The sequence below is a fragment of the Bradyrhizobium sp. USDA 4501 genome (genome assembly GCF_054062115.1).
On the sequence record NZ_JBSSEX010000001.1, the window covers coordinates 2,160,975 to 2,218,645 of the forward strand.

Genomic DNA, 57,671 nt, shown 5'->3' on the forward strand with positions numbered 1-57,671 from the left:
GATGCGAACATTCCCGTAAACGGCGGCGCGTCGACTGCGGGCGGCACTTCGCGAGAAGCCGCTATGCAGCAAGCGTTCAGCGTCGCTCTGGGAGCCGTTGCTCTGCAGTTTGCAAATAGTGCAATGGGCCATTTCGACGACGTCATGGCCGAAACAGAAGAGGATTCCTGACGTCGTATGTCGCGGCGTCAGGAAAATAGGAGCCGCGCGTTGCGGCGAAATTCAAGCACAGGAGAACTAGTATGACTAAGGGTGTTGGTGCGTCTCATACCTCGGCTGCAGGTGGTGCAGCTGGCACCGCTACTGCTGCAGCCGCTTCCACCGCCGCTGAAGCTGCTGGAGAGGCGGCATTCCAACGGCAAATCGCCGCTCTGACTCTCACCAGCACCAAGGCTGCTGAGAGGGATGTGGAACTTCGCGTCGTCTCGACCGAGCTCTCGACCGTCAAAAAAGCAGCAGATGAGCGGGTGCAGTAAGAGATGAGGCGGGGCGACGTACGTTGCCCACTTTCCCGGGCTGCTTAGTCCGTGAAGTCGCAACGGGCCGTGCGGTTTTGCCGTACGGTCCCGTTCGCAGTTCAGGAGAGCGACCGTGAATGAACCACATTGCCCGCGCTTCGAAGTGCTGCTGGGGTGCTATTCTGGGCTGACAGGTAAAGTGGGGGTCGGATCGTGTCTGATCGGCAGCAGCCTAGATGCTGATTTGATCTTTGTCGAACAAGGCCTCGAACCGCACCATCTTCGTGTCACCCCCCATTTCAACTCGATCGAGATCGAGGCACTGGCGAGCGACGTTCGTGTCGAGGGACACGAGACTGTTTTGCCAAACGCGCCCATCGTTGTCTCTCTTCCGGCCGTCCTGCATGCCGGCGAAATGTCGATCCGGTGGTCTATCGAGGGTCTCGAAAAAGCTGGCTCTATCGATCGCCGGCGTGTATCGCTCGTCGGACTCGCCCTGGTCGTGATCAGCTTTGCTGCGGTTGGCACATTCTCGACTGGTTTTGTCCAGACCGACACCGCTGCGGTGCCAAGTTCCTCGCCTCCTGCCGCGGACGTTGCGCCCAAGCTGGCGCTCAGCGCTCCTGATGCTCTGGCCAGCGATGCAGCTGCGGGGCTGCTGCAAGAGGAAGTTGACAGAGCGGGCCTTGTCGGCATCAAAGTCGGTTCTGGGACCGGCGTTGTCACCGCCGACGGCAGCGTTACGCCCGCTGCACTTGCCACGTGGCAAGACATCCAGCAACGGTTCGATCGCAATAGCAACGGGGCTTATACGCTCGTCAATGCAGTCGCCATCAAGGATGAGAAGACACCTTCCGCAATCGGGATCCAGGCTGTGTGGCGCGGCAGCGATCCTTATATCGTCATCGCTGGCCAAAAGTATTTTGTTGGCGCGCTCTTGAGCAATGGATGGACCGTCAACGGAATTGAGGAAGGGCGTGTTTTGCTGAGCCGGAATGGCCGGCTTGCCGCTCTGTCCTATTAGCCTTTCAGGCTGCAGGTAAGGAAGCAAAGTGCCATGACTAGGCTGCCCCCGAATCCCGTCGAGCCTGGCACCTCTTTTCAGGGACCAAACGTTGATCATCATGCATCTGGCATCACGCCGAGCAATTCTCGAGCCAGGTCCATCGGGATTGACCGGACGCGTGGCAATGATGACAAGAGCCGCGGCGCAATTTCCCAGCATAACGACGCGCCGGATCGCTTGGTTGAGGCCACGATCGACAGCGCGCTCGAACTCAGCTCGATCAATGCGATTTCGCGCGTCAATCTCGACGAGGCCCGCGCCCAACCAGGTCGGATCGAGCCAGGCTCGGAACTCGCTTGGCTTAACGGGCCTAATCTCGCGCATAGCCTGCTCTCTTTCGTAACGCCGCGGCTACGTCATTCGCACGTTCTGCGTCCCGATCAACACGGCCCTCTCTTGGAGCGTTTAGCCAACACGCTATCTGCCGCGCCAGAGGATTTGGCGGCACGTGAAGGAGCCGCCCTTCTGCAGCTGGAGCTGCAGCGGTTAATCTTGCTCCGGCAGAGCCACAACGGCTTGATCAAAGGCTAGCAATGGCCGAGCCAGACAGATTGCAACACGTCACATCTACACAGCTGCCAAACGTTTCCGAAGCCGATGCTCTTGAGCTGGTCTCTGGGCCGGAGCGAGATTTGCTCTGCGTGCTTTCTTATATTTATCTATCGTGCGGGCAGAGCGCAAAGAGCCTGGCTCTGTTGCGGCTGGTTGCTCACGAACAGTCTCGAGACATCGGCCTGCTGCGGATCCTGGCCTACGCTCTCATCTCGGAGCGTCGCGGTGACGAAGCACTGTCGGTATTGGATCGGCTTGACCAACTAGATAACGAACCGTCCTCGTCTCTGCCCTTGATGCTGATGCGCAGCCACGCCCTACGCCACGCCGGCCGCATGACCGAAGCGCAAGCCACCTTCAAGCGCTATGTTTCATTGCGGGGCAACACAGCTGCAGCTACGCAACAATAAGGCTTTTCATGGCCAACGTTCTACGAAATCTCATCACGCGCGCGCCCGCTCATCCGGATTTGATGGTCGCGCTGATGCTTCTTCTGGCGATCGGAATGATGATCATGCCGATCCCGATCGTCGTGATCGATATGTTGATCGGCTTCAATCTTGGCTTTGCCATATTGCTGCTGATGGTCGCCCTGTATCTCAACACGCCGCTCGACTTTTCGTCGCTGCCCGGCGTCATCCTGATCTCCACTGTTTTTCGTCTCGCTCTTACCGTTGCAACGACGCGGCTGATCCTGTCCGAGGGTGACGCCGGCAGCATCATCCATACGTTCGGCGATTTCGTCATATCCGGCAACATCGCCGTCGGCATTGTCATATTTCTGATCGTAACCATGGTGCAATTCATGGTTCTGGCCAAGGGCGCCGAACGAGTGGCAGAGGTGTCGGCGCGCTTCACGCTCGATGCGCTGCCGGGCAAGCAGATGGCGATCGACGCGGAGCTGCGCAATGGCCATATCGACCAGCACGAAGCCCGTAGCCGACGCGGCGCGCTGGAGCGGGAAAGCCAGCTTCACGGCGCGATGGACGGCGCCATGAAATTCGTGAAGGGCGACGCCATCGCCGGACTCATAGTCATCTGTATCAATATGCTGGGTGGCATCACGATCGGCTCGCTCTCCAGGGGCATGTCCCTTGAGGAGGCGATGCATCAATATACTATCCTGACAATCGGTGATGCGCTCATTTCGCAGATCCCAGCGCTGCTGCTGTCAATTACAGCCGCAACCATTGTCACTCGTGTCAACGGTCCTTCCAGACTCAATCTCGGCGCCGATATCGTCAACCAGCTTACGGCCAGCACACAAGCGCTCCGACTGGCCGCCTGCGTCCTGCTTGTGATGGGGCTCGTTCCTGGCTTCCCTTTGCCCCCCTTTGTCATACTGGCCGCGCTCTTCTCCGCCGCCAGCTTTGTCAAGGTTGGCGTGCCAGAGAGCAAGACCGCTCCAAAGGCCGGCGTCAATCCCGCCGGTTCGGCTCCCGCTTCCACGCAGGGTCAGAAGCAAACTGTCCCGGCCGAAGCACTTCCGATTACGCTGTTGCTGGCGCCGAACCTGATGAAGGCAATGGACGTGGCGGAACTCGAGCAGTGCGTCGCACGGGTTTCAGCACTGGTCTCAGCTGATCTGGGTATCACGATTCCACGCATTCCCGCCCAAAGCGCCAACCACCTCGCCCGATCGCAATTCAGTGTGGCCGTCGAGGGCGTACCCGTAGAAGAGGGCACTATTGACCCGACAAAGCTCTTGCTTGACGACGACGTAGCGAACATCGAATTGAGCGGCATCCCGTTCTGGCAGGATCCAGACACGAATCGGATCTGGATCGAACAGGGCCATGCGGCTGCTCTCAAAGCGGCCGGCATAGGGCATCACGGTCCGAGCGAAATCATCGCCTTGCGCGTCCGGTCCACGTTGACGCGCTATGCACAGCGCCTGGTTGGCATTCAGGAGACGCGCCAATTGCTTGGCCGGATGGAGCAGGAATATGCCGATCTGGTAAAGGAGGTGCTGCGCACGACACCGATCCCTCGGATCGCGGATGTCCTGCGTCGTTTGCTGGACGAGGGCATCCCGATCCGGAACACCCGCTTGGTTCTGGAGGCGCTTGCGGAATGGAGCGAACGGGAACAAAACGCTGTACTGCTCACCGAATATGTGCGCTCTGTTCTGAAGCGGCAGATCTGTCACCGCTATGCCAACGCACATCGCGTTGTGGCCGCCTTTATCGTCGAGCGTGAGACTGAGGATATCGTGCGGGGTGCCGTGCGCGAGACCGCCGTCGGCCCATACCTCGTTTTGGAGGACCGGCAAAGCGAGATGCTGCTTTCCCAATTTCGCCAGATCCATTCGAGCATCGCGCGCAGCCAGAACCAGCCAGTTATTCTAGGTTCGATGGATATCCGGCGTTTTGTTCGCGGCTTTCTCACGCGTAACGGAATCGACCTACCAGTCCTTTCTTATCAGGATCTCGCCGCAGATTTCACGGTCCAACCGATCGGGTCCGTGAAGCTGGCAGCTGCCAAGGACAAGAGCCCTTCCCCGGGCGGTCTCCTGAACGCTGCGAGTTGAGACTGCACAGCAGATCATCGTGAGCAGGCTATGAATTTAAATGGAACCAAACGTCGGCGGCGCTTGTGCTTCGTTAGTCCAGGCCCATGGTCGGCTCTGCCTGCGATACTCACTACTGTGATGCTCGCTGGTTGCGCGAGCCCGTCCGACCTTTCACGCCAACAGTGGTCCACGTCAGCCTCGGCAGGCACCAAAGAAGTTGATCCCGCCATGCGCGAGCAGAGTTCGCGCACTCTCGTTGATGCTGATGAGCAGAGTCTGCGCGATGCCTTTAACCAACAACCGAACAACGTCCATGCGGCGATTTCTCTTACCCGGGTCTTATTGGCGCGCAATTCCACAGATGAGGCACTTCAAGTGCTTGATGAGGTACTATTGGTAGCACCCGGTGACCTACGCGCATTGAACGCCAAAGGCGTCGTACTCGATCAACAGGGGCGCCACCAAGAAGCGCAAGCGCTATACCGTCAAGGTCTCGCGATCGAGCCGACAAATTCGATGTTGCGCAACAACCTCGAACTATCGGCCGCAATTGAAGGCAAGACGGGCATCCGAAACTCGGAGCTGCAAGGCGAACAGTACGCCTTAGCCAGATCGAGATCTCACAGCCGACAAAGGTAAATCGCGGATGCATATCCATGTCAGTCGGCTGGCCGACAGACAGCCAGATAATGATCACGTGGAGATTACAAGGCGCATTTCCTTTCGAACGATGTGGTCGCGAGGAACGCAAGTTTCTCGCGTACAATCGCGAGAGCCGAGCGCCATCTTCTGGCTAGACGGCGTGAGCCCGACACGCACTCGTCTGGGCGACGCATGCCTCCACCCTCAATTAGAAGCCATTAGGTCACCCCTCTCTTACACGACTTCGTAACCAAGTCACCTGGCCAACATTCTGTATCTTGAGTTTACCTATTCTTGGGTAACGAACTGGGTCGTCCGGTCACTTCAACGAGGACATGCAGTCGAACAGTCAAAATATCTCTCAAGCTCCGCAACTGCGCGCTCTTCCCAATCTGCAGCTTGCGCCAGCAATGAGCCCCCTTGGATTGGCCGGAACGCAGCAGCCTGACGACATAGCGAAGCTATGGCGCGGTAGCGCCGCACGTTTTCCATAACGGCCAGTCCGATCATGTTTGCATCTCCCCTGCCATCTCGGGCTAGAACTTGCTACACAACTGTTTTCGAACCGTTATCGGGCAGAACGGAAAGCGAGAATAGTTGGCAAAAGCTTGCCGACCTGCCCGACGAATTTTTCCACACTGGACGTCCACATTAAAGGCTCTTCGGAAAAGCTACAGCGCGGCGCTGCCGCATGCAGGGAGGACGTTGATAGCAAGCAAGAGCGCCGCACTTCCCGCCAGCCCCTCGACCATGATCTTGCTTGACCTTCCAGATGGATTTGAAGCCGGAGGACGGTGTCTCGTAAGAATCATTTACCGACCACGTTCGGTACGCGGATCAAGCATCCATCGGTACCCACCTCGCGGCTGAGCCTTAATCCGGTGTCCGTGATGGCGCCGATTATAATCGAAATGTGCGCAGGGCCACGGGCATGATCGCGGGTAGGGCCTGAGCCCCTCGCTCGATGTTTTGTCGCCAGACGTCCTGTCAGCATGCCAGATCGCGGTGGCGACACTCCGGTCGTCAGGCGAGCCCTCCTGCCGGGCGATTTGAACACGCTGCCTAGACTAAAACACGCGCTGAGCTCCATTCAAGACGGACATTTCAGGCGGAACGCTCCGCAGCAAACAATAAACCTCTTAAAGCAGATAGGCGACGGCACAGCTTATCTGCGGCAGATTGTCTTGAGACCGTTCGGCCCGCAATGCTGCGCCAGAGCGCTCGCACCACGATTAGGGGCACTGAGATGATTACCCCGGTTCGGCGGCACTGGAATCCGAAAGAACTATTCAATGATCTTACACCAGCGATGTTCAACGCCGAGCCGTCAGCTGTACGCGCACGTTGGGATAAATTGTGGCCCGACCTGTATACGGAATACGATGCGAGGTTCTTAAAAGAGGAGCTGACGCATCGAAACCTCATCATTAGCGATGAAGCTGCGGCATTCTTCAGCGCCTGGGCGATCGACGAGGAGCGCCACACGGATGGCTTCATCCGCATCATTGAACTCGTCGCTAATGGATCCGAAAAAGATCTTCGGGAGAGATTGGACGCTCGGTCGCACGACTTTGGTCCAATCGTTGAACACCTGACGGACGAATTCTCCCTAATGGTTATGATTGCATTTGATGAGATGTGCACTTGCCGTGCCTATGCAGCAGAGAAGCCTTTCTATGACGCCCTTGGTAACAACACGTTTCATCACTGGCTGAGGGAGGTGATTGCCGACGAGGCTGTTCACTCGATGAACGCCGTAAACGTTATCCGTGCGCGCTACCGCGACCGCATTGGCCAAGTGGACTCAATTCTCGATAACCTGATCCGTGCGACCGAAAGTCTACGCTATTCCGGCACCTTCGTCCTCGACTACTTCGGCGCAGTGTACTCTAAAGAGCTGCTCGCCAACTCTCGCCTCGTGACCATGAGAAATATCGCCAGGCCATTCACGGTGTAGAGCGAAATGTTGACAGCGGACCTGTCGAAACTTGAGTCGGCGCCACATCGCCGCCCTTCCCCGTAAATTTCCATTGTGCCAATTGGCTCCAGCTTTTCGTTTGCGTTCGAGCGCGCCGAATTTCGTCGACCGGGTCGGGAAGCCGCAATTCGACGCCCGACCTTCTGCAAGTCCGCCTTAGCTCGATAGATGCGGTTGTGGCCGCGCGCGATATTGTCGGACCGCGCTGCCGGGCCGGCGCTCCGGCTTCCCTGCCGACCTCGTCCGCGACAAGATAGCCCTGCTTCGACGCGAACAGATGCAGGAATTCGATTTGCGTGGTCGCGGATGCAAGCACCCGCACATCCGGACACCTCTCCGAGGGAGAGAGCGAGTTCGTTTCAACCCAGTTTTGGAACTGACGCATTCTAGTGAAAACGTCATCACGCGTCTGGAGACACTAGATCGGGCCAACCCATGTCGAACGAGCTAGATCCGCGACTTTTCTCCAGGCCAGTGTAGCACCACCTCGATCCTGCTTACATCGAGGTTACAAGCTGACGCAGCGTAAGATTCACGTCCTTTCCATGCAGATCCAACGATCGGTAGATAGAACGCTATCGTTATCGCAACGACCACCAGGCTCACGGTTGATCCTTTTGTGGCTGATCTTTCGGCTACTCACAAACCTCACGTAGATCACGAGCAGGAGCGATTACTTGCTGCTCTCGGCCTGCGTCGCCGTCTCAATCACACGACGCAACTCGCTCGATGTTGAAAACGTTGGTCAACCTGATGGGCTCTCTCATCGAAAATTCAATTACCCTTCTTTCTGCCATGTTCTCACCCAAAGCAGAGACGCGCCGATTGCGCACGTCGCGCGCGGCAAGAGCGAGTGTCTCAGGAGAATTTGATGGTGAAGCCAGTTGTGATTGTGGTGGGCGCGGACAAGGGAGGAGTCGGCAAGACGACCGTATCACGAACGCTGCTGGACTACTTCAGCGTTAACAACGTGCAAACGCGCGCCTTCGATACGGAGTCTCCGCGAGGGACGTTGAAGCGCTTTTATCCCGAGATCACCGAGATCGTCGACATGACGGCGACCGCCGACCAGATGAAGATTTTCGATACCCTGAACTCCGGGCTGTCCGTCACCGTCATCGACGCTCGCGCCGGATTGCTTTCCTCAGCACTGGCCTCCTTGCGCGACATCGGATTTCTGGATTCGGCGCGGTCCGGCCAGATTACCTTTGCCGTATTCCACATCCTAGGATCGTCTATCGCTTCGCTCGACGAGATCGCGGAGACCGCTGCCTTCATGAGCGGCGCGAAGTACTATCTGGTCAAGAACTTCATCAATGATACTCAGTTCTTCCAGTGGGACCAGTCGACCTATAATTCCTATTTTCACCGCATCAAACAGGCGACCGAGTTGACCATCCCGAAACTTAACGAGATGGCCTATGAGCAGGTCGAAGTCGCATCCGTCCCGTTCGTCGATTTCGTGGCAAACAAGGGCCGCAACGATGAGCCCGCGAACAACTCCTTCGTGCTACGCGGTTATGTCCGGCACTGGCTGGCAAATGTCTGGAGCGAGTTTGATCGTATCAACTTGACGGAATTGGCCGGCGCCAAGTCCGCGACGCGGAGTGGCGAGAAGTAGTCGCATATTCTTGCGGGCCAAGAGCAGGCCCTCATACGAAACGAGATTGATCTGCCGGCTATGTTAGCGACCCCTATCTATATCATCTGCTCTCCTAGCCCGCAGGTCGGAAAAACCCTCATCGCTCGCGTCCTGAGCGAGTTCTTGCTGCTCAAAGACGGCACCGCCCTGTCGTTCGATGTCAATCTAAAAGAGCCATCACTGCTCGATTACCTGCCTAAGATCACCGAGACCGCGGATGTGACGGATACTTACGGCAAGATGCAGTTGATGGACCCGCTTATCGTCCACGACCGGGTACCCAAGGTGATCGATCTCGGCTTCCATGCCTTCGACGAATTCTTCAAGATGTGCGAGGAAATCGGCTTCATAAAGGAGACGGAGCGCCGCTATGTCACTCCGATTATTCTCTTCATCGCAGGCGCTGACCGCATCTCCTTTCGCGGTTATGACATGCTGCGGCGGCGGATTCCGCCAGCATCGCTGGTCACCGTCCACAATGAATTTGCGCTGCGCGACGGATTACCTGAAGTCATGGATGGCGAGCGAGTGCTTCAGATTTCCGCGCTGCCGCTGTTTCTCAAGAGATACATAGACCGACTTGGCTTTTCCTTCACCGGGTATCTGCGGGACGAAAAGGACTGGTCCACCGAGCTGCATCAGTGGATACGACGGAACTACACGATGTTCCGCGATCTAGAATCGAGTTTGATGCTGCGAAGATCCTATCGATCGCGTGGGACGAACATCGAGAGCCTGCGTTGCACAAAGGCAAATTGAGGCCGGGACTACTCGCCGTCTATTTGTCCAGCTTATGAGCAGTGGTTTGACCGACCGCCAACGGCTTTGGCGATAATGAAATGCACTGCGCGAATCCCCGCCTGGATTGCGTGCAATCAAGCGTACTTTTCCTTGAGCTCATCCGCACCCAATCGCGCGACCGGCAACTGCCCTCTTAGGCTTTGCGGGCGGCGAGACGCATCGATGATGCCAGCGGAGGAGCTCATAGCTCGAAGCCGAGCCTCCCGAGCACCCGGTCCATGAGCGCGCCTTTGATCTCGCGGGCGATCTCGTTGCGTATCTGGGCGCCGAGCACCCGCTCGGCATCGGCGTCGCCTGTCAGCCCATCTTCCGCCAGCCGCCGATCCAAGCGGGCTTGAAACGGCTCGCCTATCGCATCGACGAGCCGTTCCTGCATCTTAGCATAGTCTTCGGGCGCGATGCGCCTTAGCACACTTTCCCATGGCTGCCATCGGGTCGCCAGGAACTGCGCAAATTCGGTCGCTTCCTGGTTCCGCACTGCCGTCTCGGCCCTGGCGACATCGTCCCCAGTAACGTGAGAGACGCTCATGAAGCGCATGTCGGGAGCGATGTGCCGCAGCTCCAGCGCATCACGCAGTTGGGTCTGGTAGGCAAGGTAGACCTCGATCTCATCGACGTCCGTGTCCGGATCGGCTCGGCGAAGCGAGTTGACGGTCTCGCGCGCGATTCGGTCCAGGGTCTCCAAGCGAAACGTGACGCGGCCGTGCTGGAGCAGTTCGCCAAGGCGTCCGTCATAGGCGCCGTCCTCGACATCCGCGTTCAGGCGTGCGCTCTGCATGCCGTTCCAGGTCAAAGTGACGCGATCTTCGCAGCTCGCGCTCGCTCCGGAGGCCAGTTCGAAATACTTGCTCGCGCAGATTCGACCTGATGGCTGCCTGCCGCAGATCTTCGGCGACCGCGTGCCGGAACGCGTCGCTGCCATAGTTCACGGTGCCGCGGAGCCTGTCGAGAAGGCGTGCATAATCTAGGGCGCCTGGCTCTTCGGCGAAGGCCTGCCAAGCGGTTATTGCTGCCGGCTCGTCCTCGAGCCAGTGCGCGACAACCTCCTGCAGCTGCCCCAGCTCAACTTGCACTGCGCCTGCGGTGTTCGAGAAGAGGACCTGCGGGCCAGCATAGTCTCCGGCATGCATGGCGGTCGCCAGGCCGGCCTGCACCGCGTCGGACAGAGGATTGTTTTCCAGATCAACACTCGCGTCACGGCTGAGCTGTGTCAGCACAGTCTCGGGCACGCTGGTTAGCTGGTTGTTGCTGGCGCCAAGCCATAGCAGCACGGCCGGAAACGTCTCGGGCAGACTGGTCAGCCGATTATGGCTGGCACTAAGCCATTCAAGCCCGGCCGGAAGAGGCTCGGGCAGATCGGTCAGCTGGTTATAGTCGACATTCAGGCGCTCGAGCCCGGCTGGAAGCTCGGGCACACGAGTCAGCTGATTGCCCGCGACCTCCAACTCCTGAAGCGTCGCTGGAAGGCGATCGGGCAGACTAGATAACTGATTGTTGTCGACATTCAGGCGCCGCAATCCAGGCGGCAGCTCTGCGGACAGACTGAATAGCCCGTTGCTAATGGCATAGAGCCGCCGCAGACCGCGCGGAAGCTCGGGCAGGCCGGTCAGCCGATTATTGTTCGCGTAGAGCCGCTGCAGACTGGCCGGAAGAGTTCCGGGAAGGCTGTTCAGCTGATTGTTGTCGACATTCAGGCAGCGCAAGCCGGCCGGGATCGGGGCCGCCAAAGTGGCCAGGGAGAGGGACGACAGATCTAGTGGCTCATTGAGATCGCCCGTGTACCTCCAGGCCCTCATTCGACTTACCGCCTGCTGCCGATCCTCATGCTGCCCCTGCCCGTCTTCGGCGGCCCAATCCGTCAAGACTTGGTCCGGCAAGTCGGCAGACGCCTGCGCATCCGTCAAGGCTTCGTCCTATTGCGATGAGGCCGGAGACCCTGGTTCGGAGCTTTCCCAATCGGAAGCTTCGGAAGGAGCGCCCGTGCCGAGCTGTTCTGCATTCATAAATGTCGTCTCTTCGGTAGCTAAAGGAAGCGAATGCACCGGGGGCGGCGTATCATGAAGCCGGTAGAGTCCCGCTATGGATGCGCTTCATCGGCTGACGAGAGCACGGGATCACGAAGCAGTCGCCACGCAGGGATTGGTACGATTACTCTGCGCCGGATGGCGACCGAGGACCAGTCTCAACGGGCCTCACTCGCTTGCAGATCGGGTCGATACTGGAATCCACGTCCCATCTCCTGCAATGCCTGAGCACATCGAGCCGGCCTTGCCAACGAGTAGGGACTTCCAGCCTACGAGATAGAGCTGTCGACAAGCTGACGGCCTCGACGATGATCAATGCGCCGCCCCACATTCCTTCGATGTCTCTCGACGCTTAGTCGCAGGCCTCCGCACAACGCCCGACGGGATCAAAACGGCTTCCTGCTCGCCGAATTGGTGTCCGAGCGGCGGCACGCCGGCAGCGTGATGTTGACAGGACGGCGAGGTTGCCGTTCCTATGCGGTCGAGGCGGCTACCCCTTCCTGAGAGAAGTTGTGTTGATCGACGAGCCGAACGCTAGCAGAGTTTTGCGCGTAACGCGCTCGCTCCTCACCAAGGGCCAAGGCGTGTACCCAATCAGCCCGACCTGAACGATGAACCTACAGCTATTAATGATCGGGGCCATGATCCTCAAGCTCGACTGGCGCTTTCGCGGATTGCGGCAGGCAAGCGGTAATTCCGCTCGCGGATCCCTTTCGTATCGAACAGACACCGCGTATCGCTGCCGAGACCGCATTTCCCTACGTCGCGCTCAGTGTAGCCGGCCCTCGCCGCGACCAACGAACTCGAGCACTGACTGCGCTTGGTTGATCTCGCGCGACACGCGCTTCAATACCCGTATTGCGACCTCTTCCGTCGCGATCAATCCCGCTCTTTCGCAGGCCAGCCCGAAATGATGCATCACTTGTTCGTCGGATGGCGCGATACGATTCTGAAACAAGCTGATCGTCAATGATGAGAGCATATGCTCGACGACGTCGTTTTCAGCCTGACTCACGAATCTACGTCCTTCTGATTAGTCGCGCAATTCTGTACAATATGGGCGTCGCCGATAGAGCTATGACACCTCTCATCGTTCCGGGTTGTCGTGTCGTGACATCGCCCCGCGCGTATCGAACACCACTAGCCTGGCGCTTTCTTTGCTCGATCGCCTCATCTGGTAACATCGCTTCTCCTCTCACGGGCCTACGCGGTCTCAGACGCGAGTTGCAGCTCCCTGATGATCTCAGTCACCCTCCCTTGCCCGGCGGCGTGTTGCGGCCACTTGCTAAAGCCACTCAGCAAATTCTCCGCTTCCAGCTTGGTAAAATTAAAGAGCCTAATACCCCGCCCAAGGACCTCATTGACGATCGTGATCGTGGCCTGGCGGCCGGCACTTTCTGGCGGCGATCTGTTGAAGCCGATCAGCAGGCCCCTGAGATCCTGGGTAGTGAAATCCGAGAGCCCCGTCCTCTGATCGGCGCGGCGAAGGACCTCGCCTGCGAGCACCACGGTCACTTGACCGCATGGTAGCTCGTCCAGCCAGTTACTGAAGCCGCTCACTAGGTTCGCAAGTCCCTGCTGTGAGAACTCGCAGAGCTGATCAGCGCGGCGCAGGACCTCGCGAGCGAGTGCGACCGCAGCTCGGCGAGACGCGGCCTCTTCCGGCCACTTACTAAAACCGTTCACCAGGTTTGCCAGCCCCTGCTGAGTCAGATCGGGAAGCTGGGCAGCACGGCAAAATACCTCACCGGCGATCGCGACCGTAGCCTTACGGCAAGTCGCATCTTCGGGCCATTTGCAGAACCCGTTCACTAGGTTCGCTAATCCTTGCTGGGTATAATGGGGAAGCTGGGCGGCACGGCGCAGGAGCTCGCTTGCGATCGCGACTGTTGCCTGACGAGATGCATTCTCCTCTGGCCATTTGCTGAAGCCATTCACCAAATTCGCTAGATCCTGCTCGCTAAACTCGTGGAACCGCGTCGCACGTCCAAGCACTTCGGTTGCAACCGCGACCGTGACTTGACCGCAGGGCAGCTCTTCAGGCCACTTGCTAAAACCGTTTACAAGGATGGCCAACCCCTGCTGAGGGAAATCGGCGAGCCGGCGGGGGCGCCGCAGGATTTCTAGTGCAAGCGTGGCCGCGGCTTGGCGCGAGGCCGCCTCTTCTGGCCACTTGCTAAATCCGTTTACCAGGCTCACCAATCCTTGCTGTCTAAACTCAGAGAGCTGGTGGGGGCCGTCCGCTCGGCGGATGACCTCACCCGCGATTGCAACCGCGGCCTGTCGAAAGTCACTCCCTTCCGGCCACTTGCTGAAGCCGTTTATCAGCCCTGCCAAGCTGAGATTGTTCAATTCTTGAAGCGATCTGCTTTCCTCGCGACAAAATTTGGCTATTCGGACCGCCCCATCGCGACATTCCGCTCTCCTGGCGTGCCTGCCGAATGATGCCGCAAATATGGAAAGCGCCCTAATACCGATCTTTCTCATCAGAGCATGGTCCAGCTGCGACACGCGAGAAGCTATTCTCTCGCAAGTATCCCGCCCCACCTGACCTCCAGCCCTTCGGCTCACCGCATTGCATGTCGTGGCATAGCCCCACGATTTCTCTGCACGGATGCTTTCCTCGAAACTCGGTAGAAATCTGGATTGAAACTCAACGGCTGCCTGTTGCAGAAACACCGGCAGGTCCGCCTTGCACAGTTGCTTGTCGCGCCTGACCACTGCAGTTGAGAATTCAACAATGCCGCCAGCACGATCGATTTCGTTTAGCGCCGTCGTGAGACTAGTTTGAACGGACATAGGACCTTCCGAGCCTTCATCGCAGCACCCTTCGGCTATATGCGACCGGTCATCGCCTCTGGCTAGATATTAATCGTCTACGCTCTTGGAGCATCTGCCTGACGCCGGGCTGTTCACTCTGCGCGACTTTCGCTGCGCGACTAAAAACGCGATTGCAGTTGTGGCTAACCACATTTTTCTCCCCGCACCATTCCAGCGTTCCAGCCAAATGGCGACTCCGCTTGCCAGCACTTGACAATGCCCCGCCCAGCGTTCCCGTGGCGATGGTGCAAACTCCCCTTCCCGGCCATCGCCTGAACAAGGTTGGCAATCAGCAAGCCATTCCCTCGGTCTCGATTTGCCAATGAGCCGTCGAGGCCTGCCCCATTCTGAGCTTTGTCTTGACGCATCGGCAAGTCTACAACCTGCCGCAACGTGAGATTCAAGCTGTAAATCGGCCTCCTGAGGCAGAGGCGGATTGTTATAAAGCGGATATCGATTGCAATAATTGCCGGTGGAGTGCTTATTTAGCTCGACACCGCGTCCAGCTGACATTTGCCGTCGATAGCTGAGATCCCAACCTTGGCTCATGCGCTTTGTTTGATCGATTCGCGAGGGCCGGCGGTCGCGGTCAGGCTCACCCGCCTGCCCCATAGGCGAAAGCATCTGCGCCATGTCATTTCTTAATGAGAGCGCCCTCACTCATAAATTTATCCATTCGGAAAAACGATTGCCCGTACCCGGTGGCGGCGCGGGACTGCCCAACCATTAGAGAGGAGGCGAGCGCAATGAAGGCGCCACTCTTTATATCGCTCGCACGGTCAGAGAACGACGTCGCTTCATTCCGGGTCTCGCGCTACTGTCCTACAGTTTAGCCGCGCCCACCCTGGGCAATCAACAAAGCCGCCGGACGCTTGTAAGTTTTGGTGCCATAGAGCATGGCGAGATGCGCCTAGTTTGCCAGCTCATGCTCAAGCTACTTAATGCCGGACGTGATTTAACATCTCTCCATCTTTCGTATCTGATGGGCACGAAACTGTAGAGCGCAGGAATTATGCAAGATACGCTATCAGGGCGCGGAGAACACTCGCGGATCTGCCGCGATTCCTCGTCAGACGTGCGGTGTAAGGTGATATGGATTAAGAGGGGCCTTGCACAAATCGAACCGCTCGCCACATCTGCGCAGAAACGGGTGAGCAGTCACAAGTCCTCAGACGGAATTATTCGGCATGAATGCGGAGCCACCGCTACTCATGAAGATCCGCGTGCTTAAGCTCGAATGCCAAAGTGAACTACATCTGCAATGACTTCGATCGATGATAGATTAAGTGAGATCAGGTGGCTGCGGAACGAGATCTGGCGCTGCCGGCGGTTACTTAAGACGGACCTATCTGGCGCGGAACGCGAGGGCGTTGAGAAGCGCCTGCTTGAACAGCTGTCAGCCTTTGAGCGGCTCTTGTCGACGACGTTTCCTTTGGTTTTAAACCCTAATGTGAATTCGACCACGAGCACCACGACCCGGCCAAACGGCTCCTCTGAAGCGTCCATCGAAAACGCCGCAATGGCATCATGCAGTTCCTTCGCGAATTCGATTGGGGGTTAACCTCTGCGGTCTCTTCGGCTCGATTCGCACCCTCGAGCCCAACCTAATCCCAATGTGAGAATATCTGGAAGACCGCGATCAAATGCCCACCCCAACGCGAGCATTCCGGCGCTCTTTTGCCAGTCATAGTCGATCTAGTCACCTGCGAGAAATGCTAGGCTGCCGACAACAACGTCATAGATTGATGGACAATACGGACTCCTGAACGATGTGCGGCCTAACGACCTCCGACGTTGAAGCAGATTCGTCCGTCGGATCATTTCCAGCCAGCCGATGGCAACTTCACGGTTGCCTTGTCCGCCGAACGGGCTGCAGCGCAGATAGCGCGCAACCGCCGCAGTAGCACATCGAACCTCAAAGCGAACCATGACCTCGTAACACGCGTGGTGACCCTGTCGATCGCCGAACGAGGCCAATCGGTTCACGACGTTCAGTGCCGCTGGCGGATGCGTCCGGCTCAACAGGGTGACGATTCCAGCCCGATAGACTTTCGAACAGCAGGCAGATCAAAGTCCAGCGCTAATCAGCCTGGAACACGTCACCGTGCGTCAATTTCCGTAGCTTCTGCTCGGACGGATCACTCTCGATGGAGGACGATCGGAACCCTATTGAGACGTCGTTTTCGTCCCCCGCTTCTATCCGCGGCGGTTGGCATCGCGCGGCGACATTCGACGCCCAAGCTTTTGAAATTGTCCCTAAGACAAAACATGGCTGCGTCTACATCCCTACGTCCTGTGAAGCGCTCACAGAAGCGCATTACGTCTGGTCTGCACGACGTAAGGACTTCTTCAGCCCGCTGATCTCGCGCGCGAGCGTATCCTGTACACCACATGGCCGCGATCGCGATCGCAGCAAGGGCGGTTGCCGAGCGGTGCGCATTGTAAGTCCACCCCATTCGTCGTTCTTGATCCACCAAATCCCTCTTAAGCCGCATATCCTTCACTATGGTTCTTTGCCCAACGAGCGTCATCTGTTTATCGGGAGCTAGGCAACAGCTCGGCAGCGGCCGTCGCGGGGCCGCCGTAATCATAGCGGTCTCCCGAATCATCGCCTCGCCACGCGCAACCCGTTCACTGCGAAGACCGAGACACGACAGAGGCCGGCTGCGCTTTGCAGCGCGCGCAATGCGTTCCAGCCTCTGTGACATTCGCGATGCTAGTTCCCAATGTGGCGTTCCCTGATGCGAAGCTCTGCTTCGCAATGCCTACAACCTGACGCTACGATCGATTCAAGCATTTTGAGCGTCCAGCAAGTGTGAATACGCTCTGAGACGGGCACATCCGCATTGTGGACGAACTCGCGCCAGCTGCACGCTTCACCGGCTGCCCCGGGTATGAAACGTCGCCGGTGTTGGTCGATCATCGCTCGGCCTAGTGTTGGGTTGAAGGCGCGCTGGGACAATCGGCGATAAGTTGTCGCCGACGCTGCTCGCTTGTTCGTCGTCCGAGCCAACGGTCTTAGAGCCCGCAGACAAGAGTTTGGCACGATAGTTTTCCGAGAAGCACAAGACTTTGGACCGCTGGGTCAGAATGGCTTGTTCTGAATTGTGACGGCCGCGGCTCTGACCGACGGCGGATTCCGCAGGCTCAAGCTGCCCGCTGCCTATTACTAGTGTGGAATTGCTCGATGCCAGCTCAGCGGCTTCGATCTTGAGCTCCGCTGGCACGGCAGTTGCTACTCAGCGCGTGAGCTGGATTTGCGTGCAGCCTAGCCGCAACGCGGAAGATATCATTCGTCGTTGATTGCTGCGGGTCTTTCTGCGGACGGACTGAAGCGCCCGCACCGCCCTATGCTCGCGATTGCCTGATCTACGACGAAAGAGGCTTAATATGAGGAAACCAGCGACAGGCCAGCTTTACATGGTAGGCAAGCTATTTGTCGTGGCCATTGCCATTCTGGTTTCGCCGGCAGCAGGTGCCAATGATGATCTAATGAGCGCCGCCAGGCGACTTTTCAAGCCAATCCCCTCAATGGTTCCAGCGGTGAAGGACAACCCGATCACCCACGAAAAGGTCGCCCTTGGCAAATCCCTGTTCTTCGATCCGAGGCTTTCGGCGAGCGAGGTCATTAGCTGCAACACGTGTCATAACGTTGGGATGGGCGGGGTAGATGCCGGTCCGACTTCGATCGGTCATCGCTGGCAGCAGGGTTCACGTCGCGCGCCAACTGTCTACAACGCGGTCTTCAACGTGGCGCAGTTCTGGGACGGGCGCGCGGCAGATCTCAAGGCGCAGGCCGCGGGCCCTATCCAGGCCGGTGTCGAAATGAATGCGACGCCCGATCGCGTGCTCAGCACGTTGAATTCCATGACGGAATATGTCGTTATGTTCAGTAAGGCGTTCCCGAACGATGCGGCGCCCGTTACCTTTGAAAATGCTGCCAAGGCCATCGAGGCTTTCGAGGCGACCTTGATCACACCCACCGCCCCCTTCGATCAGTACCTTGAGGGCGATGCATATGCTCTCAGTGACCAGCAGAAAGCCGGGCTAAAGCTATTCATCGAAAAGGGATGCTCCTCTTGCCACAACGGAATCAACGTCGGTGGACAGGATTACTTCCCGTTCGGCGTGATTAAAAGGCCCGACGCAAACTTGCTTCCGAGAGACGATAAGGGACGTTTTGCCGTCACTAAGAATCCTAGCGATGAGTATGTTTTCCGCACGGCGCCATTGCGCAACGTCGCATTGCGGTCTCCCTACTTCCATTCCGGTCAGGTTTGGAGCCTCAAACAAGCGGTTGGCGTAATGAGTGAGGTTCAACTCGGCATAAAGCTGAGTGACAAAGAAACTGACGAAATTGTCGCCTTTCTAAATTCGCTTACCGGTCAGTTGCCGAAGATCGATTATCCGATACTACCCACACGCACCAACGTCACCCCAAGGCCCTCTTTAGACAAATAGGCCGTCACGATCGCGAAACTCCGTGTGATTAGCGAGAATACAGCGCAGTGACTCAGGCCGCGACGAAGTCAGGATCGTGTGGTCGAGCTAAAGCTGTCAGCCAAACCTTTAGGCCGCTACTCTTTCGCAGCCGACACAAGTACTCTTTGGGCGCGGGTCGACTTCATCTCGATCCTAGGTGGCTCAGCCCCGGAAGGAACAGCTGGCACTGCAACAAAAGTCGCACTGAGACGCGCCAAGTAACGCTGCTACAAGGGACCCGCGCCTTCCGTAGCTCGCGGGCACCGCATATCATCTTACGCCGGCGATTTTTCCAACCCCGACTTCAACGATCAAGACGCCCTACCCTTGCGCAAGGAGCAAGCGCGACGTCGCAGCAATTTGCGACACCGTCCAATTATGCGAAAGGCACCACTCTCTCGAACAGGCGCAAAAGTGATGCGGCAGCCGCACGTTTTTGGGAAACATCCCTCTGTACGATCTCACTCCAGTTGAGCATGTCGGATTTGCGGGGAGCAGTTTTGCTTCCCGATTTGCGCAATGTTGCGACGGCACGGCAGCTTCGATCTCGTGTGCCGGGCGCGCGACGCTGACGGGCGGACGCAGGCGCATTCGAAGATGCGCACAAGCTTCCGGAGGCTGCAAGCTGAAATTGCCGCCTCAGCCGCGATGAGCTTCTTAAGAAGCCATTCGGTTGTGAATGGCCGTTTTGCCTGAAATGCTACAGAGCCCGAGTTTCGGGAGAGCCGTCGTGCGAAGTGTCATGGCGATAGCGAAGCGACCAAAATGATCAGGCGTCCTTACGCCATCACCGCCTTATTTTCCCTTCGGCAGCTCGCTCATTGCGGCATTCCAGTTCGGCGTTCTCTGACCGAGAATGTTGCAAACAAAGAAGTCCAGCAGCTTGAGCTCGGCATAATTGCCCGGTGTTCCGTGATTGCCGCCGGGCACATAAAGCATATCGAAGAATTTTCCCGCCTTGATCAGCCGATCTGCAAGCTGCAACGTGGAGGACGGATCGACATTTTGGTCCATTTCGCCGACGACAAGCATCAGCTTACCCTGCAACCGATGTGCGTTGTCGATCATCGAAGACTGCGAATATTCGACGCCGACCGGCCAACCCATGTACTGTTCGTTCCACCAGATTTTGTCTATGCGGTTGTCGTAGCAGCCGCTGTTGGCCACGGCTACTTTGTAGAATTCAGGATAAAACAGCAGCGCGCTCACCGCATTCTGCCCGCCGGCGGACGTGCCAAAGATGCCGACATTGGAGATATCATACCAAGAATATCTTGCGCTGACCGCCTTGTGCCACAGGATTCGGTCGGGAAAGCCGCCGTCCTTCAGATTCTTCCAAGCAACGTCATGAAACGCGCGCGAGCGGTTATTCGTACCCATGCCATCGATCTGAACAACGATAAATCCCAACTGGGTGAGCGGTTCGACCCGGGTCGAGAAAGATTTCGGAACGGAGGATCTGTGTGGGCCGGCATAGATGTCCTCGACGACCGGATATCTCCTGTTTGGATCGAAGTTGACCGGCAGGTGAATGACGCCCCATATATCGGTCTTGCCGTCCCGCCCCTTGGCAGTGAAGCTCAGTGGCGGCTTCCAACCGACGCCGATCAGGTCTCTTATATCGGCGCGCTCGACATCCGTAAGTTCGGAATTATCGCTGGCCCGGTACAACACCATGCGCGGCGGCAAGTCAATGCGTGACCACAGGTCGACATAGTAGCGTCCGCTCGGTGAGAACTCGATGTGATGATTGGCCTGCTCAGGCGTCAGCGCAGTCAGTCCCCTCCCATCGAAGTCGATGCGATAGGCGTGGACGAAATAGGGATCCTCCCCAGGGTTCATCCCGCTGGCGCCAAACCAGATCTGGCGTTTGATCGGATCGACATAATAGACCGCGCGGACCACCCAATCTCCTCTGGTGATCTGATTTTTGAGCTCACCGGTCCGGCCATTGAACAAATACAGGTGCTCATGCCCGTCGCGCTCGGACGCCCAGATGATCTCCTTCCCATCCTCAACGTCGTACCGGAAGGTCTTTCCAGTACGTGGCTGCAGACGCCCGTACTCGATAAAGGTCTCGCTGACCTCGTCAATCAAGGAGCGCACCTGCCCGGTGGCGGCGTCCACCTCGACAAGTCGATAGAGCTGATGCCCACGTTGATTGTATTCGAAGGTAAAGCCACGTCCGTCCTTCCACCACTTGATCGGCGAGAGTTTATACGGATTTGGGAAAGCGGCGCTGTCGATTGCGATCACGCGCCGGCTGACGACATCAATGAGCACCGGCTGGGACAACGCCAGGGCATCACCCGGCTTTGCGTATGTCATCGACAAAGGCCTGGGTTGAATCTGGTCAGTTGGAGACGATTCGACGTAATGAATCTTCCTTTGGTCGCCTGGACGGATCCGATAAGCAGCCAGGCGAATTGAGTCCGGAGACCATCTTAACGTCGACAAAGCATAGTAGTTTCCTTCTGATCCGTCCCAGGTCAATGGGATGTCCTGCAGGCCGTCCTTGCTGCGCAGAAAGATATTGTAGTTTCTAATATAGGCGTCCCATCTCCCGTCGGGAGATGTACTTGTCTTCGACGAATGATTGACGGCAGGTAGCGTGTCGTCAGCACTCAGCCCCTGATGGACCTGCATGCTTGTGCAGACATAACTCGCAAGTTCGCAGCTCCAGCGGGTATTCTCGATTTCGAAACTGAGCCTTTGACCGCTATCGGCCAGCTCGAAACGGGCGAAGGGCAGATCATCGGCTTTGTAGTTCTTATGGCTCCTCATGTTCAGCGCCGCCGCGAGGCGAATCTGATCAAAAGCTGGTCGCTTTACACCTGTGGCAGCATTCACCAGCATGAACTGGCGTTTGCCCTGGGTTGTACGTCGGTAGACGAACGACTCGCCCTCTGGCAGCCAGAACGGCACTTCGGGTACATTGACGGTGAGTTGGCCATAGCGATCGCCGATCGTCAGCGCTCGCTCATAATCGGACTGAACCAGCGGCGGACGGGCGATTTCGTCGGCCAGGGCGTGCGCGGCAGCAGATTCCGGCTGGACCAGCATCGCAAGCACTACAAGAACTCCAGGTCGCATTTCATCCCACGAAAATGACAAGCTCGTGCCAACCGCGGCGACCTGACCAATGTCCGATCGCTGCTCGGCCGCCGGTGATATGCAGGGGCCATGCCAGCCGATGCGGGGCGTGCCGGCTCTTTTCGATCTCAACGTCGTTTGAGCACCAAGATCTGTGACTGTTCAACGCACAGCTGGTCGGAGGTCGAACACAAAGTGCATATCGCACGTGGTCTAGTGGTTGATTTCAGGCCAGCATGCTGAAAGACGTGAACTCCGGCTCCAACAACTGCCGGGGCAGCATGAAGATGCCAAAGGCAACCGATTGGCTCCTACTGCCACCACATTCAAGGATGCAGCGCTCGCCTCTTCGTTCGCCATAGCTGTCGTGATTGTTGCAGCTCGTCAGATAGGTGATGATCTTCGTTGTCAGATCGCGCGCCTCGGCCTCGACAATTGCAACCGGACGCTAAGTGCCGCTGGTTAGACGTACATCATTTGGTCGACAGCTCTTTGACTTTCCGTGCGGTGCGATCGATGGGCAGCCAATGATCAAGCCTCTGTCGGTATCGTTGCAGACGACCCTGCCGGTCGAACCCGTCTGCACCGGGAACGCAACGTCGTAGTCTCGATACCTTGATGCGGGAGTTGATGCGCAATGGAGCAATGGTGTTGCGGTGTGCTGCTCCTAATGAGAGAATATTCCACGCAGCGGCACCGTTGATCGTTCGCAACCGAATCCACCTGGGTGCTGATGTGACCAGGAGATCGATCATAAGTTCGCGCGTGACGCCTCCCCCTCGGGTTGCTGGGACGATCGCGTGCGGCTACGAACTGGGCTGGCTCTGAATGCTCATGACCTAGCGATAACTCGCATCCGTGAGATATCCGTCCAGGCGATCACGAAAGCTTCTAGATAGCCAGTCAAGTCCCTCAGGTTGCCAATGAGCCCCCCTTCTCTCCTCCGGCAGATCGGTAAGGTCTGACAAACTGGATCACATCGCCTTGTGCATTATTGGCGAGTTTGACGGCCGCATGTTCGCCAACGCACCATCTCCAGCGTAAGTGACGATGGTACCGCGCCCAGCTTCCATCTCATCGCCCTGCATGTGCGGTTGATGACGCGAGCGTCCAAAACCTTACCATAAGATACGTCCATCTAGGACGCCGGGCAGGAGAACGATGCGAAGCCCCTTTGCCACGCCAGCCGCGCACCATATTCCTGGGAACGGCACGCGGATTGCTCGGCAAGGATCAACGAGCTGCCGCGAAGAAAGCGGTCGCAGCGGACCCGGAGTCTAAAGTGAGACTTATCCGATTGATCTTGATCGATCTGACTTTGATGCTGCTTGCGCCCGGGAACGCTGAAGCTACGATTAGGGGTGCTGGCGCAGCCTTCACATCTGCTACCAAAACTGTGGCGTCATCGGAGCGGATTTCGGCCCCAGAGCCAATCTTGAGCTCTGGCGCGAGCCGACAGCCTTCCCGCCCAACGACACAAGCGGCGCCATTTCAGCTTGCAACGAACCCCCTCGGTCCGGCCAAGCCGGCTGAGCATTCCACGATGCTGGAATTTGGCTCTCCCTGTGTGATCGGCAAGCGCGCAGGGCAGCTTCCGATTGCCACGATCATCGATGGCTCGGAGATGCTCAACAAGCCGCTCGTCCTAACACCATCGATCTGTAACGCCGCAGCCATGCGTTATGGCCTCTTGGGGGCGGAGACACCGCGCTGGAGCGGAACAGACTGGATTCTCGGAGGCATGGTGATCGCGGCGATTCCGCTCGTGATCTTGGTAGAAAGATGCATCACAGGCGCGGGCACGTGAGAGAAGCAAAACCTGGCTATATCGAATTCGCCTTCAACGGCTCTCTCGCAAACATCCCGCTAGTGGCCCAATTCAGCGCACCAGCCAAAGGCGTCACGGCTATTTTCGGGCCGCCTGGCTGCGGCAAGACCGCGCTCGCACGCTGCATCGCCGGCGTGCAGCGTCTGCCGGGTGGATTTTGCGCAATCGATGGTGAGATTTGGCAAGATCAGACGACGTTTCGGCCGCCTCATCTGCGTCCCGTCGCTTATGTATTCCAACGACCAATTCTTTTTTCGCATTTGTCCGTCAAGCGCACCCTTCTGTTCAACGCGTCGAAATCGAAACCGACACTGATCGATTTTGATGGCGTGGTCGAATTGCTCGCCCTTACCCCGCTGCTCGAGCGTTCGCCGTCGCATCTTTCTGACGCCGAGCGACAGCGCCTTGCCCTGGGCAGCGCGCTGCTGGCACAACCTCGGCTACTTTTGCTTGACGACCCACTCATTTTGCTCGACCGCTCCGCTAAATGCGAGATCTTGCCGTTTCTCGAGCGCATGCGGGAAGAGCTCCCATTACCCATGATCTATGTCAGCCATGACATGGCTGACATCGAGCGCTTTGCCGATCATCTCGTCATGATGAAAGATGGCGTTGTGACTGCGGCCGGGCCACTCAATGTCGTTCAGATCGCCCCGGCTCTTGCCGCGCGCGGCGATGCGGCAGTCTGCCTTGATACCGTGGTCGGCGGCTATGACGGGCGCTATGGGCTGATCATCCTCCGCCTCAAAGGTGCGCGCCTGTTGATCCCTGGATCGCCGCTTAGGCCGGGCGCGCAGTTGCGGCTGCGCGTCGCAGCCGGCGATGTCAGCATCGCGTGCGAGCCGCCGCGCGCCAGCTCCATCCTCAATGTCTTTCCGGCACGCATCAAAGCCTCTCTGCCGTTCGACGATGCTGAGGTCACCTTGGTCCTGGCTCTCGAAACTGGCCGTTCGGGCGTACCGCTTCTGGCCCGCATCCCGCGTCGCTCCTTTGATGCGCTACGGCTCAGCAATGGCATTGACGTATTCGCCGAGGTCGCGCGCGCCGTGCCGGTCGCAGTCCCCGAGCGGTTGCTCGCAGGGCCCTCAACATCAACAGGAGGCGTTCGACGGGTAAGCGCCGATACGAGAAACGAACAGCAATCGGAGTACGACAGTGAGCGACAATCTTGATGAGATAGATCCGAAGCATATTGCGGCTGCCTTCGACCGACCAGACGATGTAGATATGCTACAGGGCGACTCAGCCCAGGATCTCGCGCGGCGAGTCGTACGCGTCGGCGGCATCATCCGGCGACACTTGACCGGCGCACACGGTACCCGGCCTGGTCGCAGGGGACATTGCGTCACGGCGAGAAATCTCGATTTCCGAGCAAGTCGGCAGCGCAGCTTTGTCTATAAGCTCGATACAAATGGACTCGCGAGGGCCGCAGCTATCGCTTTCCGCGCGCTTCGCGACCTGGTCGATCTCCTCGCGATGAGCACATTTTGCCGGCAGCAAGCAACCGGCCGCCTGCGCGCCGAATTCGTCGACCCAGTCGCCCGTGACGTACCACTTCTGACAGCCGTTCTAGTTAGATGTCTTGCCGCCTGGCGAACTTTCACGGGTGATGTTGGCACGTTGCTATTTTGCGATCTCCAAATCGTTCAGCGATGGTGGCGCGATATCTCCAAGCGCCTGGCGCGCAGCTGGGCTTTCATTCCCAGCTGCGACTATTTAGGCACTATGATACCGGAGCGCTTGATGACGACTGTACGACCACCGGATACGTCGGCTCCGAAATCGCCCGTCGGACTCATTCGCCGTCTCTGAAAACAGCCTTAGCTCCGGGCTCCGCTCCTCGTTACGAGACACCATGATGCTTTGCGAAGGCTCCGATTGTGGACGTTCAGCCGGCGAGAAGTCGCAGTTCAATCAACTTGGCACTATTCAGTCGAGGCGGATTTCAGCCCCTCAGCCGGTTTTGCAGTGCCTGCCGATCAATGACGAGATTGGTGAGACTGAGGTCTGACTGCCGTCTTCCCGCGAGCCGCCTGACCAGCGCCCGCGTACCGTCGACCACAAAGACACCGCAGTCATAGCCGTTCCTCTGCTGGCGTATGGAGGCGCCTTGCAGATCGGCTCCCACCCGCGCTGCGAGCATTGCTGCAGGTCTGTCATTGTATCCCTGAGCTGAGTCGTAGTGGTAGGCAACCGGCCCGTCGCGATCGCGGCGGTCCACCAGCAGCAACGACCAATGGGAGCCGCGGCGATCGAGGTCCGTGGCGCTGGCATCATTGACCGGCAAGAACAGGAAGTCGGCTGTATCGTTGCCATTCCGATCGTCGACAATGCGATGGAATGCGGCTAGCGCGTCGGCATCGGTCCCCTGGCCCACCCGAAAGGCCATGAGAGGATCGACGAACCGAGTCCTCGCGGCGAGGTTTGGATTGCTCGCCCACAACTCCTGCGCCAGGAGTTCGTAGTCCCGCTGGATATGCTCGTCGCCCAGCCATTCCCTCGCTCCGAGAACCCGTCCGCTTCGGTCGCTGGCAGAGGCACCCGCAGCCGAACCAGCGACCCGGGTCTTAGGAACCGAGGATGGGCCAGCATGATGGATCAGCTGAGCGTCGCGGCGTCCTCGCGGACCCAACGTGATGGAGTAGGTCTCCCCGTTGATGGAGACCGGCTGGGGAGCCATTCGCGAACTCGGCAACAGCATTTTATTGTCCAGTACATCGAGCAGGAAATCCGGCACCGGCTGTGAGCCATGCTGCCAATCCTCGCCAACGAGATATCCGATGTCCTCGAGCTCTTGAGGCATACCCGATGGTCCGATGAAGAACGGAGGTCTTTGCACCGACCCTGACTGGGCATCGTCACGCATGTCCTGCGGTGTGGACGGCAGGTCAACCAAGGAACCGAGACCCCGATAGATGTCTGAGGACCGAGCTGGCTCGCCCATCGGCGTTGGAAAGTCGAAATAGGACGGCAGTTGCGGGGACCAAGTCGAGCTCGACCCAGCCTGCTCCTGCAAGCCGGCCTGGCCAAACGGGCCTAACACCGGCGGCCACTCACTTTCGGACGGCGGCGTCGGCAAATCTCGTATCCAGGTCGAGGTGGAGGTTGAGTCCGAGCCTGCTCTTTGCTGAGGAAAGGGTACACCCAGCGCTCTGTTTGCCTCGACGACTTGCACATACTGCCTGAGCTTCTTGAGCGTCACGCCAGATTTCCCGTTGGCTTCGGCGTAAGCCCGGTAGTCTGCATCCAGCGAGCGTTGCTGCTCATTATTGCCGTTGATTCGGCTCGCGATGCTCGCCTTGCCCTCTGTGCGGAGCCAATCACTGAACTTGCGTTGCGCCGAAGCAGTACTTTGAATGGTTTTTCTCCTATTCTGGGAACTCGGGTCGAGCTTGCTCAGCTCTTCGTTGGCAAGGCCCGCGATGAGGCTGGCGTCGTCGTCGTAAGGACGAAATCCTTGTTGGGGCTCGAGACCTAGGTATTCTCTAAAGGGATCGAGTGGGGCCGTCCGCTTTGTCGCTTTACAGAATGCCGCATAATCTGCGTTCAATGACGATTTCTGCGCAGCATTGCCGTCGATTCGATCCATGATGCTTGGCCTGCCCTCCCTCTGAAGCCAATCACTAAAGGAGCGTAGCCGGGAAACCATCGTCGAAACGGCGGCTTTCTCTTTCTTGGTCGCGTCAGATCCAAGCTTGGACAGAGCGTCGGTCAAAAAGTCATCGATGGTGGAGATATCCTCCGGATGAGCCGACAATGTTTCGCGTCCCATCAGCCGAGCCCCGGCACCGACAGCTTGGAGCCCGTCAGCCCCGATCCTGCGCAGATGAGATAATGCCGCGCTGAGGCGGTCACGATCATCACCGCCAGCTTCGACGTACTCGTCGATGTCGTCGGCGAGCGACCTTGGTTCATTGAACGCCCGAAGAGCCAATGGCCCCTTATTCTGTGCTCGGAGCCAACGAGCAAACGTATTGAGCGCCTGCACATTGGACTTGATCGTAGCAGCCGGGACCTTTCCAGTCCCGCGGCCTCTGGTACCATCGGGAGTAATTCTGTAGTCTTTGACGTTTTCCACGAACTGGTGGATCATCCGCTCGTCCTGGGGATGCATCGGTTGCTCTCGCGTATTCACAAAAGCCGGGGCCGGAATGGGATTTCCAGCCTGGAAATTCCGGAGTGTTTCCAATGCTCCACCCACATAGTTCCTGCTGTTGGCGCTGGCCACCTTCATAAATTCATCTTTATAGGCGGCTAGCCGATCAGCGTTGCCAAGCAGGTCCTTTAGCGTGATGCCTTTGGGTCGGAGGAATTCGCTGAACATTCGAAGAACCGTCACGTAGTTCTCGATGGTCTTGGTCTTACGGTTCGCGCTACCCAATGCCGTCTTGAATTCTTCAATCAGCTCCAGGTCCGCTTCGGACGGGCGACTGCGCTTTGCAAAGTCGATGCGAAGCTCCGAGTAGAGTTCATCAGACGGTGGGCCGCCGGCCTCCTTCTCACGACGGCTTGCTCCAAAGAATTTGGTTAAGCCTGATTTGACCTTAGAGAACAGTCCTCGGGACTTTTTATCGTTCCTCCGGGCCATCGATTGTGCTTCCGAGGGCGCTGCGTAGCGCATGCTGCTAAATGGCCTGTCCCGCAAATCAGACCGGTAATCGTTTGCAGACGAACCAAGATGAGCGTGCGGAGCGTCGACGCTGTAACGCGTGCTGCTGAACGAACTGTCTTGCAGGTTGGACCTTGGGGGCATCCGCATCGAACCACCAATGTCCGCGCGCTGCAGATTTCCATGCGAGCGTGCGGCCGGAGCGTCGGGCGAACCAGCCTCAGGCGAACTCTCCTCAGGGGAACGGAGTTGCAGCCCACCCAACTGCTGCTCGAAGCCAGCTTGATCCGAAGGACCGGCCTCTGCCTCTTGTTGCGCGCGCTGCAGCTCCTGCTGCTCAGCGTACCAGCGCATCCAATAGTTCGGATCGTTATAGACCGGTTCCACACCATTCTCCTTTGATGAGATGACTCTTCACAGCTGCACCAGCTCGCGCTTCGGTGCGATCAATCACAGAGCCTCCGGCCTAAGAAGCCGGATGCCAAGATCGTCAAATTCAACAAAAGCGACTGTCATCGCGCCCCGCTACGAGCGCATTACTCAGATCTGCCCAACCCTCGCTGCTGCAGAGGGCGTTCCGGCCCCAAGGGCAACAGGTGATTGCTGGCTACCCCTCAAAACAATTCAAGAGAAACGACGGCCGGATACTGCCATTCGAAAGGCAGCGGCTTTCGGCCCTCCTCCCGGCCAAGGTCGCATGCGGCACCTCGGGACAGAATCCGGGCCGCCCCATTGCCGCTGGACCTTCGGGATCTGTTCAGATTCTGCTTCGTCTCGACTCTTCAGTTTATGTCCTCACATTAGCTACAACCGGCCGGGCCATGCCTGCACATCAACATGCTCCAGCGCACCACCAAAGAACCTGACATATCGAAGCCTTTCCTCGTGGTCATGACGCCTCAGAACGATAGCCGCATGTGCGTTGACACTCTACAACCTGACGCTACGTGGATTTCAAGCCTTCATTGCCACCGCAGCGAGCCTGGGTGGGTTCATTCCTGTTTCAGATGCGGCAAATCCTCGCAGCTTGGTGATCACCTGCCGTTTCGAGCGGCCTTGATGCGCGAGGCGAACTCTGCAGCCAAGTCGCTGCGCGGCGCAACTAGGACAATCGGCTCTTGAGAACTGATGGCATATCGTTTGCTTCACCAGCGTGGTCACCATGTCCGGAAAACAAACGTGTGAGGACCGTATGCTTGGAATTGGAAGTCAATTGCCGCCGTTCGAGATCACAGGCGTGAAGCCTGGCTTTCAGGCGCAGGAGGAAGATGGGCAGAGTGCATTCGAGACGTTGACCGAAGCCAGCTTCCCAGAAAAATGGAAGATCATCTTCTTCTATCCCAAGGACTTTACCTTCGTCTGCCCGACCGAAATCGCCGAGTTTGCCCGGCTTTCCAAGGAATTCGTCGACCGCGATGCAGTGGTACTGGGCGGCTCGACTGACAACGAGTTCTGCAAGCTTGCGTGGCGACGCTCTCATTCCGACTTGCACAATTTACCAATCTGGCAGTTTGCCGACACAAAGGGGACCCTGGTCGATGGCCTTGGTGTGCGTTCCCCCGAAGGGGTCGCGTATCGCTACACCTATATTGTTGACCCCGCCAACACGATCCAGCACGTCTATGCGACCAATCTCAACGTCGGGCGCAGCCCCAAGGACACACTGCGCGTGCTGGACGCCCTCCAAACCGACGAGCTCTGTCCCTGCAACCGCGAAATCGGCGGCGAAGTCCTGAAGGTCGCTTGAGGCAGCATGTCGTCGATTGAACAGTTGAACGAAAAGATCCCAGATTTCGCCAAGGACGTCAGACTCAATCTGACGTCCTTGATGGCCGATGAGACACTCTCGCCGCAGCGGCAGTACGGGCTGTTGCTGGCGAGCGCGATTGCGACCCGCAATGCAGACGTCATTGCCGCAATCGAATCCGCCGCGGTCGCTGTGATGACGCCCGTGGCGATCGCGGCAGCGAAATCTGCGGCCGCTGTGATGGCGATGAACAATGTCTACTACCGCTTCGTTCACCTCGCCTCTAATCCGGAATACAAGACAATACCGCCACGGCTGCGCATGAACGTGATTGGCAGTCCGGGTGTTGACAAGTCTGATTTCGAGCTATGGTCACTTGCTGTCTCCGCCATAAACGGATGCGGTGCTTGTATCGATGCCCACGAGAAGACACTGCGAGCTGCGGGCGTCAGCTCCGAAGTGATCCTCACTGCCGTGCGCTCTGCTGCTATCGTCCAGTCAGTGGCGATTGCTATCGAGGCCGTTCGGCCGAGCCCATCCCAGGCAACGGGCTGATTCCTCCTCTGCCATCCGATCGACAGGGTGTGGCGCCGTTCCGTATCGCCACACCGGTCCTGTTACCTTGATACGTGTCTAGCTCAAATTGCTCGCACCGTGCCAGAGGCGGAACGCGCGAAAGATGCTAATATTCCGACGCTTAGGGGCGGTTCGTACCACGGCTTCGTTCCATCCTCACCTTACCCTCAGCCAAACTTGAACAGCACCCCATATCCGCCGCGCGGGTAACTCCACTGGACATCGCCGGTGGGCTCGGCGATCACCCGACAGGTACCGCACTCGATACAGCCATCAACAGTCACCTCGACCCGCCCCTCATCGTTCAGCTCATAGCATCGCGCGGGGCACGCTTTCAAAAGCGCGACTAGCTGCGGCGATGGGGACGTGTGTGCGCGAACCTTTACGTGAGGACGACCAATGTCGACTAGGTAGCGGTTGTAATACAGCTTGTCTTCCACGCGCACCGATGGTTCGGCATCCATGCTTTGTCCTTCCATACTTGGAACTCACACTGTTGATAATTAGCGCCAGGCTCGCGCAAAACGACATGCATCGCCGAACAGCCCCATCCATGAGCGCGCCTTGACAAAGGATTTCAAGGTCGCCTTCTCCTTCTCAACCTTGGGCGTACCATCGACCCGCACAAAGTTTTGCATTGCCTTAGAGATGAGCTGCGGATAGGTGAGAAAGAAGTTTTGTGAGTGAGTATGCATCAGGGGCGGCAAATCCTTGTACTTCTTGAGGTCCTTGATGACGAAGGACTCATCCAACATCTTCTTGTAGAGCGACAGATTTGTCGCTGTCATCGGCTCGCCGCGCGATTTCACCAGGCCGATCGCTTCGGCCGCTATGCGACCTGAGGTCATCGCGAGATTGGACCCCTCTCGATGAACGGCATTGTTGAGTTGCGCCGCATCGCCAACGACTACCCAGCCTTCCCCGTAGAGCTGCGGGATCGATTTGTAGCCTCCTTCAGGGATGAGATGCGCCGAATATTCCTTGACTTCGGAACCTGCTAGCAGAGGCAACACAGAGGGATGCCTTTTGAATTGATCGAGCAAGCCGTAGGGCGTCTGGCCGGTGCGCTGGAAATCGGCGACGAGACAACCGATGCCCAGCGAAATACACTCTTTGTTGGCATAGATGAAACCCATTCCGGTCATACCGCGGGAAATGGTGCCCGCCGCCTCGATCACGACGCCTTCTTCGCCCTTAAGATTGAAACGCGCTTCGATAGTCTCGCGAGGCAAGAAGTGCATTTCCTTGACGGCGAGCGCAACGTTATCGGGTGTCGGCCGCGCGCGCAGGCCCGCGCGCGTCCCAAGCAGACCATTGACCCCTTCAGCGAGCACGACGACATCGGCATGTATTTCGCCGTCGCGGCGATCTGTACGAACGCCGACAATCCTTTCACGCTCGTCCCGTACGAGCTCCGTCACGGTCGTCTCGCAGAGCACGGTCGCGCCGGCTTCGCGCACCTTTGACGAGAACCATTTGTCAAACTGCGCGCGTATGATCGTGTAACGGTTCGGCCGCTCCTCGTTGAAGTCGTCCGAGCGGTAATGCATCCCGACATGCGAGCGGTCGTCCATCATCCAGAACCGTTGTTCAACCAGATGACGTTCGAGCGGCGCCTCTTCGCGAAACTCGGGGATTAGCTTTTCCATCATGTCCGCGTAGAGGATTGCGCCCTGCACATTTTTCGATCCAGGATATTCGCCGCGCTCGAGCTGCAGCACCTTCATGCCTTGCCTGGCCATGGACAACGCCGCCGCGTTACCAGCCATACCGGCTCCTACCACGATGGCATCGAACCTCTCTTCAATCATCATCATCTCCTCTAGACCGCGATCCGGGCGCGCGAATTCGGCAAGAGCCGAGCGCGAAATGCCGCCGTCAGCGCCGGCAGCAATTGCATGGCATCACTGACGATCGCAACATGGGCGAAGTCGAAGATCGGAGCACGTTTGTCAGTATTGATGGCGACGATCAGATCCGCCCCCTCGACACCCACCCGGTGCTGGATCGCGCCGGAAATACCGGCCGCAATATAGAGCTTTGGCCGGATCGTCTTGCCGGTCTGACCGATCTGCCGATCAGACGTAACCCACCCCTTCTGCACCAGAGGACGCGAGCAGCCATATTCAGCGCCAAGAAGAGTTGCGAGCTCGCGCACCAGCCGGAAGTTCTCAGGCGATCCCAGTCCCAAGCCACCTGCAACCACGACGTCGGCATAGGCCAGATTTGATGTCTCGGAATCACGATCTGGGAGGAACGACAGAACTTTCGTGACAATATCGTCTTCGACAAGGCCGAGCGGATGGACGATGATACGGGCCGCATCGCGTTCGACGCGCTCAGGCATCGGCATGACCCGCGGGCGCACTGTTGCCATCTGCGGACGATAGTTCAAGGTATAGATCGTGCAGAGCAACGAGCCGCCAAAGGTCGGACGCGTCGCCGCAAGAGAACCATCGGCGTCGACATCGAGCGCGGTGCAGTCGGCAGTGAGTCCCGTTGACAAAGTCGTCGCCACGGAACCCGCGAGATCGCGCCCCAGCGTGGTCGCGCCCAACAGCAGGATCTCGGGCTTGTAGGTATTGACGAGTTCGGTGAGCGCCTTGGTATAGGATTCATTGCGGTAATCCGCCAAAACGTTGTCGCTCACGAGATAGGTCAGATTGGCCCCATAGCAAAAGGATTCAAGTGCGGCGTTACGGGTGGACTGCCCCTCCGGGCCGACAACGACCGCGGCGAGATTCACCTTCAGCTTGTCGGCAAGCCTGCGCCCCGCTCCCATGAGCTCCCAGGAAACCGGATGCACCTGGCCGCGCTCCAGCTCGACGAAAACCCAGACATGCTTGTAGGCCTTAAAGTGCTCCGGCAGTTCCTTCTTGGCTGCTGCCCGGCCGGCCGCCGCAGGCACAGCCGTTTTGGTGACATTGCTCATGCTTTAAAGTCCCCTCAAGAATACGCGCGCCCGCGCCACAGGTTTGTATCTAGATTCAGTTGACTGAGGATCAGTTCTGATCAGCAAGTGGCCGGCTGCTCGGCTGCCCGGCCCGCCTGGTGCAAACCGACCAGGCAGTAAAACTCGTCATCGACGTAGACGCTCCGGGCGGGCCAGAGCCAGAGATGTCCTCGACGGTAGTGCCTCGCGCGCTCGGTTCGACAAGCGCCACGGTGCCGGCGACGCCGCTACGGCATCTGTGCCCGGAAGAGCTGTTGCGTCCGCCTGCTCTGCAGTATCGGCGCCTCGCTTTCGGCCCAGCGCTCTGCACCGGGTGCGACCACCAAGGCGATCGGAGCTGCACACCTTTCATGCACTGCGTGGTCAGCCTCCAGCCCCGGCACCTTGCATCGGCCGCGCTTGGCGCCTCCGCCGGACGCATGTTGCTATCCGCGTTGCGACGAATGCCACTTTGCGCGCATCCGCGGACTCGCTCGACGCTGACGACTATGTACATGCCCTCTCCAGATGTTGCGCAACGGACGACTTAGCCACTGACCACCATCTCACGGTCGGTGTCGGCTTCGTCCGCATCAAAGGCCATATCGAACGGACCGGGCGCGAGCGTGAGCCGCGAGATCATGCCGCATCGCTCGGTAGGCGGTAGAAGCAGTGTCATAGGTGTTCCTTTTCATCTCGGACGACCGCCATCTGTCAGCATCGATGACGGGATAGGCACGACAACAGCAAGTGTCGTACCACTTGCAAGAACCATCGAAAGTCAGGCGGAAGCAATGATTTGACAGACACTTAAATGCTCGCTCAGGGCCTTGGACACGATCAGTCCGGACATGGGTCGGGAATGCGACAGCGTCGCTCGGGTCATGGCTGGCAGATAGATGATCTGATGAAGGAGCTTTCAGACCGCACGGCAATCGTTAGAGAACACCTCATTGCGGTGGAGCGCGAAGTCACTTCAGCTCGCTCAACGGAACAAAGGCTGTCGGTTTGCCTGGGCCTGCAACCGCATCCTTCAAAACCTTGAATACTCGCTGATCAATCGGCCGCGATGCCACGAAATCAGCATAAGCCTGCTCCAGCATCGCTTTGCACCGAGCTCTGATTTCCGGCTCTGTGGCGCCAGAAAATTGCTCTTTGGCGAAATATTGTCCCATGCGCTTTAGGATGTGAAGGCGCGCGACATTTACAATCTTCGGATTATAATCGACGCCGAGCAGCGAAAAGAACTCCTCTGCCGACGAGGCGTTGCTAAGCCGGTCCAGGATATGGGCTGCCGGGGATGAGTTGATCATCGAAAGGTCTCCTTTGGATCAGCTTCGGACGCCAAATAAGATACTCCTAGCGCCTGATGATATTGCCGCGGTTCTACCTCGTGCAGCGGGTGCGCTTCGCCAACGCCCGCCCTGGAACGCCGACGCGCTCAACTTCGCTATCCAGATCTGCAGGTTCGGCGGACGGCGACGGCAGCCCGGATGAGGAAGGGGCATGAACGGCCAAACCGCAATCGGTGCTGATGCTCGTCCGACCGGTGGTCGGGCGGGACGGCAGCCTCAAGAGAAGACGTCGCTTGGCAGTCCGCGGACGGCTCGCTGCCGGATTGCAGATCACAGCATGAATGCCGGAACAGCCCGTAATAACTGGAGCGCAGATTTGCGACCAGCGAGTTGGCATGCGGAAGTGCGGCATCTTCGCGCCAATCAGTGGCATCGGATGGCCTCCTTGCGATGCACTTGGTCTGTCGAATAGTCGGCGCAAACGATGCTAAGCACGGCTCTTCACCCGCTTTGGGTGGCTGGGCATCCGCACACGTCGCGCCAGATCGCCGCCACCGTTTTGCGCTCGACCGGCAGCTTGTGCTCAATCGCATGCTTGCGAACCTGCGAGAGGATCTGTCTGGCTTGATCGGCGCTGGCGGCCAGCTTGAGTTCATCGAGCAACGCCGTAATCGCCGCAAGTCCGGAATGCTTGCCGATCACAAAGCGGTTGCGGCGGCCAAGCAAAGCCGGATCAAGCGACTGATAGGTGCGCTGATCCTTCAAAAGGCCATCGACATGAATGCCGGATTCGTGCGTAAATGCGTACTCTCCAACGATGGCCTTATTCAGAGGAATGGCACGCGCGGCCGCTGCAGCGACCAGTGCGGCGACGTTCTCGAGCTCCGGAAGTATGATGCCGGTCTCGCGCCCGTAGAGCTGCTTGAGTGCGACCGCGACTTCCTCAAGCGGCGCATTTCCGGCCCGCTCGCCTAACCCGATGACGGTCACTGAAGCGTGGCTCGCGCCAGCTTTGATGGCTGAGAGTGTATTGGCGGTTGCGAGTCCGAGATCGTCGTGGCCGTGAAATTCGAGTTCCAAATCGGTGGTCACACGCAGTTTCCTGACCAGCGCGTAGGTTGCGTCGGGATCGAGCACACTGAGCGTATCTGCAACACGAAAACGACACGCGCCCGCGGCTTTTGCGACTGCAATCAGCCGGATCAGAAACTCGACGTTGGCGCGCGAAGCGTCCTCGCCGCCCACAGAAACTTGAAGCCCCTTCTGACGAGCATAGCCGACCAATTGCCTCACCTGTTCCAGTGCCAGGCTGCGATGACCGCCGAGCTTGGCTGCGATCTGCACATCGGAAGTCGGGATCGACATGTTGATCATGGACACCCGGGCTTCAATCGCCGCATCGACGTCCGCTTTCCTCATCCGGCACCAGCCTATCGTCGTCAGCGGAAGATCTGCTTCGACAATGGCGCGGATTGCTGTGATTTCCTCATTGCCCATCACGGGCGTTCCCGCCTCGATCTCCGTGACCCCGGCCCGCGCAAGCGCCTGCGCGATCGCCAGCTTTTCCTTCGTGGTGAACGCAACACCGGGCGCCTGCTCCCCGTCCCTTAGCGTCGTATCGTTAAGCACGGTCGGCTTCGCGCGTTCTTGATCGAACCATGAGGGTTCGTCGCTAGAGGCGATCACGCAGGCTGGCTCCTTATCTTTGACCACATCCCTTTCAGCAACCCGCATGCCACTGCGCTATCCCTGCCAACGGATTGAAAATCTACGCTTCCTTCCTTAACCTCCTCCCGCCAATGGATTGCCGCAAACGCGACTGGCTCATGAAAAGGGCGCTTTTGCCATTCCCAAGTCGAGTTCGAAAGCCAACCCGATTGCAGCGCGACGCGATGTTGGCGATTGATCCCGGAGCAATTCTGGCCGGCATGTCTTGGATCCATGGTCACTTGCTCGCATTAAAGCGGCGTTTATCCGCACGATGACATGCCGCGGGGATCGCTAGATCCTGGAAGCGTTGTCGCGCTGCAACGCACGAGAACGTTTGTGGCAAGTCAGATGGGCCAATCAGCGGTGACCTGCTGGCGAGCCGCCTCCAGCAACTGGTCGCGCCGGCGCTCGGCCATCCGGCTCTCACCGCTTTCTTCGCCGAAACAAAGGTTGAAGTCGTTACATTGCGTGCACACTGGTGTTGTGCACATCGCGAGGCCTTCATCCTCGCAAAGCATGCGATAGAAGAAACGCTTCCAACGCATATTGTTGACATTGCGCGCGGCGAGCGGCGCGTAGTGACGGCTGAGCAGCCGAGAGAGCTCGCCACGATTGCGCAATCCGAGATCTTCCCATAGATGGTCTGGTTCGATGGCTCGTCGGGCGATCATGGCAGCCAGCCAGCGGCCGAGATCTCCTTCCGTCGAGCGGTGCTTCAGGAGAAGATCGCGCACCATTGCGATTTCGTCGTTCTCGTTGCATTTGTACCTCAGGAGCTCATCGGGGAGTTCGACCTCAAGTGAGGGAAACTGCGCGAGCAAAGCCGCGAGTTCATCGCCCGATAGGCCAGTCTTCTCCGGAAGAGCGCCACCATCCATCGTGGCAGCCGCCAGAATAGATGCCAAAGCGTGGCGGTCGAAATGACCGTCACTGGCAATGTCGGCATCCGCAGGAAGTACGCCGGTGAGGAGGCGGTAGGCTACAATTCCGTTGGAACTGCTCGCATCAGGCTCACAAGCAGCCATAAACGGAAGGAAGTGCACTTCGGACATGATTTTGTGGGTCTCTATAGCGGCCAGGTTTGCGCCGCCGCATCCTGGTCCCGGCCGGGGGGCGCTGATCAGAATGCCGGCCTCCCCGGATGGGGGGTGAGGGAGGCCGGCATCCGTCGCGCGCCTTCGCAAGGCCGCGACTCACGACCTTTACTCGGCCGCGAGCTCGGCGGCAGTTTTGCCGATGATAGATTCGTCGACCGGCTTCATAATGCCATGCTCCATCAGCATGTCCTCGAGCTCGTCCATGGAGATCGGAGTCGGAATGATGCCCTTGCCGCCATTGTTGTGAACCTTGGTAGCGAGATTGCGATAGTGATCGGCCTGCTTCGAATCGGGCGCATACTCAAGCACCGTCATGCGGCGGAGTTCGGCATGCTGCACCACGTTGTCGCGCGGCACGAAGTAGATCAGCTGAGTGCCTAGCTTCTTGGCCAGCGCCTCCGCCAGTTCCAATTCCTTGTCCGTCTGTCGTTCATTGCAGATCAGGCCGCCCAGCCGCACACCGCCCGAGTTGGCGTATTTCAGGATACCCTTCGAAATGTTGTTGGCGGCATACATGGCCATCATTTCACCGGACATCACGATATAGATCTCCTGCGCCTTGTTTTCACGGATTGGCATCGCAAAGCCACCGCAAACAACGTCGCCGAGCACGTCATAGGATACGTAATCAATGTTCTCATAGGCGCCGTTCTCCTCGAGGAAGTTGATCGACGTGATGACGCCACGACCGGCGCAGCCGACGCCCGGCTCAGGACCACCGGACTCCACGCAACGGATGTCCTTGTAGCCGACCTTCATCACGTCCTCGAGTTCAAGATCCTCCACGCTGCCGGCGCTCGCCGCCAAACTCAGAATCGTGTCCTGCGCCTTGGCGTGCAAGATCAAGCGGGTCGAGTCCGCTTTAGGATCGCACCCGACAATCAGGATTTTCTGACCCATCTCGGCCAGCGCCGCCAACGTGTTCTGGGAAGTCGTCGACTTGCCGATGCCACCTTTTCCGTAGAACGCGATTTGCCTTAGTGAAGACATGTTGCTCTCCATCAACCGATTTGCCAAAAGTTGCGCGCCTCTGACGCGCGAGCTTGTTTCTCTCTCTCAGAAACTGGGCACACGGGTTCAAGGGAAGGAGCACATCGCTCGTCTTACGCGTCGGCGTGCACTCAGCCCTCACTCAGTGTTGCTGCCCGATATTAGCAACCGCCGTGCCAACGCTCGTAAGCGCTGCCCAAGTCTTTGATTACATTTAAAAAGCCACCTGCCCGCGAGTGCGCCTGGCTGTTTTGGAATCTATCGGTCAGCGCGGCTGTCAGAAAACGAACAAGAGCGGCAACCGCTGACGCGAAGCCCATTTGCATGGGCTGTCCCATATCCTCAGCCACGGAATGGGACTTGCTACTCCTCTCGTGAACCGGCTCTCTGGGACTTGAGCGGTGCGACAATGTCGGTTGTGATCCAGACTGACCGGACAGCGGATACCAGCGGCGCTTAGCCGACTGACATTGAAGATAATTGGCAAGACCATCGAATGGGCGTCGAACGCAGCAGCGACATGGCCATCGCTCAGCTCAGCCCTGCCAACATAGGTATGACATGGCGACAATCATCTTTTATCAAAAGCCCGGCTGCGCGACCAACGCGCGTCAGATTCAAGCGTTCAACGCTGCCGGTCACGACATCATAGCCCAAAGATATTTTGATGGAGCCGTGGGCTTCGGAAGAACTGCGCCGCTTCTTCGGCAATACCCCGGTCGCCTCCTGGTTCAACCAAGCGGCCCCCCGTATCAAATCAGGCGAAGTCAATCCCGCCATGATTGACGCCCAGCGCGCACTAGCGTTGATGTTAGACGATCCGCTCCTGATACGCAGACCTCTGATCGACGTCGACGGATCACGATGCGCCGGATTCGATCATGAGCTCGTGCTGTCGCTGCTTGGCCGCAAGACCCCAGATGATCTCGATGGATGTGTGCATGACGCAAACGAGACGCGCTGTCCGCAAACGTGAGGCTAGGACAGAAGGCTTTGATGCGAAGAACCACATTTTTCTGCTTCCGGCTTGGTTCGTGACCGCCGACTCGGACCCTCGCTGAGAGGGCCAACCTGGCTGCTCCGTAACACGGATCTGCCGATATTGCCCCTCGGGTGAATGCTGCCTCTACCGGCCCTGCAATGTGCGGGGTTGCTGCGTTGCCACTTTAATCGCGATGGCACAATGGGACTGGATAAGGCATCAAGCCAACAAACAATTTCCTGAAGAGATTGAGACTCAGCACAGGCTATGAATCGAACAGCTATAAAGCAAAGACAACGACGCTTCGATAGCCGTGCTTCTTATGCAACTCAGCCGCATAATTGCTGTGAGCCAGGCACCTTTTTGACCCGCATCAAATCCTCCGCCGCTTGTCATGTGTGACAGAGATCCCGCGCGCCTTATCGCGCGACTTTTGGAATGGAGAATTCGATGAGAACAAGAACAATTCTGACGACGACGTCGCTCCTCACGCTCGCGATCTCGTTGGCCAGCATCTCGGCACAGGCTGCAGATCTCGGTCCGGCGCCGGTTTATTACAAAGCGCCCCCGATCGAACCGTTCAATCCATGGATGATCCGCCTGCGGGTGCTCGGCGTTTTGCCGGATACCGCAGGCAGTTCAGTCCACGTCGCAGGAGTGCCCTCGCTGTCTTCTCCCAACTCCGGGCTATCGATCAGCGATCAAGCCATACCGGAGCTCGACATCACCTATTTCTTCACAAAAAACATCGCGGCTGAACTTATTCTCGGCGTGACCCGCCATCACATCAACGGCACTGGCACGCTTAATGGACTCGATATCGGCAAAGCTTGGCTATTGCCCCCGACGCTGACCCTGCAATATCACTTCAACGATTTCGGCCCACTGAAGCCTTATATCGGCGCAGGCATCAACTACACCGCATTCTTCAATCAGTCGGCGGCCAATACGTCGCTCGCCGGCCTTACCGTGACGGATCTGCACATCAGCAACAAGTTCGGCGCGGCGGTCCAATTTGGCTTCGATTACATGCTTGACCGTCATTGGGGCCTCAACTTCGACGTGAAAAAGCTGTGGCTGCGGCCAGACTATTCTGCGACCGTAAACAATGCGATTCCCGTCTCCGGGCGCGCCAATATCGACCCATGGCTCATCAGCGGCGGCATCGCTTACAAGTTCTGACGTCAGAATAGGGTCCAGAGAAGAAGACAAGGTTGTCAATCCGGACGCGGCGAGCCATCGAGCGCGTCCTTCAACCGCACCGCAGTTCATCCGCGAGCGAGATGGCGTGTCAAAGACGCGTCGTCTCGCGAAGAAAGTAAGCGCCATCCGCTCCTTGCGCTTGCCCCGTGCAGCGCACCAGACAATATAGAGTGACGCGAACAGATTGATCCAACAGCCATCAAAGAAACACGTTCTTGCTTTGTCAGGCGTTGCGACCGCGCCAGTTGCCGATCGGGTCTGAAAATTCAAGGCGCCGCGCTGCGCCGTGACAATGATAGTCTGACAAGGGAGTTGACGCTCAAGGTTCAGGGCCCGGGCACGAGCAGCGCTCTAATCTGGGCCCGTCTCACCGAACATCTCAAAGAGCGCCATAACGACAAGCTCCATGACGCGCTTTTCGCACGTCCTGACGCCTGAGGGCCGCCCGGTCATCGTGAGCCGACCGACGTGCCGAGGGGACAGCTCATCGACGGAGGAGCTGTCCATACTTGATTGCCCGGCCAAGCGGCGCGAAGCAAGGCGTTTAGCTGCGCTTTAGCACCATCACGAGGCGGTCGACACGTTTACCCTGCTTGAGATGGGATTCCAGGATTTCATCGACGTCCTCCGGCGTAGTCGCGCGGTACCAGATTCCGTCAGGATAGACGACCATCAAGGGACCGGAGTTACAATAGCCGAGGCAGCCAGCCATCGTGAAACCGATATCGTTAAGGCCTTGCGCTTCGATCGCCTTGCCCATTCGATCCCACAGTGCTTGCGCGCCAGAGGCGCCGCAACTGCCGTGCGGATGAGTGGGCGGACGCTGCGTGTTGCAGGCAAAGACATGATGCCTATAAATTTGGGGGAGCTCGAATTCGGTTTCTGAGTCCATGCGCTTATCCTGTGATCAGTGCGAGCGATCCGAAAGAGACATGGCCCGGGCCCGCATCGCCCTCACAGGGTCTCTTGCTGTCGAACGCCGCATCGATCGATTGATGCTACTGATTTCGACGCGCGCCTGCGAACGCAGGCGAAATGAGCGAACGCAACACTAATTGTAAACGCTGAAGATCAGCCACACATGACTCACGTCTGGCACAACCTTCCTGATTCGTTTCAACGTCTTCTCCTACCATCGCACTCTCTTCGCTCCTACATTGCTCAACCATCCGATTGCTCCGAAGCAAGTTCCACACCAAATGCAGAATCCTTGCGTTTTTACGACTATCTTTTGTTCTGCCAAGGCGCTCTTCATCGTTGATGCTGGAATTCCAACAATGTCGTTTCTCTTCTGTTTTGGACAGGACAATCGTTGGCTTCGCATTTGACGCTCCCCATTCTGCTTCAGCCGTTCGCACGCATGATGTGCGCTGCGCTGTTTCCGATCTATTGTTTACCTCAACAAGATAGCGCCTGACGCAAACGTCCCGACAGTCAGAGTGAACGCAGACCCGCGTTCAAGGCTATAGGTTAAGCTGCCTGGACTTTATCGGCCGTCACGAAACCCGCAATACAGCGGACCTGGATCGCGCCCACAACCGTGCACGATACGGTCAAGGCGGACTTGCCGCCTCAATCCGAACAGCGAACACGTGTTCATTCATGAATGCGTCCGTAAACCGGCGGCCCCCGAAGATCGCGGCGCCACTCGCTGAGAGGTCGCATTGAGGCGTTTGGCATTGCAATTGCAGCGCAGAAAATAAGCCGGCCGTCGCTGACGGACAAAAGCTTCTGACACAGGATCGTCATTGTTCCTCCCAAACGATCCTGTCAGTCTGGGTCTCCCCATTCTCGCAGCCCAGACGGTGTCCTCGGCGGACTTCCAGCCGCCGAGGGCATTTCTTGAACATGTTCTATCGGCCGGCAGCAAAACGCAGGTCCCGCTGCCAGGTCCATTTGGCGAGTTGACACAAGAGTAACTTCTTGTTGGTGCGGTGGAGCTCTCTGGGCGCCTGGCAGCCATGCGTTCGACTGCCGTTTGCTCTGACAAGCTAAGAAAGCAGAATGCCGATCTGCACCACGCTCAGGAGTGACGATTTCGTCCTCCGATAAAATCCCGCACCCAACTTGAACAACAGCCAAATGATACGCCGTCAATCCGGATGGATCGTGATATCCATTGTTTCTTCGCTGTCCTCGAAGCGCTCGGAAGCCCGATCCTCCTCCAGCAGCTTGACGCCGCATAGGCAAACGTCACCTTCGATCACGGCGAGCGCTATCGGCTCAAGCGCTTGTCCATTGCAGGGACCATCGATGCACACTCCGGTCTCGATCTCGAACCTTGCACCATGCCGGCCGCATCTGAGAAAGGAATGGTCTGCCGAGAAAAACTCGCCGGAGCCGATGTTCAGCCAGACGCCGTCATGCGGACAACGGTTGACATAGCCAAAATAGTCGTTGCCGAAGGTGCGCACCACAATAATGGAAAACAACCGGCTCTCGCCGCTATCATCGATACGCGACAGGCTAAAGCCCCTGGCGCCACTCCGCTCGATGGCATCGGCCGGACAGACGGTAAAAACCTCGATCTGATCGCCCATTGGGTTCCCGATCATCGCTTGGCTCATCCCGGCCTGGCAGTTTCCTGCTTGAAGGCTTCGACCGTAGTACGGCTCAATCGGAAGATGCCACGGCCACGAGCGAGCGGTCGATATGCCGAGCTAGCGCGGGCGTTGAGAACTTCAAACCATTGGTTCGGCGTGAGCTTTGCCGGGCGCTCGCTGATCTGGACCACCCTTCCATTCGGAGCGAAGCGGACGTGAATGATGACTTCCTGTACGTTCATGGTAAGCTCTGTTTGACTAACTCGAGACACCCCAGCCGAAACCGATGGTGGCGTGCTCGGATTCGAGCATCTTGGCGCGTAGGCCTTAAGCCACGGCGTGGGCACGACACTTTGCGACGATCGAGCAGGCTCTCTGCGAGCGCGAGGCTGGAGCATCTCTCCCGCAGCTTCCCGAACAGTACATGATGCAGCGGCATGCGACGTGTTCCGCATTTATGCGGATATCTATCCGCCCGCGGGGCATCGCATGACATGCGCTCGATTGATTTCTCATCTCGCGCACGCCCAGAGCTACGATTGTGCTCAATCAATCCTCCTTTCATGTGGTGCACAACGATCATCTCAGTAAATCGCCGCACCTGCGCCCACGTTGATCGAGGCATCTTTCATGGTCTCCACGATAAACGCGATCTGCTTGTTCGTGAGATGGGTGTGAAAAGGCAGCGCTAAAGCGCGATCGGCGACCTTTTCGGTAACCAGGAAATCGCCACGGCGATAGCCAAGGTCAAAATAGTGGCGTTGCAAATGCAACGGTTGGCTGTAGGCAGCGGATTGAACCTGGGCGGCGCGCAGATCATCGATAATGGCGTCCCGACCGGATCGCGTGAAGCGTGTCCCCAATTGAACGAGATAAAGCATCCAGTTCACATCCGTCACATCGGGACCGACATAAGGCGGCTTGATGCCTTCAAATGACTGGATATGCGCGTTATAGAGCTGCTCGATGAGCCGACGCCGCTCCAGGATTTCATTGAGACGCTTCAGCTGCGCCAGCCCCAAGGCAGCCGTGAGATCGCTGATGCCAGCCTGGTAAGGTGCTGTGCTCGCGACGACGACTGAGAATCGCTCGTCCAGGCGGTGGGCGCGATGGCGGCGCAACCCAACCGCAATATCAATGTCATCCGTCACCACCATTGCGCCTTCACCGCAGCTTAGGGCTACCGGCTGGGCAAAGTCGAACACGGCCAAGTCGCCAAATCGGCCGACGAGCTCCCCCTTGTAGCTCGACCCGATCGCCTCGGTGGAATCCTCCAAGAGCAGCAGCCGGTGGCGCTGTGCGACCGTCCGCAGTTCTGCCCATGGCGCAGGATGACCGTTGGGATTGCCGGCAACAATCGCCCGCGTGCAGGCCGTAATGCTCTCTTCGACCTTCGCTGGAACCAATGTTCCCGACCAATAGTCGACGTCGGCAAATACCACCCGTGCGCCTGCGAGACTGATGGCATGCGCTGTTTCGCGAAAGGCGTAGGGCGAGGCGATGACCTCATGTCCTGCTCCGATCCCGAGCGCCTTGAGTGCAAGCAGGAGCCCAATAGTACCACTCGAAACCGCAACGGCATGTTTGCGGCCCAGATAGACCGCGAAAGCCTGCTCGAACGCCTCAGTGATCCGCCCGCTGGAGATCTGCGACGAACACAGCAGGGTTTCCACTGCAGAGAGCTCAGCGACGGTAATATCCGGGTCCGACAGTGGGATGAAGGATGCATTATTCTCCACATTGTGCGCACCATCGCACGGATGCTCTGCGAGCTCAGTGCCGCTCACTGCGCAGCGTTCCTTTTGGCCAATATGATGCCAGTCGCCCGTGCCGGATCGGCCGTAATCTGCACGCAGTGATCCGATCCATCGATCAGATGGAGATCGAAACGCACAAACTGCCGGAATGGCCGATCCGGCATATCCGACGCATCACAGCGCACACAAGCAAGCTGCGGAAAGCGGCGCCGCAGCTCGACAAACGGCCCCTCCTCGGCCCTGTCGGCCGCAAGCAGCTGCTCGATTTCAATCAATTCCTGCGCAGTGAGCGTCATCGTGGCTCCTCTGTGACCCCTCAAAAGCCGCCCCTCATTGCCAGAACAGACGCTCCGGATCCGTGTTCAATTCGTCGATCGCTGAAGTCAGGCGGTGATATAGGCTGTAAAATTCCCAGATTCCTTGGGCGTGGTTCTTGCAAAACACCTTCCAAATTCCGCTCACGCCATCATAAAGAATCAGCGCGACGTCGATTAGCGCGCCGTCCTTGTCAATATTGCGCGAGCAACAGGGGCTCTCGACGAGGTAGCCGCCCTTCACCGGCGTCACCTTCGGCGAGACGTAGAGATAGCGCGTGCGGGAGCTCAAGCTGCGCTCGATCCGCTTGCGATCAAGCTCGTTGGGGTGCGCCACCAGCCCGGTCTTGACCTTTCTCATCAGCCCGGCATTCATCGCGGAAGCCTCCCTTCAAAGACCTGTGATTTCTTCTTCAAGACAGCCGATGAGCCGCCGTTCTCCAAAATCGACAGTATAGATCGGAACGTTCGCTTCGGTATGGATGGCAACGCTGATGATCTCTCCAGCCACTCCGGCGCCGAGCAAGACGCCGTCAGGCTCCGCATTGGGAAAAGAGCCGTCGTTGATGATATCGACTACGGTTTTAACCTGCTGGCCCCGCCGATATTTCAGAAAACCGCGTTCACTCACGACACGGCCTCCTCCGGCAATGGCAGATCATCGATCTCCTCGCAGGCATCCACCGGCTCGAGTTCCTTGCGCTTCATGCCAACGCGGTAGCCGCTTTCCAGAAACTCGACACCGTAGATGTAGAACTGCTGCAGGAATGTGCCGATCGAGATGACGTAACCGATCTCACCCTTCTTGACCAAGATGTTGCCAATCTCCTTGCCGCGAAAGGTGCCATCATTCCGGATGCTGCGATTGGCTCGTACCTTTTGGCTAAAACTGAAGACAGGCGGCTCGTCGAGCTCGACGACGTCGCTGTCGCGAACAATACCGCTCATGTAGCGCTCCTCATGCATCGCTCGCTGGCAGACATGCAGGGGTGCTGCCCGGTCCGACCAGGAGACATCCTCCACGATTGTGTTCATCCCTCGCCGCACTCAGCCGATTCGCCCACCGCAATGCGTTTCGCCAGTTCGTGCCGACGCCAGGATGTCGCTGTAGGGCAGTCCGTGCCCCGAGTGACAGCCCTTCCGCGATATCTAACCGCGCTCTGGCGTATCGGCCCGTAGCCACACCAAGTAGCCCCGCAACGGCAGCGCGACGCGGCACGATGTGTCGGAACTGGACGTCCTCAGCGCAGACCGATTGATTGCGGAGCTGCGGGGCGAAGTGGCGCGCGACGGCGTCGCCGGCTCCCTGTCGGTCAGCATCGGCATCATTTCCCCGTATGAAACGATGTTCCGGCTTGGGCGACGAGGCTTCTATGGCCATCAAGCATCGACGATAAGACAACGGCATTAGCCTGCGCAGACACGATCGCTTGGACCTCGACGTCTGCGCGCCACGTGCCGCCGTTGCTGAGCGCGGGATTCCGCTGGGAGACGTGCTGGAGACGTTGCCGGCACGATCATTTGCACAAATAGCCGAACGCCGGCAGTCGCAGCCCTTCTTGCGCGACGGACGAGCGCAGGCACCGTAACTGGAGTGATGCCCCGGGGCGGCGTTGCCAATGTGACCGATCTTCGGATTGGCTCCTCCGCTCCAGGACGTCCGCGAACGATTCGGTACCGATCGTGTCAGCCGGTTCGAGTTCGAGCAGCTTGGTCGCGGCCTCGCCCCTGCTTCCAAATTGCCGGCCCATATTGGGGGGCCGGTGAGGTCCTTCAACACGGTGGGATGCAACCGCGGCATGATGATATCGGCGTGATCAAGTGCAGCATCAGTCGCGTTAACCATCCACCAGTCTTGGCCCGGGACTTCGCCGAACAAAGTGCGCGCGATCAGCGCTCCCTGACCGGCAGATGGCGACTTGGCTGCTGCCTCGAAGGTCATCGGCGGCTTCGCTCGCCCGGCACATTCCGCGATGTTGCGGCTCGGTAAGGCTGATCCCGCCGGGCATGCGCCGATCAGCGTGACCTCGTAAGTCACATCAACGATAACGGCGCTGCCCAGAAGCCTACGCTCGGAGCTGAGAGGCGGTTTTGGCCTGCCGCGCCAAATGAAATGCCTGCCGACGCTCCGCTGCCGGCGAGCAACAGCACGATCGCGGGGACATCCGGAGCAGTCGTCTTCGCGAAGGGAGGTGCGAAGGTCGAGACCTGCGGTGTTGACAACGCGCCGCACGAAGTTTGCAAATTTTTCAGCCCCAGCTCTTGGCATGCCGTTCATGGAAGCTCGTGTCCTAGGCTGACGCCTGATAGCGGGGCAAGGAAGTGTCAATTACGCAGGTATTGTCGACCGGACAGGCCGCGGCGCATTGCGGCTCGTCGAAATGGCCAACACATTCGGTGCATTTCGTCGCTTCGATGACAAAGCTTCCTCCCTTTTCCGAGATGGCAACGTTCGGGCATAAGGGTTCGCAAGCCGAGCAGCTGGTACACTGAGAGGCGATGATCTTGAATGGCATATATCCCCCTTACGCCGCGGAGATCAGAGCTCCCTGGCGGATCGCGGCGTCGCCGCGCTTCTCATGCTGGACATCGCCGCTCTTCACCTTGTCTAGATAGGACCTGAACCAGGCGATCGTCGACTTCTCGATGAACTCATGCGCGTATTGATCGACTGGCTCGATCCCGGCCTTGATCAGGTTGCTTTTTGGGCAGCCACCGATCTTGGCCACGAACACCGCATGGCAGTCATGGATGCCACGAATGATGGTCGAAAGCCTGTCCTCCTCGCCATACCCGTCCTGGCAGTAGACGTCGACGCGACGGTGACCGATGAATTTGGCGCCGGATGTAGAAAGTTCATATACTTGGAATTCCTTTGCATGCCCAAAGTGCTCGTTGATGAGTCCCGCGCCCTTGGTTGCGACCGCCACCACAACCGTGATCGCGCTCGTCTCGCCGGCGAACTGTGAAAGCTCTTCTTGGTGGGCCACGACGCTGGCGGCACGCTCGTCCTCCACCCTGCCTTGATAAGCCTTGCGCGTCCCAAGGTCATATTTGACGTCCATTTTCATGATCTGATCGGTACTGAACTCCGCGCTGCGATCCTCTCCGATCAGTCCGACAGCATCAGCGCGGCACTGGCGACAATGCCGCATCATGTTCATCCTCCCTTCACAAGCATCCTGCAGCGTCTTCAATTCCTGCGCCGTCGGCCCCCGCTGACCGTTTAGGCCAAACACCGTGCCGTACTCAGGCGCGGAGATCAGCGGCATGATATTGTGAAGGAAGGCACCGCGGGCCTTCACCGCCTTGTTGACCTCGACCAGGTGCTGATCGTTGATGTGGGGGATCATCACCGAGTTGACCTTGCACAGGATCCCCCGTTCGCTAAGCATCTCCAGTCCTTGCAGCTGACGGTCGATGAGTATCCTCGCCGCATCGATGCCGGTGTAGCGTCTATGGTTGAAGAAGATCCAGGGATAGATCTTGGCGCCGATTTCGGGATCGATCGTGTTGATAGTGATGGTGACGTGGTCGATTCTGGACCTGGTGATCGTGTCAATATGGTCCGGCAGAGCCAGTCCGTTGGTCGACAGACACAGCTTGATGTCGGGCGCCGCCTTGGCGACCAGTTCGAATGTCTTGAACGTCTTTTCTGGATTGGCGAGAGCATCGCCGGGACCAGCGATTCCGAGCACGGTCATCTGCGGAATGGTGGTCGCGACCACGAGCACTTTTCTCACCGCCTGCTCGGGGGTGAGCTTCTCGCTCACCACGCCCGGGCGAGATTCATTGGCGCAGTCATATTTGCGGTTGCAGTAATTGCACTGGATGTTACAGGCCGGCGCGACCGCCACATGCATGCGGGCGTAATGATGATGCGCCTCTTCGCTGTAGCAGGGATGATTCTTCACCTTTTCCCAGATTTCGCTCGGCAGATCGCCTTGGCTTGTCCGTGACCCGCAGCCTGCCTGGGCGGTCTTGGCTGCGGTGCGACAGCCCTGTTGCTCGGCGGCAGACTGCATCATCGTGCCGTTATCCAGCGCAGCTTTGGCGTATCCTCCGCCCCCCACGACCGCATTCATTCTCTTTCTCCCCGCAGGCACATTGGCTTCCCAGGACCATCCGTGAGCGAGCCTCTAGACGAGGCATAGCAACTCACATGCCACGGCGCAGAAGACGCACTTTCGTCGGTTTGTCATAGCGTTAGCGGACCCGGCCGACGTTGAGACATGTAAGAGCCGCAATGATACGCTTGTTAAGAATGCGACAGATGCGTCCCCATCCTCACTCAGAGCTTCGCGGGCTGGCGCATCAATGATGGCGGCAACGCGCGCGCAACACCCGGCTCCATCTGAGCGGGCCTTTCGTGCGCCGCCCCCACTCACAACTGGTGATACCAGTCGGGCTATCCAGCTTCGCACATCTAACGGGTGAGCAGTATCTCAACCGCGCAAGGGAGCCGAATCGCAAGCGGCGCCAGACCTTGTTCGAGCAGAAAACGGAGCTCGTTGCGCGACAGCGTGTCCGGATCGACGATCGCATAGTGGGCGCCACCCGAGCGCTTGATAATCTGCCGCGCATAACCGCGCAACAGCTGGTCGTTAAAGCGACAACCGATGAAGAGAAAGGCCCGTCCGCTCCGCCTTTCCTTGATGATGTCCGGAATTGGCGTCTGAATGTCGATCTCGGTCAAGGCCTCGACATAGTCAGCATCGGAGATCAGAAAGTTGTTGGCTGGATGCACGCTGCCATGCGGCTTATAGAGCACTGTCGCCCAGCTACCGGCCACGGCACTGTCGACCTCTTGGCCAGAGAAATCATAGAAGCGGTACCAACGATTCTCGCCAATGCCGGCACGGGTAATGCCCTGAACTTCACCCCAGCCCTCGCGCTTGCCCAGCGCGGCGCGTATTGCGCCGTCGTACCATGCATCGACGATGACGGGAAGCGACAGGGACGCGAAATGATGATGTAACGGCGTCGGCTCCGCTGACCGAGCGAAGGCCTGCACCATCAATGTCGTCAGCGTAGAGCGATGTTTGCTGACCTCGATATGCTGCGCCGATGCCCATGCATTGCCTTTGGCCCGCCGAGGCAGTGCGACCTTGCTGGCGAAGAAGTCGGCCAGCGCCTCGGGCGAGGTCGGCACATCGGATCTGGACAGTTCGGTGAGGCCAGGACCGAGATAGGGCACCACGCGCGCAACCCTTAACCCGGCAGCGATGTCGACGAGAATGGTCCTAGCCTCAGCTGCATCGACCAAGTCGATCCGCCGAGGCCCCTTCACTGACCCTCTCCGTCCGCTCCTCGTTTTTTGGCGTCGATTGTGATTGGTAATTTTGTATCGCTCGCCATCTTGGGCAAATCGAGTACCCAACCGTTGGCTATTTTGATCCACCCACCCCAGAGCGTCTCATACTCGGACTCAACGATCGGCTCCTCGAGATCTTTCTTTGGTACGTAGATCGACAGGCCTGCCTCTGGAGACCGGCGGATCATGATTTTCACATTGAACTCCTTGACTGTGAACCATGGCTGGCCAAGCGGGCCGGCTCCCGCGAAGCGGCGCGCAGGCGAGCCACGATGTCAGACACGGCGCACACGACCTCGTCGACCTCTGCAAATGAGGTTTCTCGCGATAGCGAGAAGCGCACCGCGCCACGCATGCTCCACGCCGGCACCTGCATGGCCCGCAAGACATGCGATGGCTCCATTGAGCCCGCGTTACAGGCTGATCCGAGCGACACAGCAATGCCGGCCCGATTGAGATGATGGGCGATCGCTTCGCCTTCGAGATGGTCGAAGGCAATATTGGTCGTGTTCGCCAGCCGGTTACTGATATCGCCGAGCGCAATGCACTGACCAATGTGCAGTATCCCCTGCTCCAGGCGGTCGCGCAACGCAGCAATGCGAACGCGCTCCGGTTCAAGCCGCTCCGCCGCGAGCTCTGCAGCCTTTCCAAGGCCGACGATTGCGGGAATATTCTCCGTTCCGCCGCGGCGCCGTCGTTCCTGGGATCCGCCCCAGATCAGCGGCCGGAAACTTGTCCCTTTGCGCAGATATAGCGCGCCGATGCCTTTGGGACCATGCAGTTTGTGCGCGGATAGCGACAGCATGTCGATCGCACTATCCTTAAGGTCTACGCGCATCTTGCCGACGACCTGGACCGCATCAGTGTGAAACAGCGCGCCCGCCTCATGGGTCAACCCTGCAAGAAACTCTACAGGAAATATCGTACCGGTCTCGTTATTGGCCCACATAACGGAGGCAATCGCTGTCCTTGGTCCGAGCGCACTGCGAAACGCCTCGATATCGAGCCGGCCGCGGGAGTCTACCGGTACGACATGCGTCTTGACTCCGCTTGCCGCCAATTGCTCGGCTACGGCGAGAACGGCAGAGTGCTCGACTGAGGTGGTGACGATCTCGTCGCGGCCTTCCTGGGTCGCAAGCGCAGAGAGAATCGCGGCATTGTTGGCCTCGGTCCCTCCCGAGGTGAAAACGATCTCATGCTCGTGTGCGCAGCCTAGCAACCCCCGTAAGCTACTCCGGGCCTGCTTCATGGCGACTGCGACTTCGCCGCCAAAGACATGCGTGGATGAAGCGTTGCCGAATTGCTCTGTGAAGAACGGCAACATGGCTTGCACGACGGATGGATCGGTCCGGGTCGTTGCATTATTGTCGAGGTAAATCGGCACTTGAATCCCGCTCAATCCAGTGCCTGGCCGACAGCCGCAATCGGGACGAGACGAACGCATTCGCCGATTTTGTCGACCAGCCTCGTCTGAATGCGGTCCAGCGTCAGTCTAGGACGCTTATAGAACGCGGATGCGCCGTTCAGACTGGCGATGGTCCTGTGGCTATTGGTCCCGATGAGCCGACAGTCGCCACGATCGCCAAGCAGATCCGCTCGCATCTGTCCGATTGCGTCGCGAATGCGAAGCGCTCTCGCAGCCGACGATTGCCATCCTTGTTCCGGTTCGGCCAGCATGCTGCGATGTTTCCTCTTTATCAGCTGAACGATTTGCCGCAGGAGCAGCTCGCGGCGGCGTTCGGGTTTTGAAAGATGAATCCGGAGCTATCCGGCGCCAGGACGAAATCAATGGTCGTGCCGATCAGATGCTCATGGCTCTTGCTGTCGACAAATACCTTCAGACCGGCGCATTCGATCACGGTGTCACCAAGCGTCGGCACCTCGGCCAAGCCCATCTTGTATTTGAACCCATTGCAGCCGCCTGCTTCGACCATAATGCGCAGGCCGCCGGTCGGGTGCATTGATGATGCCATCGCGCCTTTGATGGCACTCACTGCGCTATCTGTCAGGTTGATCACGGCTTACCCTCTCATGAGCTTAGGTCTGCCCGACAATGGCAAGTCATGTGCCAGCGTGCACAAGCTTGATCCCGCTTACTTTTTTTGATCGCATCTGTCGGCCTCAGCGCCGGTGTCGAGTTCGTGACAACGCTGCCCGGGACGATCGCCTCTCGCATACGCGTTTTGTTTCGCGGCACGGCTGGAGATCGTTACAGAGGCGGCGGCAAGCAATTTGCATCGCATCTGGCATCGGCCAGCGCGCCGGTGGAAAGCTCAAATCGAGGACGAATTTAATGACTGCAATCGAGAACACCGCACTCGGTCGACTTGAGAAGGAGGGCCGCCTGCTCAATGCTGTACTGAAGGGCTTGACGACCAAGCCGGGCCGGTTTGGCTTTCGCGGCGACATAGCACTCAAATTTCAGACGCAAGTCGCGGACGAGAAGCGGCCGCCGGACTATTCGATCGAACAGGTTCTGACGGTCGCGCAGGACGGAGAACGTACTATCCCGGTGCTGGCCGGCTACCTGCACTCCTTCGCCTATCTTGCCGACGTCGCGGCCGTGCTTGACGGTGCGTTGAGCCAAAAGGGCAGTTATTTCATGTTCTGTAACAACGTCGATTTGCTGGCGAAGTACCACATCAAGCTCGGTGGCATTACCTTCCACGTCCTGCCGTGCGATGAATCCACTGTTTGGAAGGAGATGATGGACCTGGTCGGGCTCAACAAGGACGACCTCAAGAAGCTGGATGCGGGCGGCAAGCTTGATTACCTCCTCGATGCGGCGAAGGCTCTCGATCTGTCCTACGACGAGATTTCATACGAAGACGGGCTAAAAAGGATGGAGCCGGTAAAAAACCGCAACGAGAACCGGCCGGTCTGAGCGCGGACGTCATTCGTTCCGGGACGCATCGTCTTCGACAAGCGCACGCCGACGACACAGATATCGCCATCCAGCACTGTCAAGGCGATCGGCGTGAGCGTTCTGCCCTTACACGGACCATCGACGCACAGCCCGGTTCCGAGCTCGAAGGTGGATCCGTGTTTGCCGCACATCAGCCGGATGCCGTATGGATCGAGGAACTCGTTTCGTTCCCAGTCCAAAGCAACGCCGTTGTGCGGGCATCTATTGAGATAGCCAAGCACCTTCTTACCCCAGCGCACCACAACGATGGACCACGGCCGGTGATTGCCGTCATGATCGAGGACCATAAGGTGGAATCCCATGGCCTTGCGGCTCGGAATGTCGTTAAAACCACAAATCGCGTAAATAGCATCCACCTGCATTCATTGCTCGTCTATCGCCACTGTTCCTGTGCCTTGTGCTGCAAGAATCGGAGTGCTACGCGGCGCGGAACCGCAAGCGCGTGCGCAGCCGGTTGCTCCTGGCGTAGCGATCCATTCCGTCTTCCCAGCGTACGCGCATTGGCGCTCCCAGGGTCTCTATAAAACTGATGTTCTATTGTACTGATAATTTCGTCCATTTGCTGGACGAGCCCGACAAGACGCTCGATCGTATGCTAGAACGCTCGTTTGGTCGCACACCCGATGGAGTACCTCGCGCTAGTCTAGCCGTCGCAGAACGATTTTAACGATCGCCAACTTCGCAACCTCTTAAGTGATACCGGATTCAACGGAAGTACTGACATCGTGCGCGCAATCGGTTCTCGCATTTGCCTCAGATTGCCGCTCAAAAGCCGGATTAAGGCAGGTCCTCTCCCAAACCGCACCAAGGCCCTGCTGGCTCGGCGAAGCAGGCCCTCCGGCACGTATGACACAAGGGCGGCCCAACTTCACCAACCAACTCGCGAATCGGTATCTGGCAAGGACAAGGGAGCGCGACGTGGCGCGCGCTCCCTTCAAGGCTACGACTTCTGCTCGTGCGCGAGCCATGGCGAAAAACCGATCAGTTCCGACGCGCTCCGATTATTCCGAATCGTCTTCAACAGCCATTCGTCGAAGTTCGCGCTCCAAGTAAAACGAAGGATCATCGTCAGATGAGTCCGTCTCAACGCTCTCTTGACGACCGCTGCGGGCCTCTTCGACTTTGGAAAGATATTTTGTAGGCTTGCCTACTCGCTGCCACTCGTCGTTCTCATTCTTCGTCCACACTTCGGGATGCTGGTGAGGGTCGAGCACCCAGTGATTGTGAGCCACGTGAACAAAACCCATTTCAGCTAGACGGGGCTCCATCCCCGGTCGGGCAGGACGTGACAATACCAATGGATGATCGCCGTCCAATCGCAATTGATGCTCGAGCAGGATATCGCCTGCGTTTTCGACAAGCGGGTGAGTAACGCGTAGATCTACTACGGACGTGATATCGTTACGCCCGAACTGTTCTCGAAACCGGTCTCCCTTGATCCGGACCGGGCCACCCACTGCTAGCAGGCCGACACTTTCGTTACCCAGCTGATAGCTGAAGAACCGCGTGGGGCTATTCGGGTCATGGTAAGTGTTGGCATAGGCTCCAGCAACAGTTGCAGCCCACTCAGCTTTCCTCGAAACAAAGTCAGAGTACTCTTGTGGGTTGTCGGCGATGTCCATAATATCGCGACGCAAGTATCTCTCCACGAGATCCATGAAGTCGTCTTGTTCGTGGATTTTGATAATGGGTGGATCGGAACTCAGAGAGTATGGCGCCGCGGCCTCCGACGACGACCCACCTCGTTCCATGCGGGCAACTGTTTCCGCAAAACGGGGGCTATCTCCCGCCTCGCTCGAATCATCAGCCTGATTCGCGCTTGTGGACTGGCTGGATGAGCCAACGATTCTGCCATACATCCGGATCGCTCTCCTATCGGCGAATTGCACGCAATCGAGCTCGTGCCGCGCAAGCTCTGCCGATGAGGATACAATCTCTAGCTGACCACAAGCTTACCGCGCCACCGGCCCACTACGGGGACGGCAAGGCATCCGCCGGAAGACAGACAACGATTCGGCCGCCTTAAGGCTCGACTGGATAGGTGAACCGCGTGTCCCTTGTCGCGGACGGGCGATCAACGACGTGCCGCTCGACGTTGTTGTCTCTCAACCAACTAAAATACCCAATCAATCATTTCCAAGTCACTTAGTCTCGGAGGTTTGAGCACGATGGCCTGATCAAAGCTGCGAGCTCACTGATCACGTGCGCGTCACCCGCCCAGGTAGCGCATGTGAGTGCACTATCCTCTGCTGCTGCTGGACGAGGCTGTCTTCGCTCACGTGACTTCCGCTCCGACTGAGGTGTGGATCTGGCAATTGGCCGGGCACACCCTGGCGCAGGCGCCGCAGCCGATGCAGGCGCCCTGATCATTTAGAACCATGATCTTCTTTTCGATCTCATCGTCCGCGTCATCGTCTAGATCGACAAGCTCGCCCTCTTCGCTGATTCCCTTCAAGGTCATGACATCTCGACCGCACACCTTGAAACAGCGGCCACAACCGATGCACTTCTTGTCATCGATCGATGTCAAGTATTGCGGTATCCACTCGCGGCCATCGCGCGCTGCAAATGACATAAGTCAGCCCCTCTGGTTATTTTCCAGCGCCTTCAAATCATGGCTCTTGCGCTCGAGTTCGGCATAGGCATCGTACGCCTTCTGCGCCACCGTCATGATCGAGCCCCAGTTGACAGGCAATTCCTCCGACAGGTCGTGCAAATCCATTTTGGCTTGCAGCGCTTTGCCTGACAGCTTCTTCAGTTCTGCTTTCAATGCGTCACGATCACTCATGAGCGCCCTCAATAGTTCGCCACGTCCGGAAATCTGCGAACCATCTCGATTCCGTCGTTGACATATTTGTCGCCTTCCTGTGCCAACTTTACGAGATTAACGAAGCCAAAACGATGCACATCGCGTAGCTGCTTGTTCACGGCGATCAGACGGCCTGCGATCAACACCACGCGGCCGAAGCCTTCATGATGCAGCTTCATAATGGGCTGGATCATCACGCCGGTCACCCTCTCGATCGAGAGCGCGACCGCATCGAAGAATAGTTCAAGCCGCCACAGCGTGTCGGGATCGGGATCGCCGACAATCGGCAGGGCGCGCCGCTTCTCCTTGTCCAAGACATAGGGTTCGAGCAGGTCGAGATCGCTCTTCTTCGTCCAGGCGCCGTTGGCATCCTGAGCGCGCCAAATCTTGATCAGCTCCATGAGGAACGGCGCGTCGATGCCGCTACCCTGCCGCACTATTTCTTCGGTCATCTCACCTCATTCGTCGAACTCAAACGCGCGGCGCTGGTCCTTGGCCATTGCCTTGCGCAGCCAGGGAGGTGGCGTTCCCTTCAGTACGTCCTGAAGCTTTTCAAGCAGCACCAGGATGCTTTCCGGCTTGCTCACCTTGATAGGATGGATCTTGTTGGCTACCACCCGCGCGGCAGCAGCACCGCCGATGGCGGCGACGTACAAAATTGCGCAATCCTTGATTGCCTCGATCTTCGGCGCCAACTTATCGTCGTTGCCGTCTTCCTTGAGATCGCCCTCGAACTCAATTGCTTTAAGAAAGACGTGCCCGCCCGGCGTGACATCATAGATTGCGATGTTCTTTGCCCATCCAAAATGTGCATCGACCCGTCTGAGATCTTGCGTAGCGAAGGCGACCTTCATGCAATCGACCTCTCAGCTGTGCCAGGCGAGCTGTGGCCGGCTCGTCGTGGTAGTGCGGCCGGAACCCGCCAGCTATCGGGCGTAGGCTGATGGTTCTCCTCGCGGTCAGCAATCA

The 57,671-nt window shown here is 58.1% G+C and carries 55 protein-coding genes (2 of these 55 cut by a window edge); 19 read left to right on the forward strand and 36 right to left on the reverse strand.

Going from position 1 to position 57,671, the window contains the following annotated elements:
• From ACVWZM_RS09705 to ACVWZM_RS09735, 7 genes are all read left to right on the forward strand, one after another.
• Window positions 1-171, forward strand: partial view of a hypothetical protein gene (locus tag ACVWZM_RS09705; RefSeq protein ID WP_456852911.1) — the 3' portion only. The gene continues 126 nt to the left of window position 1, outside the view; only the last 171 of its 297 coding nucleotides appear in the window; its start codon lies beyond the left edge, outside the window; it ends in the stop codon at window positions 169-171.
• 71 nt (window positions 172-242) lie between these two features.
• The gene (locus ACVWZM_RS09710) at window positions 243-476 is read left to right on the forward strand and encodes a nodulation protein NopA (RefSeq protein WP_456852913.1); all 234 of its coding nucleotides are present in this window, start codon (window positions 243-245) and stop codon (window positions 474-476) included.
• 115 nt (window positions 477-591) lie between these two features.
• Window positions 592-1,482 (forward strand): SctD/MshK family protein, encoded by an 891-nt coding sequence (locus tag ACVWZM_RS09715; protein ID WP_456852915.1) that lies wholly within the window; start codon window positions 592-594, stop codon window positions 1,480-1,482.
• Window positions 1,483-1,515: 33 nt separating this feature from the next.
• Complete coding sequence (locus tag ACVWZM_RS09720; protein WP_456852917.1) at window positions 1,516-2,055, forward strand: hypothetical protein; 540 nt, start codon at window positions 1,516-1,518, stop codon at window positions 2,053-2,055.
• A gap of 2 nt (window positions 2,056-2,057) precedes the next feature.
• Complete coding sequence (gene sctY / locus ACVWZM_RS09725; protein ID WP_456852919.1) at window positions 2,058-2,486, forward strand: type III secretion apparatus assembly chaperone SctY; 429 nt, start codon at window positions 2,058-2,060, stop codon at window positions 2,484-2,486.
• An 8-nt stretch (window positions 2,487-2,494) separates the two neighbouring features.
• A complete protein-coding gene (gene sctV, locus ACVWZM_RS09730; RefSeq protein WP_456852921.1) occupies window positions 2,495-4,606 on the forward strand; it encodes a type III secretion system export apparatus subunit SctV in 2,112 nt (703 codons plus the stop codon).
• A 210-nt stretch (window positions 4,607-4,816) separates the two neighbouring features.
• Entirely contained in the window at window positions 4,817-5,227 is a 411-nt protein-coding gene (locus ACVWZM_RS09735; RefSeq protein ID WP_456852922.1) for a tetratricopeptide repeat protein, read from the forward strand.
• Between the two features lie 327 nt (window positions 5,228-5,554).
• On the opposite strand, the gene ACVWZM_RS09740 is transcribed toward ACVWZM_RS09735, so the two are convergent.
• Complete coding sequence (locus ACVWZM_RS09740; protein WP_375166512.1) at window positions 5,555-5,740, reverse strand: hypothetical protein; 186 nt, start codon at window positions 5,738-5,740, stop codon at window positions 5,555-5,557.
• Between the two features lie 736 nt (window positions 5,741-6,476).
• Here ACVWZM_RS09740 and ACVWZM_RS09745 point away from each other — a divergent pair.
• The 3 genes from ACVWZM_RS09745 (at window position 6,477) to ACVWZM_RS09755 (ending at window position 9,609) form a co-directional block, all read left to right on the forward strand.
• Window positions 6,477-7,187, forward strand: a complete 711-nt coding sequence (locus ACVWZM_RS09745; protein WP_456852924.1) for a hypothetical protein — start codon at window positions 6,477-6,479, stop codon at window positions 7,185-7,187.
• Between the two features lie 892 nt (window positions 7,188-8,079).
• Window positions 8,080-8,829, forward strand: a complete 750-nt coding sequence (locus ACVWZM_RS09750) for a hypothetical protein (protein ID WP_456852926.1) — start codon at window positions 8,080-8,082, stop codon at window positions 8,827-8,829.
• A 60-nt stretch (window positions 8,830-8,889) separates the two neighbouring features.
• Window positions 8,890-9,609, forward strand: coding sequence for a hypothetical protein (locus ACVWZM_RS09755; RefSeq protein WP_456852928.1), 720 nt, complete (start codon window positions 8,890-8,892; stop codon window positions 9,607-9,609).
• A 223-nt stretch (window positions 9,610-9,832) separates the two neighbouring features.
• On the opposite strand, the gene ACVWZM_RS09760 is transcribed toward ACVWZM_RS09755, so the two are convergent.
• From ACVWZM_RS09760 to ACVWZM_RS09775, 4 genes are all read right to left on the reverse strand, one after another.
• The gene (locus ACVWZM_RS09760; RefSeq protein ID WP_456852930.1) at window positions 9,833-10,429 is read right to left on the reverse strand and encodes an NEL-type E3 ubiquitin ligase domain-containing protein; all 597 of its coding nucleotides are present in this window, start codon (window positions 10,427-10,429) and stop codon (window positions 9,833-9,835) included.
• Window positions 10,383-11,555 (reverse strand): NEL-type E3 ubiquitin ligase domain-containing protein, encoded by a 1,173-nt coding sequence (locus tag ACVWZM_RS09765; RefSeq protein WP_456852932.1) that lies wholly within the window; start codon window positions 11,553-11,555, stop codon window positions 10,383-10,385. The genes ACVWZM_RS09760 and ACVWZM_RS09765 overlap by 47 nt, the downstream gene beginning before the upstream one ends.
• An 889-nt stretch (window positions 11,556-12,444) precedes the next feature.
• Window positions 12,445-12,690 carry a hypothetical protein gene (locus ACVWZM_RS09770; protein WP_229157577.1) on the reverse strand — a complete coding sequence of 82 codons (246 nt, stop codon included), beginning with the start codon at window positions 12,688-12,690 and terminating at the stop codon, window positions 12,445-12,447.
• 188 nt (window positions 12,691-12,878) lie between these two features.
• A complete protein-coding gene (locus ACVWZM_RS09775) occupies window positions 12,879-14,474 on the reverse strand; it encodes a hypothetical protein (RefSeq protein ID WP_456852934.1) in 1,596 nt (531 codons plus the stop codon).
• Window positions 14,475-17,885: 3,411 nt separating this feature from the next.
• On the opposite strand from ACVWZM_RS09775, the gene ACVWZM_RS09780 reads away from it, so the two are divergent.
• Window positions 17,886-18,956 carry a cytochrome-c peroxidase gene (locus ACVWZM_RS09780; protein ID WP_456852936.1) on the forward strand — a complete coding sequence of 357 codons (1,071 nt, stop codon included), beginning with the start codon at window positions 17,886-17,888 and terminating at the stop codon, window positions 18,954-18,956.
• Window positions 18,957-19,772: 816 nt separating this feature from the next.
• On the opposite strand, the gene ACVWZM_RS09785 is transcribed toward ACVWZM_RS09780, so the two are convergent.
• The gene (locus ACVWZM_RS09785; protein WP_456856664.1) at window positions 19,773-22,040 is read right to left on the reverse strand and encodes a DPP IV N-terminal domain-containing protein; all 2,268 of its coding nucleotides are present in this window, start codon (window positions 22,038-22,040) and stop codon (window positions 19,773-19,775) included.
• 1,573 nt (window positions 22,041-23,613) lie between these two features.
• Between ACVWZM_RS09785 and ACVWZM_RS09790 the strand changes: the two genes are divergently transcribed.
• From ACVWZM_RS09790 to ACVWZM_RS09800, 3 genes are read left to right on the forward strand one after another with little or no spacing between them, the layout of a single operon-like run.
• Window positions 23,614-23,877, forward strand: a complete 264-nt coding sequence (locus ACVWZM_RS09790) for a hypothetical protein (protein WP_456828175.1) — start codon at window positions 23,614-23,616, stop codon at window positions 23,875-23,877.
• A complete protein-coding gene (gene modC / locus ACVWZM_RS09795; protein ID WP_253624721.1) occupies window positions 23,874-25,070 on the forward strand; it encodes a molybdenum ABC transporter ATP-binding protein in 1,197 nt (398 codons plus the stop codon). The genes ACVWZM_RS09790 and modC overlap by 4 nt, the downstream gene beginning before the upstream one ends.
• On the forward strand, window positions 25,054-25,710 hold the full coding sequence (locus tag ACVWZM_RS09800; protein ID WP_456852938.1) for a DUF2478 domain-containing protein: 657 nt from the start codon (window positions 25,054-25,056) through the stop codon (window positions 25,708-25,710). The genes modC and ACVWZM_RS09800 overlap by 17 nt, the downstream gene beginning before the upstream one ends.
• 133 nt (window positions 25,711-25,843) lie before the next feature.
• Here ACVWZM_RS09800 and ACVWZM_RS09805 read toward each other — a convergent pair whose 3' ends face one another.
• Window positions 25,844-28,861 carry a Ulp1 family isopeptidase gene (locus ACVWZM_RS09805; protein WP_456856665.1) on the reverse strand — a complete coding sequence of 1,006 codons (3,018 nt, stop codon included), beginning with the start codon at window positions 28,859-28,861 and terminating at the stop codon, window positions 25,844-25,846.
• Between the two features lie 838 nt (window positions 28,862-29,699).
• On the opposite strand from ACVWZM_RS09805, the gene ACVWZM_RS09810 reads away from it, so the two are divergent.
• Together ACVWZM_RS09810 and ACVWZM_RS09815 are read left to right on the forward strand one after the other, a co-directional pair.
• On the forward strand, window positions 29,700-30,254 hold the full coding sequence (locus ACVWZM_RS09810; RefSeq protein ID WP_253624722.1) for a peroxiredoxin: 555 nt from the start codon (window positions 29,700-29,702) through the stop codon (window positions 30,252-30,254).
• Window positions 30,255-30,260: 6 nt separating this feature from the next.
• Window positions 30,261-30,809 (forward strand): carboxymuconolactone decarboxylase family protein, encoded by a 549-nt coding sequence (locus ACVWZM_RS09815; RefSeq protein ID WP_456852940.1) that lies wholly within the window; start codon window positions 30,261-30,263, stop codon window positions 30,807-30,809.
• 188 nt (window positions 30,810-30,997) lie between these two features.
• On the opposite strand, the gene ACVWZM_RS09820 is transcribed toward ACVWZM_RS09815, so the two are convergent.
• The 7 genes from ACVWZM_RS09820 to nifH form a co-directional block, all read right to left on the reverse strand.
• Window positions 30,998-31,294 carry a ferredoxin family protein gene (locus tag ACVWZM_RS09820; RefSeq protein WP_456852942.1) on the reverse strand — a complete coding sequence of 99 codons (297 nt, stop codon included), beginning with the start codon at window positions 31,292-31,294 and terminating at the stop codon, window positions 30,998-31,000.
• Window positions 31,295-31,333: 39 nt separating this feature from the next.
• The gene (locus tag ACVWZM_RS09825) at window positions 31,334-32,641 is read right to left on the reverse strand and encodes an FAD-dependent oxidoreductase (protein WP_253626050.1); all 1,308 of its coding nucleotides are present in this window, start codon (window positions 32,639-32,641) and stop codon (window positions 31,334-31,336) included.
• An 11-nt stretch (window positions 32,642-32,652) separates the two neighbouring features.
• On the reverse strand, window positions 32,653-33,762 hold the full coding sequence (locus ACVWZM_RS09830; RefSeq protein ID WP_253624725.1) for an electron transfer flavoprotein subunit alpha/FixB family protein: 1,110 nt from the start codon (window positions 33,760-33,762) through the stop codon (window positions 32,653-32,655).
• A gap of 971 nt (window positions 33,763-34,733) precedes the next feature.
• Complete coding sequence (nifW, locus tag ACVWZM_RS09835; RefSeq protein ID WP_456852944.1) at window positions 34,734-35,075, reverse strand: nitrogenase stabilizing/protective protein NifW; 342 nt, start codon at window positions 35,073-35,075, stop codon at window positions 34,734-34,736.
• 483 nt (window positions 35,076-35,558) lie between these two features.
• Entirely contained in the window at window positions 35,559-36,791 is a 1,233-nt protein-coding gene (gene nifV / locus ACVWZM_RS09840) for a homocitrate synthase (RefSeq protein WP_456852946.1), read from the reverse strand.
• A gap of 320 nt (window positions 36,792-37,111) precedes the next feature.
• Window positions 37,112-37,819, reverse strand: a complete 708-nt coding sequence (locus ACVWZM_RS09845; protein ID WP_456852948.1) for a nitrogen fixation protein NifQ — start codon at window positions 37,817-37,819, stop codon at window positions 37,112-37,114.
• A 150-nt stretch (window positions 37,820-37,969) separates the two neighbouring features.
• On the reverse strand, window positions 37,970-38,854 hold the full coding sequence (gene nifH, locus ACVWZM_RS09850) for a nitrogenase iron protein (RefSeq protein ID WP_253626052.1): 885 nt from the start codon (window positions 38,852-38,854) through the stop codon (window positions 37,970-37,972).
• Window positions 38,855-39,521: 667 nt separating this feature from the next.
• Here nifH and ACVWZM_RS09855 point away from each other — a divergent pair.
• Together ACVWZM_RS09855 and ACVWZM_RS09860 are read left to right on the forward strand one after the other, a co-directional pair.
• Complete coding sequence (locus ACVWZM_RS09855; RefSeq protein ID WP_456852950.1) at window positions 39,522-39,830, forward strand: ArsC/Spx/MgsR family protein; 309 nt, start codon at window positions 39,522-39,524, stop codon at window positions 39,828-39,830.
• 444 nt (window positions 39,831-40,274) lie between these two features.
• The gene (locus ACVWZM_RS09860) at window positions 40,275-41,018 is read left to right on the forward strand and encodes an OmpW/AlkL family protein (protein ID WP_456828165.1); all 744 of its coding nucleotides are present in this window, start codon (window positions 40,275-40,277) and stop codon (window positions 41,016-41,018) included.
• Window positions 41,019-41,583: 565 nt separating this feature from the next.
• Here ACVWZM_RS09860 and ACVWZM_RS09865 read toward each other — a convergent pair.
• The 15 genes from ACVWZM_RS09865 to ACVWZM_RS09935 all read right to left on the reverse strand — a co-directional run bounded on the left by ACVWZM_RS09865 (window position 41,584) and on the right by ACVWZM_RS09935 (window position 52,985).
• The gene (locus ACVWZM_RS09865; RefSeq protein ID WP_050420686.1) at window positions 41,584-41,931 is read right to left on the reverse strand and encodes a (2Fe-2S) ferredoxin domain-containing protein; all 348 of its coding nucleotides are present in this window, start codon (window positions 41,929-41,931) and stop codon (window positions 41,584-41,586) included.
• Window positions 41,932-43,132: 1,201 nt separating this feature from the next.
• Window positions 43,133-43,579, reverse strand: a complete 447-nt coding sequence (locus ACVWZM_RS09870; protein ID WP_456828163.1) for a Rieske (2Fe-2S) protein — start codon at window positions 43,577-43,579, stop codon at window positions 43,133-43,135.
• A gap of 23 nt (window positions 43,580-43,602) precedes the next feature.
• Window positions 43,603-43,824, reverse strand: a complete 222-nt coding sequence (locus ACVWZM_RS09875) for a hypothetical protein (RefSeq protein ID WP_456852953.1) — start codon at window positions 43,822-43,824, stop codon at window positions 43,603-43,605.
• 342 nt (window positions 43,825-44,166) lie between these two features.
• The gene (locus tag ACVWZM_RS09880) at window positions 44,167-45,321 is read right to left on the reverse strand and encodes a DegT/DnrJ/EryC1/StrS family aminotransferase (protein ID WP_456856667.1); all 1,155 of its coding nucleotides are present in this window, start codon (window positions 45,319-45,321) and stop codon (window positions 44,167-44,169) included.
• A gap of 44 nt (window positions 45,322-45,365) precedes the next feature.
• On the reverse strand, window positions 45,366-45,635 hold the full coding sequence (locus tag ACVWZM_RS09885) for a hypothetical protein (protein ID WP_456852955.1): 270 nt from the start codon (window positions 45,633-45,635) through the stop codon (window positions 45,366-45,368).
• 34 nt (window positions 45,636-45,669) lie between these two features.
• Window positions 45,670-46,029 carry a DUF3024 domain-containing protein gene (locus ACVWZM_RS09890; RefSeq protein WP_253624737.1) on the reverse strand — a complete coding sequence of 120 codons (360 nt, stop codon included), beginning with the start codon at window positions 46,027-46,029 and terminating at the stop codon, window positions 45,670-45,672.
• 15 nt (window positions 46,030-46,044) lie between these two features.
• Entirely contained in the window at window positions 46,045-46,284 is a 240-nt protein-coding gene (locus ACVWZM_RS09895; RefSeq protein WP_456852957.1) for a nitrogen fixation protein NifZ, read from the reverse strand.
• Window positions 46,281-46,601, reverse strand: coding sequence for a nitrogen fixation protein NifZ (locus tag ACVWZM_RS09900; RefSeq protein ID WP_456856668.1), 321 nt, complete (start codon window positions 46,599-46,601; stop codon window positions 46,281-46,283). The genes ACVWZM_RS09895 and ACVWZM_RS09900 overlap by 4 nt, the downstream gene beginning before the upstream one ends.
• Window positions 46,602-47,944: 1,343 nt before the next feature.
• Window positions 47,945-48,169 (reverse strand): 4Fe-4S binding protein, encoded by a 225-nt coding sequence (locus ACVWZM_RS09905; protein ID WP_456852959.1) that lies wholly within the window; start codon window positions 48,167-48,169, stop codon window positions 47,945-47,947.
• Between the two features lie 9 nt (window positions 48,170-48,178).
• Entirely contained in the window at window positions 48,179-49,738 is a 1,560-nt protein-coding gene (gene nifB, locus ACVWZM_RS09910) for a nitrogenase cofactor biosynthesis protein NifB (RefSeq protein ID WP_456852961.1), read from the reverse strand.
• Between the two features lie 341 nt (window positions 49,739-50,079).
• Window positions 50,080-50,925 carry an SIR2 family NAD-dependent protein deacylase gene (locus ACVWZM_RS09915; RefSeq protein ID WP_456856669.1) on the reverse strand — a complete coding sequence of 282 codons (846 nt, stop codon included), beginning with the start codon at window positions 50,923-50,925 and terminating at the stop codon, window positions 50,080-50,082.
• 14 nt (window positions 50,926-50,939) lie between these two features.
• On the reverse strand, window positions 50,940-51,164 hold the full coding sequence (gene nifT, locus ACVWZM_RS09920; protein ID WP_253624742.1) for a putative nitrogen fixation protein NifT: 225 nt from the start codon (window positions 51,162-51,164) through the stop codon (window positions 50,940-50,942).
• Window positions 51,161-52,411, reverse strand: a complete 1,251-nt coding sequence (nifS, locus tag ACVWZM_RS09925) for a cysteine desulfurase NifS (RefSeq protein ID WP_456852963.1) — start codon at window positions 52,409-52,411, stop codon at window positions 51,161-51,163. The genes nifT and nifS overlap by 4 nt, the downstream gene beginning before the upstream one ends.
• Window positions 52,363-52,644, reverse strand: a complete 282-nt coding sequence (locus ACVWZM_RS09930) for a NifU family protein (protein ID WP_456852965.1) — start codon at window positions 52,642-52,644, stop codon at window positions 52,363-52,365. Before ACVWZM_RS09930 ends, nifS begins: the two co-directional genes overlap by 49 nt.
• A gap of 20 nt (window positions 52,645-52,664) precedes the next feature.
• Window positions 52,665-52,985, reverse strand: a complete 321-nt coding sequence (locus ACVWZM_RS09935) for a HesB/IscA family protein (RefSeq protein WP_456852967.1) — start codon at window positions 52,983-52,985, stop codon at window positions 52,665-52,667.
• Window positions 52,986-53,260: 275 nt separating this feature from the next.
• On the opposite strand from ACVWZM_RS09935, the gene ACVWZM_RS09940 reads away from it, so the two are divergent.
• The gene (locus ACVWZM_RS09940) at window positions 53,261-53,851 is read left to right on the forward strand and encodes a hypothetical protein (protein WP_456852969.1); all 591 of its coding nucleotides are present in this window, start codon (window positions 53,261-53,263) and stop codon (window positions 53,849-53,851) included.
• Here ACVWZM_RS09940 and ACVWZM_RS09945 read toward each other — a convergent pair.
• The 7 genes from ACVWZM_RS09945 to nifN form a co-directional block, all read right to left on the reverse strand.
• Complete coding sequence (locus ACVWZM_RS09945; RefSeq protein ID WP_456852971.1) at window positions 53,773-54,255, reverse strand: Rieske (2Fe-2S) protein; 483 nt, start codon at window positions 54,253-54,255, stop codon at window positions 53,773-53,775. The genes ACVWZM_RS09940 and ACVWZM_RS09945 overlap by 79 nt on opposite strands.
• A gap of 639 nt (window positions 54,256-54,894) precedes the next feature.
• Entirely contained in the window at window positions 54,895-55,752 is an 858-nt protein-coding gene (locus ACVWZM_RS09950; protein WP_456852973.1) for a host specificity protein, read from the reverse strand.
• A 416-nt stretch (window positions 55,753-56,168) separates the two neighbouring features.
• Window positions 56,169-56,468: a ferredoxin III, nif-specific gene (fdxB, locus tag ACVWZM_RS09955; RefSeq protein WP_456852975.1), complete on the reverse strand. Its 300-nt coding sequence runs from the start codon at window positions 56,466-56,468 to the stop codon at window positions 56,169-56,171.
• Between the two features lie 3 nt (window positions 56,469-56,471).
• Entirely contained in the window at window positions 56,472-56,681 is a 210-nt protein-coding gene (locus ACVWZM_RS09960) for a CCE_0567 family metalloprotein (protein WP_076828198.1), read from the reverse strand.
• Window positions 56,682-56,689: 8 nt separating this feature from the next.
• Window positions 56,690-57,154: a NifX-associated nitrogen fixation protein gene (locus ACVWZM_RS09965; protein WP_456852977.1), complete on the reverse strand. Its 465-nt coding sequence runs from the start codon at window positions 57,152-57,154 to the stop codon at window positions 56,690-56,692.
• Window positions 57,155-57,160: 6 nt separating this feature from the next.
• Window positions 57,161-57,556 (reverse strand): nitrogen fixation protein NifX, encoded by a 396-nt coding sequence (gene nifX / locus ACVWZM_RS09970; protein WP_456828150.1) that lies wholly within the window; start codon window positions 57,554-57,556, stop codon window positions 57,161-57,163.
• Window positions 57,553-57,671: the final stretch of a nitrogenase iron-molybdenum cofactor biosynthesis protein NifN gene (gene nifN / locus ACVWZM_RS09975; protein ID WP_456852979.1), read on the reverse strand. Its footprint extends 1,288 nt past the window's final position; 119 of the gene's 1,407 nt are visible here — the last part of the coding sequence; its start codon lies beyond the right edge, outside the window; the stop codon is at window positions 57,553-57,555. The genes nifX and nifN overlap by 4 nt, the downstream gene beginning before the upstream one ends.

Coding starts and splice junctions, on each gene's coding strand:
- ACVWZM_RS09710 (WP_456852913.1), top strand. CDS start 243: ATGACTAAGGGTGTTGGTGCGTCTCATACCTCGGCTGCAGGTGGTGCA.
- ACVWZM_RS09720 (WP_456852917.1), top strand. CDS start 1,516: ATGACTAGGCTGCCCCCGAATCCCGTCGAGCCTGGCACCTCTTTTCAG.
- sctY (WP_456852919.1), top strand. CDS start 2,058: ATGGCCGAGCCAGACAGATTGCAACACGTCACATCTACACAGCTGCCA.
- sctV (WP_456852921.1), top strand. CDS start 2,495: ATGGCCAACGTTCTACGAAATCTCATCACGCGCGCGCCCGCTCATCCG.
- ACVWZM_RS09735 (WP_456852922.1), top strand. CDS start 4,817: ATGCGCGAGCAGAGTTCGCGCACTCTCGTTGATGCTGATGAGCAGAGT.
- ACVWZM_RS09740 (WP_375166512.1), bottom strand. CDS start 5,740: ATGATCGGACTGGCCGTTATGGAAAACGTGCGGCGCTACCGCGCCATA.
- ACVWZM_RS09745 (WP_456852924.1), top strand. CDS start 6,477: ATGATTACCCCGGTTCGGCGGCACTGGAATCCGAAAGAACTATTCAAT.
- ACVWZM_RS09750 (WP_456852926.1), top strand. CDS start 8,080: ATGGTGAAGCCAGTTGTGATTGTGGTGGGCGCGGACAAGGGAGGAGTC.
- ACVWZM_RS09755 (WP_456852928.1), top strand. CDS start 8,890: ATGTTAGCGACCCCTATCTATATCATCTGCTCTCCTAGCCCGCAGGTC.
- ACVWZM_RS09760 (WP_456852930.1), bottom strand. CDS start 10,429: ATGCAGAGCGCACGCCTGAACGCGGATGTCGAGGACGGCGCCTATGAC.
- ACVWZM_RS09775 (WP_456852934.1), bottom strand. CDS start 14,474: ATGTCCGTTCAAACTAGTCTCACGACGGCGCTAAACGAAATCGATCGT.
- ACVWZM_RS09780 (WP_456852936.1), top strand. CDS start 17,886: ATGAGGAAACCAGCGACAGGCCAGCTTTACATGGTAGGCAAGCTATTT.
- ACVWZM_RS09785 (WP_456856664.1), bottom strand. CDS start 22,040: ATGCTGGTCCAGCCGGAATCTGCTGCCGCGCACGCCCTGGCCGACGAA.
- ACVWZM_RS09790 (WP_456828175.1), top strand. CDS start 23,614: ATGCTGGAATTTGGCTCTCCCTGTGTGATCGGCAAGCGCGCAGGGCAG.
- ACVWZM_RS09805 (WP_456856665.1), bottom strand. CDS start 28,861: ATGCGCTGGTACGCTGAGCAGCAGGAGCTGCAGCGCGCGCAACAAGAG.
- ACVWZM_RS09810 (WP_253624722.1), top strand. CDS start 29,700: ATGCTTGGAATTGGAAGTCAATTGCCGCCGTTCGAGATCACAGGCGTG.
- ACVWZM_RS09815 (WP_456852940.1), top strand. CDS start 30,261: ATGTCGTCGATTGAACAGTTGAACGAAAAGATCCCAGATTTCGCCAAG.
- ACVWZM_RS09820 (WP_456852942.1), bottom strand. CDS start 31,294: ATGGATGCCGAACCATCGGTGCGCGTGGAAGACAAGCTGTATTACAAC.
- ACVWZM_RS09825 (WP_253626050.1), bottom strand. CDS start 32,641: ATGATTGAAGAGAGGTTCGATGCCATCGTGGTAGGAGCCGGTATGGCT.
- ACVWZM_RS09830 (WP_253624725.1), bottom strand. CDS start 33,762: ATGAGCAATGTCACCAAAACGGCTGTGCCTGCGGCGGCCGGCCGGGCA.
- nifW (WP_456852944.1), bottom strand. CDS start 35,075: ATGATCAACTCATCCCCGGCAGCCCATATCCTGGACCGGCTTAGCAAC.
- nifV (WP_456852946.1), bottom strand. CDS start 36,791: ATGCGGGTTGCTGAAAGGGATGTGGTCAAAGATAAGGAGCCAGCCTGC.
- ACVWZM_RS09845 (WP_456852948.1), bottom strand. CDS start 37,819: ATGTCCGAAGTGCACTTCCTTCCGTTTATGGCTGCTTGTGAGCCTGAT.
- nifH (WP_253626052.1), bottom strand. CDS start 38,854: ATGTCTTCACTAAGGCAAATCGCGTTCTACGGAAAAGGTGGCATCGGC.
- ACVWZM_RS09855 (WP_456852950.1), top strand. CDS start 39,522: ATGGAGCCGTGGGCTTCGGAAGAACTGCGCCGCTTCTTCGGCAATACC.
- ACVWZM_RS09860 (WP_456828165.1), top strand. CDS start 40,275: ATGGAGAATTCGATGAGAACAAGAACAATTCTGACGACGACGTCGCTC.
- ACVWZM_RS09865 (WP_050420686.1), bottom strand. CDS start 41,931: ATGGACTCAGAAACCGAATTCGAGCTCCCCCAAATTTATAGGCATCAT.
- ACVWZM_RS09870 (WP_456828163.1), bottom strand. CDS start 43,579: ATGGGCGATCAGATCGAGGTTTTTACCGTCTGTCCGGCCGATGCCATC.
- ACVWZM_RS09875 (WP_456852953.1), bottom strand. CDS start 43,824: ATGAACGTACAGGAAGTCATCATTCACGTCCGCTTCGCTCCGAATGGA.
- ACVWZM_RS09885 (WP_456852955.1), bottom strand. CDS start 45,635: ATGACGCTCACTGCGCAGGAATTGATTGAAATCGAGCAGCTGCTTGCG.
- ACVWZM_RS09890 (WP_253624737.1), bottom strand. CDS start 46,029: ATGAATGCCGGGCTGATGAGAAAGGTCAAGACCGGGCTGGTGGCGCAC.
- ACVWZM_RS09900 (WP_456856668.1), bottom strand. CDS start 46,601: ATGAGCGGTATTGTTCGCGACAGCGACGTCGTCGAGCTCGACGAGCCG.
- ACVWZM_RS09905 (WP_456852959.1), bottom strand. CDS start 48,169: ATGCCATTCAAGATCATCGCCTCTCAGTGTACCAGCTGCTCGGCTTGC.
- nifB (WP_456852961.1), bottom strand. CDS start 49,738: ATGAATGCGGTCGTGGGGGGCGGAGGATACGCCAAAGCTGCGCTGGAT.
- nifS (WP_456852963.1), bottom strand. CDS start 52,411: ATGCGTTCGTCTCGTCCCGATTGCGGCTGTCGGCCAGGCACTGGATTG.
- ACVWZM_RS09930 (WP_456852965.1), bottom strand. CDS start 52,644: ATGCTGGCCGAACCGGAACAAGGATGGCAATCGTCGGCTGCGAGAGCG.
- ACVWZM_RS09940 (WP_456852969.1), top strand. CDS start 53,261: ATGACTGCAATCGAGAACACCGCACTCGGTCGACTTGAGAAGGAGGGC.
- ACVWZM_RS09945 (WP_456852971.1), bottom strand. CDS start 54,255: ATGCAGGTGGATGCTATTTACGCGATTTGTGGTTTTAACGACATTCCG.
- ACVWZM_RS09950 (WP_456852973.1), bottom strand. CDS start 55,752: ATGTATGGCAGAATCGTTGGCTCATCCAGCCAGTCCACAAGCGCGAAT.
- fdxB (WP_456852975.1), bottom strand. CDS start 56,468: ATGTCATTTGCAGCGCGCGATGGCCGCGAGTGGATACCGCAATACTTG.
- ACVWZM_RS09960 (WP_076828198.1), bottom strand. CDS start 56,681: ATGAGTGATCGTGACGCATTGAAAGCAGAACTGAAGAAGCTGTCAGGC.
- ACVWZM_RS09965 (WP_456852977.1), bottom strand. CDS start 57,154: ATGACCGAAGAAATAGTGCGGCAGGGTAGCGGCATCGACGCGCCGTTC.
- nifX (WP_456828150.1), bottom strand. CDS start 57,556: ATGAAGGTCGCCTTCGCTACGCAAGATCTCAGACGGGTCGATGCACAT.